Raw genomic sequence first — 57,671 nt, 5'->3', positions numbered from 1 at the left:
GAGAGCGGCCCGTCGAGATCGATCGCCGGGATGCCGCCGCCGATCAGCTGCCCGAGCTGACCGCTGAGGAGGCCGCCCAGCGCCTCCGCGATGTTCTCGGGGTTCTCCCGGAGCAGCCCGTTGTTCGTCACCTCGCCGTTCTCGACCCTGAGCGCCTCGATCACCGGCGTGAGACCCTCGGGGGTGACCGAGAGGTTCATGGGCACGTCCACATCGAACGTCGCCGTCATGAACCGGATGAACCTGTCGAGCGACCAGATGTAGAAATCGAAGCTCGCCCGGTCCAGCCGGATGCGGATCAGCGGGTCATCACTTCCGTTCGTGCCATCACCGAAGGTGACCCGGGGCGGCGCCTGCGGGCGGATGACGACAGCGACCTGCTGCGACTCGCGCTGCAGCGCGAGATCCTTTGCGGAAGGGGTCAGCAGCCCCAGCGTGCCAGAGTTGAGGAGAGGCACCGTCTCCGTGGAGATGCCGAGACAGAGCAGGCCGCTGTTGTAGAGACCGTTCATGGCATAATTCGCGAAACGCTCGGAGATCGCGAGACCGACGTGAGGGCCGGGAAGGTCGGCTGGCCAGTCGGAGACGGTGTTGGCGACGAGCTCATCGGGAATCGGGATGCCCGCCGGGAGCGCCATGTTCGACAGCGGCACACATTTCGATGTCGGCACCGGCTCGGCGCCGCCATAAAGGCCAAGGGTGAGCCCGCTGCCGACCGGGTTGAGGTCGCCCCACGCGAGATCGGAGCCGTCGTCCCGCTCGCTCATGCCGCCGCCGGCGAGCAGGAGGTCGAAACCGCCCTGCGTGCCGGGGGAGATGCTCGCGAGCAGCCGGCCGAGATCGATGTGGCCCTCGACGCCGAGCAGGATCGAGGCGCACTCGTCGTTCGCGTGCGTGCCGTAGCGGCAGACGCCGCCGATGTCGTTCGTGCCGTCGGGGCAGGCCTGGTCCTGCGTCGGATCCGCCTTCAGACAGAGCTGCTGGTCGAGCTGGGCCTTCAGAGTTTCAGAGAGCGAGCCGGTCAGGAGGGGGAGGACGATGGGGCGCAGAAAATCGAGGATGTCGCCGGCGATGGAGTCGCCGCAGTTGAGCCGCAGCCTCGACTCGAGCTGATCCTTGCCGATGTCGAGCCGGACGATCTTGACGCGCGAGTAGCCCTGCCGCGAGTGCTGAGGATTGACGTCGATCTCGACGGAGAGCTCGATGTCGAGGTTGATGTTCGTGAAGGTCTGGTCGTCGGGCGGGCACGCGTCGTTGCCGTTGAGGGTCGCGATGACCGTGCTGTCCGTGATGAGCAGGTTGACCAGGATCGGGAGGTTCTGCAGGCGCACGGGCAGAGATCCCCGGATTCGCAGGTTATGCGGCGCCCTCGGCTCGATCTGGAGCGCCGCGCTCCCCACGTCGATCTCCGCCGTGCACCTGGGCGGGCTCGCGTTCGGGTCGGCTCCGCCGGGACAGACCGTGTAGCCGGTCCCAGAAGACCTGGGGATGGAGAACGTGATCACGCCGCCGTCCCCACCCCCGAGCAGCGCGCGCCCGAGGACACCCAGGTTCTGCTCGAGGAACTCGACGCCCGACTGCGTGAGCCGCGCCGCGCCGGCGTTCTCGATGCGATCCGCGGGCTTGAAGCCGGCGGGGAGGGGGGTCATTCCACAGCCGGCGCACCCGCCGCCCGAAGCGGCGCATCCGGCGATGATGAGGAGAGCAAGGATGGCGGAGAAATGCTTGATGAGGCGGGGCATAAGGAACCCTCCGGGGGAGCACGACCCGCAGCGCCGCGCCCGCTGGGCGCGGGCTTCAGGACGCCACGACAGATCGTACGCTCCCCGGAGAGCCCCCCGCAAGCGCTACTGCGGACAGAGACCGGTAATCTTGACCGCGCTCGCGGCATACTCGCCGCCAAGCGCATAGGCGTCGGCGCAGTCGTCCGTCGCGGCCGAGTTCGTCGCGCTGCACCAGTCGCCCTTCAGCACGATCTTGCCGCTCTCGTCGCGCTTGCACGTATTCGGGGTCTCACCGCTGCCGTACTCTCCGATATCGCCCGAGAGCACGACACAGAGGCTCTGCTCGATCCCGGGGATGATCACCCGATCGACCTCTTCCAGCGTGATGAACGCGGTGAGCTTGCCGCCGTTGATGAACGCAGGGGGATCGCCGTCCGGGCCGGGGAGGCAGGCCTCCATCGGGTCGAGCCCCTCGCGGTTGTACCGTCCGATGCAGTTGTTGTCCGCCGACACCTTCGCGTCGGTGAGCTGCACCTCGTGCATGGGCAGGACGATCGGCTCGGCGGCCGCGTCTGCCGCGCCCGTGTCCAGGAAGATCGGGACGTTCAGGATGTCGGCCGCGCCGCTCCATGCGCCGTCGGTCAGGGGGGCGTCGAGCTCCTTCGGCGCGATCTCGAACGCGCCTGCAGACATGTTGGCGAAGCAGTAGCCCGCGAGCGGGTCGCTCGTGGGCATCGCGCCGCCGGTGCGCAGCTTGCCGGTCGCCGTGTCGAACTCGAGCAACCAGGAAAAGGTCCCGGTGCCATTCAAGTTGCACACGGGCAGATTCATCGTCAGGCCCTCGGCGACGAGGCGGGCGATATAGCCGACCGCGAGCACGTCGGGCTTCGTGACCGTCAGCTGCGCCATCCGCAGACCGAACTTGGTCGCGCCCTGATTGTCGTGGACGGCAATGCAATCGGAAGCGACAGCCGTGCAGACCGGGTTCTTCGGCGTGCAGTCGCCAGGAGCCCCGCCGCCGGTCCCCCCTGCTGAGCTCGAGCTCGTCTCGCCGGCGTCATCGCCCCCGCACCCCGCCCCCGCCGCCGAGCCCATCAATGCGGACACACCTAGTACGCAAAAACACTTCAAAAACCGCATCTCTTGCCTCCTTCGGTGTTGCAAGGTGCGGAGTATAGGCGGCGGAAATGCGATGACCACGCGGTCGAGGTGACGCCGCACCGCGTCGCTATCGCCACATTCACCTCACGCCCCGATGAGCGCGACGCGCTTCATCTGCGTCGCCGCTCGGCGCGACGCCTAGCGGCGCTCGTAGCGGTCGCCGAGCCGGGCGCCGACGGGGAGCGCGCGCAGCAGGCGAATCATCGTCCACACCGTGCCAGCCAGCTTGCGCAGCTTCGAGGTGCCGACCCGCTCGTTGTACTCGATGGGCATCTCCACCACGCGATAGCCGCACTTCGCGGGGAAGAGCAGCGTGTCGATCGGCAACGCGTCGCCCTCACCGTCGAAATCGAACGCGCGAATCACCGAGCAGCGGTAGGCGCGCATACCGCTGTGGACGTCCGACGTCGGGATGCCGTGCATCGCGTGTGTCATGGCGGCAAAGGCGCGGTTGGCGATGTAGTTCGGGACCGGCATGGCCGCCGGCCTCGTGCGGGTGCGCGCGCAGTTCACCACGTCGGCGCCCTCCTCCTCGACGAGGCGCCTGAGCACGGGGATGTTCTCAGCCGGATAGGTGAAGTCGCAATCGAGGTAGATGAGCAGATCGCTCCGGGCGGCGGCGCTGTACATGAGGAGCTCCATGGCCGGCCCGTGGCCGCGGGGCGGCACCTGCCGGAGCACGCGCGCCCCGAGGCCGGCCGCGATCTCGGGGGTCCTGTCCCGTGTAGAGCTGTCGACGCAGAGGATCTCCGCGTCGGGCGCGGCCTTCCTGATCTCGCCGATCATGGCGCCGACGCTCTCCTCTTCATCCATGGTCAGCATGCCGACGGTGAGCCGCATCCGGCGCGGGCGCGGCGGCTTCCGGGCGACGATCACGTGCTGGAACGCGAGGAGGCCGGGCGCGCGGTCGGCGACAACGTCCTCCAGCGGGCGGACGAGCGCGTGATACGCCTTGTAGGGGAGCGAGCTGGCGAGATCGGTCGGGTCGTCGCCCGCGCCGAGGCCGCGGAGGATGAGCCCCTTGGCGCCGCGGACGAGCATCGGGTTCTGCTCGACGCGGAGCACCTCGAGCCCGGCGCGCTCGATGAGCCGGACCGCCGACGCGCGGGTGAAGAAGCGGAGGTGCGTGTCGTCCAGGATGCCGCTCGGCTCGTAGTCGAACCGGCCGGCGAGCAGGCCGAGGCGCACCGGCCAGGCCGCGACGTTGGGGAGCGAGACGATGACGTGGCCGTCCTCCTCGAGGTGGGGCAGGAAGCGGCAGAGCACGGCGAGCGGGTCGGCGGTGTGCTCGAGGACGTCGGCGAACAGGAGCAGGTCGAAGCGCCGGTCGCCGAGCGCCTCGCGCACGGCGGCGTCGCTCGTGATGTCGGCGGCGAGGACCTCGTCGAGCGCCGCGCCGGCGCGCGCGAGCGAGCCGGGCGCGATCTCGATCCCGGTCACGCGCGCGCCGGTGCGCTTGACGGCCGCGCCGTTGAGCCCGATCCCGCAGCCGACGTCGAGCGCCGTCCGAGGCCGGCCGGCGGCGGCGACGAGGGCCCGGTTCACCTCTTCGACCGCGTACTTGCGCCCGGCGAGGGCCTCCGGCGCGGCGCGGGGCGGCGAGCGCCGACCCGGGGCGTCCCCGTGATCGAGAGGGCGCGGCCCGCGATCTTCCCCGTCGTCTCCCCCGTTTCCTCGCGCGTGGCCGGGCTCGGCGTTCACGCGCGGCTACTTAGCACGCTTCTCCCAGGCGGCGTTGAATTCGCGGATCGTCTCCTCGGTCTTCGGGTTGTGGAGCATCTTCCGCAAGATGGCGGGAGGCACGGTCACGATGTGCGCGCCGGCGTCGAGCGCCTCGTTCACGTCCATGAGGTGGCGGATCGAGCCGACGATGATCTCGGCGCCCAGCCGCTCGCGATCGAGCCTCGCGCGCGTGCGCTCGATGACCGGGGTCGCGGCGTAGCCCATGTCGCGGATGCGCCCGCTGAAGATCGAGACGTATGCGCCGCCGGCGAGCGCCGCGAGGTACGCCTGGTTGAAGCTCATCACGCACGTGACGTTGGTCCGCACGCCGCGCTTCGCGAGGGCGTGCGTCACCTTGAGGCCGACGTCGCCGAACGGGACCTTGATGCAGATCCGCTCGGGCGCCCACGCGTGATAGCCGCGGGCCTCGTCGAGCATCGCCGCCTCGTCCTCGCTCGTCAGCTCGACCGACACCGGCCCCGCCGACGCCGCGAGCACCTCGCGGATGCGCCGCTCGAGATCGACGCAGCCCGCGTCGCGCGAGAGGATGAGGGGGTTCGTGGTCACGCCGGCGAGCACGCCCCAGGAGAAGAGCTCCTTGATCTCGTCCGGGTTCGAGCTGTCGAGGAAGAACATGGATCGCTCCAGCGGGCTCGCTCGAGCCCCGGCGCGGTCTAGGCCAGTTCGATGCAATAGAGAAGGGGAGAAGGGGAGAAGGGGAGAAGAGAGAAGGGGAGACGGCGACACCGTCCACGCTGCGCGGCTCGCCGCGCCGCCCTTCAGTGACGCTCGCGGTGCGGCCTGTGTGAACGACGTTGCAAAGACGGGGAGTCCGCGCTTCAGTTCCGGTTGTCGGAGATGTCTCTCCGACGGAACGTTTCTCCACGGCAATGCGTCGATGAGCAGCGGACGATCGTCGAGGGATCCGGTGGCGCACAGCCCGCTGCTCGCGGCTTGCTCGCCGGCGGGGCTCTACGTTGCCGCGCCCGGGGGCCACCTCGTCGACTGCAACGAGGTGCTCGCCCGGCTGCTCGGCTATGGCTCGCGGGAGGAGGCGCTCGCGGCGGCCGATCTCCTCCTCGGCGAGGGCGCGGCGGGCGCGACGCCGACGTCGGCCGGCGTGGTCGAGGGCTTCCTCACGCGCCGCGATGGGTCGGCGGTCCGGGTGATGAGGACCGAGACCGTCGCGGAAGCGCGCGGCGAGCGGCTCGTGGTCGGGGCCATCGTCGACGTCTCCTCCGCGCGCTGCACCGAAGATCGCCGGCGCGAGCTCTCGGAGGAGCTCGGCCAGGCGCAGAAGATGGAAGCTGTGGGGCGGCTCGCGGGCGGGATCGCCCACGACTACAACAACCTGCTCGCGATCATCCTGAACTACACGAGCCTGGTGATCGAGGAGCTCGACGAGCAGAGCCCGGTGCAGAAGGATCTCGCCGAGATCAAGCGCGCCGCGCAGCGGGCCGCGTCGCTGACGCGGCAGCTGCTCACGGTGAGCCGGCGGGGGCTCGCGCAGCCGGTCGTGCTGGATCTGCGGGACGTCGTGCGCGGCATGGATGGCGCGCTCCGCGCCGCCGTCGGCGGCAGCATCGATCTCGCGATCGCTGTCGGTCCGTCGGCCTGCCGGGTGCTGGCGGACGCGGGGCAGCTCGAGCAGGTGGTGATGAACCTCGCGCTGAACGCGCGCGACGCGATGCAAGGCGGCGGCCGGCTGTCGATCGAGACGCGCGCGGTCCGCGTCGGCGCTGCGGGGAGCCTGCACGACGCGCACCCGGCGGTCCCGCCTGGCCGGTACGCGCGCCTCGTCGTGAGCGACACCGGCAGCGGGATGTGCGACGACGTGCGGACGCGCGCCTTCGAGCCGTTCTTCACGACGAAGCCGAGGGGGAAGGGGACCGGCCTCGGGCTCGCCACCGTGTACGGGATCGTCAAGCAGTGGCACGGCCACATCGAGCTCGCCTCCCAGCCCGGGCAGGGCACGCGCGTCGAGATCTACCTGCCGCTCTCCGCGCGCGGGGCGTCCTCGCGGCGCGCGCGCGCCGCGCACCAGCGCCGCGCTGCGCCGCGCCCGGGCGAGGGCGGGACGGTGCTCGTCACCGACGATGAGGACGCGGTGGTCACGCTCGCGAGCCGGATCCTGGGGCAGCACGGCTACACGACGCTGACGGCGCGCGGGCCGCGCGAGGCGCTGCGCGTCTGCGAGGCGCAGCGCGGGCGCGTCGACCTCCTGCTCACCGACGTGCTGATGCCCGAGATGTCCGGAGGCGAGCTCGCCGCTCGCCTCGTGAAGCTCAGGCCGGACATGAAGGTGCTCTTCATGTCCGGCTACACGGGCGACGCCCTCGACGGCCCGTTCGCCGTCCGGCCAGGCGCCGCGGTGCTCGGGAAGCCCTTCACGGCCGAGTCGCTTCTCCGCGCCGTCCGCAGGGCGCTCGAGGGGGCCGCGTAGGCGGGACGCGCAGGCCGTGCCTACGGCGCCTCACCTCGCTTGATGCCGTACGCGCGGATCTTCTTGTGGAGGTTCGTGCGCTCGACCCCGAGCAGCACGGCCGCGCGCGAGATGTTCCAGTCGAGGCTGGCCAGCACCTCGACGATGTAGCGGCGCTCGGCCCGATCGCGGAACTCGCGGAGCGTGAGGCGGGGGCGCTCCGGCTCGTGGCGGGCCGCGCCGGCGGGCGGCTCGGCCGCGCCGGGGGGCGCCGCCGCGCCGTCTCCGGCGGCCCCCTGCGCGTCGTCCTCGAACGGGTTCTCGTGTGGATCCTCGGGGAGATCGGCGATCGTGACGACGTCGCCCGAGAGGATCGCGGCGCGCTCGATCACGTTCTTGAGCTCGCGGACGTTGCCAGGCCAGCTCCGGCGCTCGAGCGCGGCGTAGACCATGGGATCGATGCCCTTCTGCTTGAGGCCGTTCTCGTTGCAGAACGCCGCCATGAACGCGTCGGCGAGCGCGCGCAGATCGTCCATGCGGTCGCGCAGCGCGGGGCTCTTGATGGGGAACACGGCGAGGCGGAAGAAGAGATCCTCGCGGAAGCGCAGCGCGGCGACCTCGCGCGAGAGGTCCTTGTTCGTCGCGGCGAGCACGCGGACGTCGACGTGCCGGCTGTGCTCGCTGCCGACGCGGCAGATCTCGCCCGACTGCAGCGCGCGCAGCACCTTGGCCTGGGCGGCGAGGTCCATGTCGCCGATCTCGTCGAGGAACAGCGTGCCGCCGTGGGCCTGCTCGAAGAAGCCCCGCTTCGGTCCGCTCGCCCCGGTGAACGCGCCGCGCTCGTGGCCGAAGAGCTCGCTCTCGATGAGCTCGCGCGGGATCGCGGCGCAGTTGACCCGGACGAAGGGGCCCCGCGCCCTCGGCGACAGCCGGTGGATGGCGCGGCTGATGAGCTCCTTGCCCGTGCCGCTCTCGCCGGTGATGAGCACGCTCGCCTTCGTGGGCGCGACGCGATCGATCTCCTTGAACAGCCGCTGCATCGCCGCGCTCTGGCCGATCATCTCGTAGCGCGCCTGCACCTGCGCCTTGAGGTCCTCGACCTCCCGGGCGAGCCGCGAGTTCTGCAGCGCGTTCTTCACGCCGACGAGGACGCGCTCGCGGTTCAGCGGCTTCTCGAAGAAGTCGCTGGCGCCGAGCTTGATGGCCTTCACGGCGTCGTTGACGGTCGCGTGGCCGCTGATCACGATCACCGGGAGCTCGCGGGTGGCGTCGTCCTGGCGCACGCGCTGGAGGAGATCGAGGCCGTTCATGCCGGGCAGGAGCAGGTCGACCAGGGCGAGGTCGACGGGGCTGTCGCCGTGCGCGAGCAGCTCCAGCGCCGCCTCGGCGCTCGGCGCCTCCGCGACCTGGTAGCCCTCGCCCTGCAGCACCAGGGCGAGGGTGCGGCGGATGTTGCGCTCGTCGTCAACCACGAGCACGGTGGGCGCGGCGGCGCCTCCGGGCGGGGCGGCGGGCGGCGGAGAGGAAGCGGGCATGGGTCGACCATACCCCAGCTCAGCCGTGCGCCACGACGCGGGGAGCGAGGGAGCACAGGCCCGGCCCCGCGGCGGAAGCCCTGGCGCGCCGGCGCCGGATTGGGTACGAGGCCTGCTCGATGAGACCCTCCGCCGCTGTCCTCGCCCTCACCGGGTGCCTCGCTGCCCTCGGCGGGCTCGTGGGCTGCGATTTCGAGCTCAACGACGGCCGCACCGCGACCCTCACGTACACCGAGGACGCGCGCGCCGCGTACAACGAGGCGATGGCCGCCTTCCAGGCCAAGGACTGGGAGGACGCGCGCGCCCTCTTCGGCGAGGTGAAGCGGCTCTTCGCTTACAGCCGCTACGCCCGGCTCGCCGATCTCAGGATCGCGGATCTCGATTTCGAGCAGGGAAAGTACCCGGAGGCGATCTCGGAGTACCGCGCGTTCATCCAGGAGCACCGGACGGACCGGAACGTCGAGTACGCGAAGTACCGGATGGCGAAGGCGCTCTACCTGGACATCGACGACACGGTGTTCCTGCCGCCGGCCGAGGAGCGCGATCAGGCGACCACGCTCGAGGCGTACAAGGAGATCCGGACGTTCCTCCGGCAGTACCCGCGCAGCCGGTACCGCGAGGACGCGGCCTACATGCTCGAGGTCGTGACGGGGCGGCTCGTGCGCCACGAGCTCTACGTCGCGCGCTACTACCTCAAGGAAGACGCGTTCGACGCGGCCCTCGCGCGGATCGACTACGCGCTGCGGACCTTCCCGGGCTCCGGGCTCGATGCGGAGGCGCTCGTCCTCAAGGGCGAGACGCTCCTCAAGATGAAGAAGCCCGACGAGGCGCGCGCCGTGTTCGAGTCCGTCATCCGGGACTGGGGCGGCCCGTTCGCCGTGACCGCGCGCCGGTTCCTGGACGAGATGGGCGCCGGCCGGCCGCGCGGCGCGCCTGCCAAGAAGGCGGCGTCGGGCCGCGCCCCCGCGGGGCCGCAGCTGTGACGCAGGCTGTCGGGCGGCCATCCTCCGGCGCGCGCTACGTGCTGGAGCAGGCCGACGCCGGAGATACGCCAGGGGAGTTCGTGTACCGGGGCCTCGTGCGGCTCCCGGCCGCGGACGTCCCGGTCGAGGTGCGGGTCGCCGAGGCGACCGGCGCGGCCACGGCGACGGTGGACGCCGCGGCCGTCCCGCACGGCGGACCGCATCCCGAGGAGCTCTCCAAGACGGCGGCGGCCCTCGTTCGGAGCGCGACCAAGTCAGCGGACGCCCATGCGCGGCGGCTGCCGCGGAAGATCGTCCGCTGGCGCGGCTAGGCGACGGCGGCGCGGAGCCCGCGCTGCGGTCCGGGCGCCTGGCGCCTCGGGCGATCGGCGCGCCCAGGCCGTCGTCTCCCGGCCGGGAGCCATGCTAAAAGCGTCCCACCATGTCCGAGAAAGTACCGATGACGCCCGAGGGGCAAGCGCGGCTCCGCGAAGAGATGCGACGGCTGAAAGAGATCGACCTGCCGCAGGTCGTCAAGGACATCGGCACGGCCCGGGAGCACGGCGATCTCTCCGAGAACGCCGAGTACCACGCCGCCAAGGAGCGGCAGGGCATGATCGTCGCCCGCATCAGCTACCTCGAGCAGACGCTCTCGCGCGCCGAGGTGATCGATCCGTCGAAGCTGAGCGGCAGCAAGGTCCAGTTCGGCGCCAAGGTCAAGCTCGCGAACGTGGACACGGACGAGGAGCAGAGCTTCCAGATCGTCGGGCCCGAGGAGGCCGATCTCAAGGTCGGGCGCATCTCCATCGCGTCGCCGCTCGCACGCGCGCTGCTCGGCCATGAGGTCGGCGAGGAGGTCCGCGTGAACATGCCGGCCGGGCCGCGCACGTACGAGATCCTCGAAGTCTCCTTCGCATGACCGAGCGCAACGGGGCCGCTCCGATGCGCCCGCGGGGCCATGGGGGCGCCGGCCGGCCTCCCGGGGGGCCCGTGCCCTCCGGGCGGCCCCTGCTGGGGAGCCGGCCTGACACGACGGCCGCCGGGGAGGGCGTCGTGCCGGGGCCTGCCGGCCACCGGGCCCCGGCGGCGCCGCGCCCGCAGACCGGGCCGGCGCGCCCGTCCACGCCGGCGCCCGCGCCGAGCCGCGCCACCTTCCCGAGCGGGAACTCCGACGCGCCTCCGCGGAAGCTGGAGACGGAGATCGGGTGGCGCATGGCGGACGCCTACCTCGCGATCGCGGCGCTCGCGCTCGCCGAGCTCCTGGTCGTCGGCGCGTGGCGGTGGCGAGAGCTGCTCGGGCCCTACGAGCTCGGCCGCGCCCTGCGCGACCTCCTGCCGCTCGCGCTCTCGGCCGCGGCGCCGTGCGCCGCCGTCCTCGGCGCGGTGCTCGAGATCGTCATGCGCGCCGAGCGCAAGGCGTTCCGCGCCGCGGCAGCGCTGATCGCGGGCGCGTTCGGCGGCGCGGTGGCCTTCGGGGTCTCGACGGGGCGCATGCTCGAGGGCGGCCGGCGCGCGCCCTTCATCGCGGCGCTCGCGCTCGTCGCCGCCGCGGCGACGTTCGCCGCGGCGCCGCGCGCGGCGCGCGCCTTGAAGCGGGCGCGCGCCGCGGCCGCCGGCAGGTGGCTCCTCCTCGCGGCGATCTGCGCGATCGTGCTGCTCGAGGTCGCGAACGTGCGCGTCTTGCCGCGCCTCTACGCCGCCTTCCACCTGGGGCTCGCGGCGCTCACGCTCGCGGCGGCGACCTTCGCGACGCCGGCGCTGCCCGCGCGCGCGGCTCGCCTGGAGGACGCGCACGGGCGGCGCTCGCCCAGGCTGGTGCGCGCGGCGCTCGCGCTCGTCCTCTTCGCGTTCGGCGCGGCGCTCGCGCCCGGCGCGGCGGACAGGCTCGCGCTGGCGGACAACATCCGGCTGATCTACGCGACGCACAGCCCGCTGCTCGGCCACGTGGTCGAGCTCGCCGCCGTGCTGTCGCCGCCCGAGGCGCTCGACGCCGCGCCGCTCGACGAGCGCGCCAGCGGGCACGCCATCGATCTGCGGGGGCGCGACATCGTGCTGATCAGCGTCGACGCCCTGCGCGCCGACCACGTGGGGGCGTACGGCTACGACAGGAAGATCACCCCGAACCTCGATCGCCTCGCGGCCGAGGGCGTGCGGTTCGACGCGGCGTACACGCCGACGCCGCACACGTCGTACGCCGTGTCGTCGCTCATGACGGGCAAGTACATCCGCCCGCTCGTGCTGCAAGGGCTCGGCGACGACTCCGAGACCTTCGCGCAGCACCTCCGCCGCTACGGCTACAAGACGGCGGGCTTCTACCCGCCGGCGGTGTTCTTCATCGACGGCGAGCGCTTCGGCGCGCTGCGCGACCGGGCGCTCGATTTCGAGTACCGGAAGGTCGAGTTCGCGAGCGCCCAGCTCCGTCTGGAGCAGGTGCGGAGCTACCTCGCCGGGCTCGGGCCGGAGCAGCGCGCGTTCATGTGGGTGCACCTCTTCGAGCCGCACGAGCCGTACGAGGCGCACCCGGAGCACCCGCTCGGCGACCGCGACATCGACCGCTACGACGCGGAGATCGCCATGGCGGACGCGGGGGTGGGGGCGATCGTGGACGAGGTCCGCAAGGGGCGCCCGGACGCCGTCGTGATCGTCACGGCCGATCACGGCGAGGAGTTCGGCGAGCACGGCGGCCGCTACCACGGCACGACCGTGTACGAGGAGCAGGCGCGCGTACCGCTCGTCGTGAGCGCGCCCGGCCTGCTCTCGCCCCGCGTGGTCCGGGCGCCGGTGCAGCTCGTCGATCTCCTGCCGACGGTGCTCGCGGGGCTCGGCATCCCGAGGCCGGCGCGCGTGCGCGGCGCCGATCTCGGGCCGCTGCTCGCCTCGGGCGACGAGGCGGCGGAGCAGGGCAAGGCGGCCCCGCCGGGCGGGCCGCCCTCGCTCCCGGGCTTCGCCTTCGCCGAGACGGACGCGCAGACGCTGCTCGCCAAGGGCACGCTGCGGCTCGTCTGCGCGCGCAAGATCGGCGCGTGCGCGCTCTACGACGTGGCGACCGATCCGCGCCAGCAGGAGGACGTCTCCGCGCTGCGCCCGGCGGAGCTCGGCGCGATGCGGTCGGAGCTTCGCGCGATCGAGGCGTCGCACGGGCGCTACGAGGTCCGCGGCCTCCGGCAGGAGGGCAAGGGATGGCCCGACGCGCTCCGCCGCGGCATCGCGGGCGACGCCGACGCGGTCGTGGAGGTCGCGGCGCTGCTCGACGACGCGGACGTCGCCATCCGGCGCAAGGCGGGCGAGGTGCTGTTCGATCTGCGCCGCTCCGAGGCGGCGCCCTCGCTGCGCCTCGCGCTCGTGCGCGACGAGGACGACGAGGTGCGGCGCTGGGCGGCGCTGACCCTCACGCGGCTCGGCGAGGGCGCGCCGCTCACCCGCGATCTCGTCGTCGATCGCGATCGCAAGTGGCGGCGCCTCGCGGCGCTCGCGCTGGCGGAGTCGGGCGATCGCCGCGGCGACGACGTCCTCGTGGCGTGGCTGCGGCAGGTGGTCCGAGGCCCCGAGCAGGACGGCGGCGCCGACGCGGGCGAGGTGACCTCGTTCGAGCGGGCGCGCGAGATCGTGGACGCGCTCGCCAAGATCCGGGTGAAGGCGGCGCTGCCGCCGCTCATCGCGGCGCTCGGCGACGTGCGGCTCCGCCCGTACGCTGCGGCCGCGCTCGCGGCCATCGGCGAGGACGCCGCGCGGCCGGCGCTCGCGGAGCGGCTGAGCCAGGAGCCGTACCAGACCGCGCGGGTCGCGATCGCCGAGGCCCTCGTGAAGCTCGGCGCCGGCCCCGAGCTCCGGGCGCCGCTCCTGCGCATGCTCGGCACGCCCGATCCGCTTCCGGGGGGGCTCGGGCTCGCGCTCCGGGCCGACATCCTCGACCTGCTCGGCGGGCCGCGCGAGCGCGATCTCGGCCGCCTGCGCCGCTTCGCGAAGAGCGGGGTGGGCCTCGGCGTCGTGATCCCGAAGGCCGGCAACGGCAAGGGCGTGCGCGTCATCTGCCGCGCGCGGACCGACGACGGCCGCCCCGGCGAGGTGCGGTTCGGCAGGCCCACGCGCAGCTGGCGCCCGCCGAAGCGGGACGGCGCGTCGCTCGTCCCGGCCAGCGCGCCTGAGCTCGACGCGGAGCGCGCGGTCACGCTCGCGATCCCGCCGGGGAGCGAGCCGACCGAGGCGTTCGCGACGCTGCCGCCCGCCGCGGGCGCGCAGGCCGGCAATTACGGCGATTTCGTGGTGTACGCGACCCAGAACGTCGAGGTGTCCGCGTGCGCGGTCGTCCCGCTCGCCGACGAGATCCCGCCCCCGCCGCCTGCGCCCTGGTCGCCCGACGAGGCCGGGGCGCCGGCGCGCTCGGACGACGAAGCACCCGCCGCTCACCGGCCAGATTGACGCCGCAGGCCGCGAGACTAGAGTCCGCCGCGTGTCGGACAAGGACCGAGAGCAGGCCGAAGAGAAATCCGCGCAGAGCGATGGCGATGTCGCTGCCACGCGGAGCGATGGCGACGAGGACGGGGCCGCGGAGGCGGCCCCGGCGAGGCCGCCGCGCGGCGCTCCGGTGAAGGACGCCGGCGGCGATGGCGACGACGAGGCCGCGCAGCGCGTGGCCGACGCGCTCGGCGTCGGCGAGGCGGAAGAGGCCCCCGCGCCGGAGGCGGCGAGCGAAGAGGCGGTCGAGGCAGCGCCGAACCGCGCGGCCCGCCGCCGCGACGAGGCCACCGCGCGCCGCCGCAAGAAGAAGGCGACCGGCGAGGAGCTGCCCAAGGACAAGAACGCCCGCGCGAAGGAGCTGCTCGCTCGCCGCAGGGAGCAGGCCGAGGGGCGCCGCCCCGTCCAGCTGCTGCCGGGCGAGATGGTCGAGGACGCGCTCAGCCGGATGACCAGCGGCGCTGGCCGGTGGATCAAGGCGAACTTCCACATCGTCCAGTGGGGCGTGGTGGCGGCGATCGTCGCGACCGGCGGCGTCCTGTTCTACCTGTCGCGGGCCGAGAAGAAGGACGCCGCGTCCACGTCGGCGCTCGTCGCGGCCGTCGCCGCGGATCGGGGCAGGGTGCTCGCCGAGGACACGCGCACCGACGAGGAGAAGGAGCTCGACGTCACGAGGACCTTCAAGACCGCGGACGAGCGGTCGGCCACCGCGCTCGCCGAGTACAACAAGGTCATCGACGAGCACGCCGGCACCGGCGCGGCGACTCTGGCGAAGCTCGGGCAGGCCGGGGTGCTGCTCGACAAGAAGGATTACGCGCACGCGCTGGACGCGTACAGCGTCGTGGTCTCGTCGCCGCTGGCCGGGGCCGATCCCGACGTGAAGGGGCGCGCCATCGAGGGCATCGCCTTCGCCCGGGAGGGCAAGGGTGATCTCGACGGCGCGCTCGCGTCGTTCAAGGAGCTCGAGGCGATCGACATGAAGGGCTACAAGGAGCTCGCGCTGTACCACCAGGCGCGGCTCTACCTGGCCAAGGGCGACACCGACAAGGCGAAGGAGCTGCTCAAGAGCGCGCACGAGAAGCTCCAGGCGCCGTCGACGGAGGGCCGCCCGTTCCAGTTCCTCGAGGCGGTCGTCGAGGAGATGCTGCGCAAGATCGATCCGGCCGCCGTGCCGCCTCGCGCCGCGTTCGGCGGTCCGAAGGGCCAGTCGATGACGCCGGAGGAGATCGAGCAGCTGCTTCGCCGGGCGCGTGAGAACGCGGAGAAGAAGGCGGGCGATGCGCCGCACTAGCCGCGCAGCGGGCGTCGCGCTCGTCTGGCTGGGGCTCGCGCCGCTCAGCGGCTGCGGCAACCTGGGCGTCGCTGCGGCGCCCGATGCGCCGCTCTGGCTGCACCATCCAGGCGGCGCGCTCGGCATCACCATGCGCCGCGAGATCACCGCCGAGACGCGCAAGGTCGGCGAGGCCTACGAGCGCGGCCGCCCCGAGATCGACGTGGCGCACCGGCGCGTCTTCGTCGGATCGAGCGATCACGGCCTGTACGCGGTGCGCGCGGACACGAGCGACGTCCTGTGGCGCTTCGAGACGCTCGGCCCGGTGCAGTGCGAGCCGCTCTACGACGCCGCGTCGGACACGGTCTATTTCGGCTCGGACGACGGCGCGCTCTACAAGGTGCGCGCGTCGGACGGCACGCTGCTCTACCGCTTCATGACCAACGCGAAGGTCGCGCGGCGGCCGGTGCTGCGCGACGGCGTGCTCTACGTGACGAACGCGAACGACACGTTGATCGCGCTCGACGCGGCGACGGGGGCGATGCGCTGGCACCAGCACCGGACGCCGGCGGGCGGGATGGAGATCGCCGGGTACGCGGGGCCGGCGCTCGGCCGGGACAAGGTCTACACCGCGTTCTCGGACGGGGTCGTGATGGCCTACGACCTCAAGGACGGGTCCGAGCAGTGGGCGCTCGTCGACTTGGCCGCCGAGGCCGAGCAGAGCGCTGGCGGCCAGACGCCGAAGTACCTCGACACGGACACCACGCCGGTCCTCGGGAAGATCGCCTCGGGCGATGTGGTCTTCGTGGCGGGTTACGCGGGCGGGGTCTTCGCGCTCGACGCCGAGAACGGGACCCGGGCCTGGGTGAACGAGGCGGCGGTCGGCGTGACCGAGCTTCTCCTGTGGGAGCAGCCTGCGCACCAGCCTCGGAGCGGAGGCGGTCCGATCGTGCCCGCGCGGAAGGTGCTGCTCGCGTCCTCCGGCATGACCGGCCTGTGGGCGCTCGATCCGGAGGATGGCCGCACGATCTGGCGCCGGGATCTGCCAGACGGCGGCATCTCGGCCCCCGTGCCGTTCTCGGGGGCGTTGCTGGTGACGACCACGCGCTACGGGATCTTCCTGTTCTCTCCGCTGGACGGGGCCGTGATCGACGGCATCGAGACCGGCGGCGGGATCGCGATGACGCCGGCGGCGTACGGCCGGCGCGCGTTCGTCCTGACGAACGGCGGCTCGCTGCTGAGCCTGGACGTCGAGACGCCCCCGGTTCCGAAGGGCTGAACACACGCACAGGTTGAGGCGCGGCGGCTTGATGCCGGCGGGCCGAGGGGCGCGCAGGGCATCGCTGCCGACGCCTTGAGGCGTGCTTCGGGGGACGCTGGGCGGGGGGCCTCCGGCCAGGTCTCGTGGCGGGCAGCACCGGCGGGGCGGTGGCCGTGGGCGAGGTCGACCCTGGGCGAGGCCGACCCAGGTTGCGGCAACGGCGGCGACCGGTGCGGCGGACCCAGGTTGCCGTGAGCGAGGCCGACCGGGGTTGCGGCAACGGCGGCGACCGGTGCGGCGGACAGGTTGCGGCAACGGCGGCGACCGGTGCGGCGGACCCAGGTTGCCGTGGGCGAGGCCGACCGGGGTTGCGGCAACGGCGGCGACCGCCGCGGGATGCGGCCCGCATCGGCCCCAGATGCATGAATTTGCTCGTGAAATCGAGCCGAGCTCCCCTGCCCGCCGCACCGGCCGTGGATCGCATAAGAAACATTATGTCAACTCGCGCGCCCGGGCGGGGTTCCAGGCCCCACGGCTGGTCCGAGCGCAGCTAGGCGAACCCTGGCCGAGTCGTCCGCGCGCTTCTGCAGCCGCGCGCCTTCGTCCGGGCGCCCGTCGGCTCGGGACGGCCCCGAGCGAACGGTCCGTCCGGCTGGGTTCAGCTCTCGCCGCGCTCGTCGCCCACGTCGCCCTCGTCCAGCGCTTCAGGGCGTTGCGGCGGGATGGCCGCCCACAGGACGACCTCGCCGGCTCGGGTCAGCGGGCTCCCGGAGGCCTCCTGCTGCTCGCTCCACCACGCCCGGACCTCCGCCGGCGCCTCGTCGCCGAGCGGCTCGAAGCCCTTCTTCTCGTAGAAAGCCCGGGCCCAGCTCGCCTTCTCCCTGGAGCGCACCACGACCTGCTCCAGGCCGAGTTCGCGCGCTCGCCCCTGGAGCTCCGCGAGCAGCCGCGTGCCGATGCCGCATCGCTGGTGGTCCGGGTGCACCGAGAGCTCCTCCAGGACTGCGACCCCAGGCGCCTCGTCGCGCCACGCCAGGTAACCGGCTACCTCGTCGTCCGCCTCTGCCACGCGCACGTCGTGCCGCCGCGTCAGCGCGGCCAGATCGGCGAGCGTCCGCGCCTCGACCTCCGCCACCCCAGGGCCAGCCTCGCGGTGCATCGCCGCACACGCCTGTTCCAGCGCCACGAGCGCCGGCAGCTGGGCCTCTTGCAGTCCTGTCACGCGGATCCGCTTCGGGGCCGTCCGTTCGTCATGCATCCCCCGAGGCTATCGCCGATGCGCGGGATGCCCCACTTCTTGCCGAACGTGCACGCGCGGCGCCGCGGCAGCTCAGCTGCGCAGCTGGAGCAGCCGCGCGATCGTCTCGCCGTCCCCGGGGCTCAACGGGACGAGGATCCCGAGCGCCGCGCCCCGTGGCGGAGCGTTCCTTCCGTCCATCGGAACGAGCCGGAGCTCCCCGGCGCTCGAGATGCCGATCACCGCGATCCGCAGCGCCGGCAGCGGCTCGATCTGCGACGCGGGCAGCCGCGGCGGCGGTGCCTGCCATTCCCCCTCGTACGGCGGATCGCTCCACGACGAGTCCTCCGACGAGCCCCCACGATCGTCCGTGGGAGCTCCCTGCGACCAGGACGCCGCCCCCTCCGCGCCCCGGCCCTGCACCGCGTCCGAGGGCTCCCCGTCTCCCTGCTGATCCGCAGACGCGATGCCAGCGTCGGCTTCATCCGGCTCGGCCTCGGTCCAGTCGGCGCGGTCATCGGACGCGGGGCCCGCCTCCGGTGCGGCAGCGTGCGCCTTGCCGTCGCCCGCCAGCGCCTCCAGGGCGAGCATCGGCGTCTCCTCGTCCAGGTCCTCGATCCGGAGCTCCATCAGCACCCGCTGCTCCTGCGGGGTCAGGGGGCGGCGCGCGGTGCCCTCCTCGTCCGTGCTCGGCCAGAGCCCCGGGCGCCGCTCGGTCGCCTCCTGCGAAGAGCCCACGCCGAGCGGGACCGCCGGCCGCCGCGCCAGCGCCGCGGCCATGGCCGTCGGCGTCGGCACCGTGGCGCGCTGATCGGCCGGAGGATCCGCGTCGGCCGGCTGCTCCCCGCTGTCACTCTCGCGCGCCGCTTCCGACGCGCCCTGCCCTGGCTCCTGGCCAGCGAACGCGCCCGCGGCCGGGAGCTTGACCACCGGGACCTCCTCGGTCACCGCGGTCGTCGACGACACCCTCCCGTGGGGCGACGCCGCGAAGCCGGTGATCGCACGCGCGTTCGCCGGGACAGCGCGGCCCGGCGATGCGGCCGTCGAGGCAGCCGCACCCGGCGGGGCGCCGGTCTTCGTCGCCGCGCCGGGGCGCGCAGGGAGCCCTGGCGCGTGGCTGGGCGCGCGGGCCGCGGGCGACAGCTGCGTCGGGGTCACCTCGCGCAGCGCCGCTGCGCTCACCGGCGCAGGGGCGCGCCCCGGCACCACCGACGACGGCCGGCTCACCCCCGCCGCGGGCCTGGGCACGGCTCCGTCGCGGAACGTCGCCACCGCGGAGGCGAGCGGCCCTGTCGGCGCATCGCCGGCAGGCGCGCGGACCGAAGGCGCCCGCATCGCGGCGGGCGGCGCGCTCGTGCCCGCGCCGCCGCGCTCGGCTCGCCCTGCCTCCGCGCCCGGCGGACGCGACGGTCTCGCCGGTGCCCCCGGCGCGCTCGGCCTGGGCGGCGGCGCGCTCGCCGTTGCGGCAGGAGCGCCGGACCCCTGGGGAGGCGCGCTCAAGGCCGCGTTCGGCGGCGCGCTCGCGGTCGGGGGCTGCGAGGCCGTGGCCGTGTCCGCGTCGAGCGCCGCGATCTTCTGCGCCACCTCCGCGGCGGCCTTGAAGAGCTCGAGGGCGCGCAGGTCGGCGTTGGCATCCGAGGCCTGCTCCGCGGCGCGGCGCAGCCATTTCAGGGCCTCGTCACGCTCCCCGCGCCCCCACAGCGCGGTCGCGGTCGACAGCGCCCAGTGCACGTCTTCGTTGTCTTCGTCGTGCGGCGGCGGGATCGGGCGCAAATTGGCTTCCATGAGGCCTCGTCGAGCAGGTCGCTCACCGTGTATCACGACTCCAGCGCCCGCGTCTTCAACGCGAGCTGGCGCACTTTTCGCACCTTTACGCGCACTTTTACACGCGTCTTTACACGCAACGAATCATTCCCTTTCGCGGCGCTCGGTTCCCATCGATTTCCATCGGTTCGCATCGCTTCGCATCCGTTCCCATCGGTTCGCACCGCTTCGCATCCGTTCCGATCTCCTCGCGTCACATCGATCGCCCTGGCCGCGCTCGCCGCGCTCTCTCTTCGGGCCGCGCTCGCCTACCCTCCGCTGCGATGCGTCCATCCGATGCGCCTTCGCCCCCGAGCTTGAGGTCCGTATACGCTTCGTGGCACCCTGGCTTTGCGGGACCTCCTTCGTGACGTGCAGGCGCGATGGCGCTGCGTCGCTCCGGCAGACGTCGAGGCTACGGGCCTCCACGAACGTAACGGCGGCACTCGATCCCTACCCCTCCAAACTCCGCCTCCCCATCCAGTAGGACGACCACCGCGTGCAGATCCTGTCGGACCTCAAGCCTGGAGACACGCTGGGCCGCTACGAGCTCCTCATGCCGGTCGCCCGCGGAGGGATGGCGGCCGTCTGGGCGGCGCGCCTCGTGGGATCCCGCGGCTTCCAGAAGATCGTCGCCATCAAGACGATGCTGCCGGAGTTCGGCGACGACCCCGCCTTCGAGGCGATGTTCCTCGACGAGGCGCGGCTCGCGTCCCGCATCCGGCACCCCCACGCGGTCGAGATCGTCGAGCTCGGCGACGAGAACGGCGTGCTCTACATCGTGATGGAGTGGGTCGACGGCGACACGATCGCCACGCTGAACAAGCAGGTGAAATCGACCGGGGGCGTCGGCGTCCCCCTGCCGATCCTCCTGCGCATCGCCTCGAGCATCTGCGCCGGCCTGCACGCCGCGCACGAGCTGCGCGACGACGAGGGCAGGCTCGTCGACCTCGTGCACCGCGACATCTCCCCGCAGAACGTGATGGTGTCGTTCGACGGCATCGTGAAGATCGTCGACTTCGGCGTCGCCAAGGCCACGGGCCGCCTGCACGAGACGCACGTCGCCGGCCAGCTCAAGGGCAAGATCCCGTACCTCTCGCCGGAGCAGCTCACGTCGGGCAAGGTCGATCGGCGCGCCGACATCTTCTCGCTCGGGGTCCTCCTCTACACGACCCTCAGCGGCTACCACCCGTTCCGCGGCAAGACGGACGCGAAGACGATGGAGAACATCATTCGCTTCGCCCCGGTCCCCATCCGCGAGCTCGTGCCGGACATCCCCTTCGATCTCGCGCTGGCGATCGAGCGCGCGCTGGCCAAGGATCCGGCGGACCGCTGGAGCGACTGCGCGTCGTTCCAGCGGACGCTCGACCAGATCGCGATCTCTCTCGGCGCCCCGGTCACGGAGGGCGACGTCGGCCGCTTCGTCCGCGAGGCGCTCGGGGACGCCGTGGCCGAGCGCCGGAAGAAGCTCGCGACGGCGATCCAGCTCGCGGACAGCCGCTTGTCGGCGCGGGGGGAGCCCCGCTCCACGTCCGGGCGGCGAGGCGAGCCGCGCAGCAGCAAGCGGCCGCCCGCCGGGAACACGCCGCTCCCCGCCACGTTCGCCGGCATCCTCCCCGTCTCTCTCGACGAGCCGCCGCCCAAGTCCTCCTTCCCGCCGCCACCGTCCAGCCGCAAGCTGCCGGTCAAGTCCGCGCCTCCGGCCCTGATGACGCCGGCGCCCCGCCGACGGCGGCGGTGGCCCCGACGCATCTTCCTGGCCTTGGTGGTGGTCCTGCTGCTCGTCTCGGGGGCGGCGCTCGCCGCCCGCGCGGGCCTCCTGCCCGTGCCCGGCGAGGTCCACGACGCCCTTCGCGACGTGCGCGCGCTGCTCCGCGGCGCGCGCGAGCTGCTCCGCGGCATCCTCGAGCGGCTGAGCGCGCTACTGGCCGATTAGCGCCAATTGGCGCCGATTAGCGCGGACTAGCGCCGACCAGCTCCGCGCGCCGCGCGACCGTCACTTGATGCCGGCGGACGGCTCCGGCAGGCAGACGCCGAGCGCGCAGAGCAGCAGGTTGACGTCGCCCGCCGCGCAGTACACCTGCCGCGCGCAGTAGTCGTCGTAACCGCAGAGCTGATGGCAGGACGCCTCGTTCCCGAGCTCCCCGGTGAACGTCATGCAGGACCAGCCGCTCGACAGCCAGAGCCCCTCGGGCCGCTTCGCGTCGAAGAGGCACGCGTCGGCGCGCGTCTCCGGGTCGAACACCTCCGCGGTGCAGGCGTCGCCTCCGGACAGCTTGCCCCGCGCGGCGGACATCGTGTTGAGCAGGTAGGTCACGTCGCACGCCTGATCCGAGGCGGAGTCCCGCGCGATCCGGGCGCGCAGCTCGTCCTTCCTCGCCGCGTAGGACCGCACCGCGCGGATCGCGCTCGTGACCTGGTTGTTGCCGCCGTCGGGCTTCGTCCCTTCGGCGAGCGCCGCCAGCACCTTCTCGACCAGCTGCTCCGCCTCCGGATCGGCGCCCGCGGAGCCGTCCTTCGCGTAGCCGAGCCGGATGTACGAGGGCGGCGTGCGCGGCGTGCACGGCTTCGCGTGCGCCCAGAGCTCCTCGCTCACGATGGGCGGCCGCTTCGTGAACGGCTGCTTGCAGGCGCCCACCGATCCGGGAGGCAGCGAGCCGGAGGCCCGCGGCGTCGGCTGCCCAGGACCTTCGTTGACGTACTCGGTCGACGCGCAACCCGCGGCGCCCGCGGCGGCGGACAGCGCGAGCAGACAGCCCACCGAGAGAGCTGCGACGCAGCGATGCGGAGCGTTTCCCACGGCCGCACGGTAGCAGAGCCGGCGCGCGAGCAGAAATTCTCGCACGGCGGTGCCCTTCGACCGGCGGCCGCCTCACGGTGCGTCCTGCCGTCCCGCCGCCCCTGCCCCGCCGAGCGCCTCCGCCGGAGGCGCCCGCGGCCGGGAGGAGGGCCCCTCCCGGCGCGCGGCATCCCCGCGGCGGCCTCCGGCGCCGGGCCGCTCGGGGCCTTACAGGCCGAGGCTCGACTGCTCGATCAGGTCGTCGACGACGGCGTGGAAGCTCTTCGTCCTGGCGTAGACCGCGAGCTGGCGATCCGCGCTCGTCCCTTCGCGGAGGATGGCCCGGATCCGCTCGAGCTCGCCCTGCGACCCGAAGATCTCCGCCGACTCTCGCACGAACTCGAGGAGCTCGCCGACGAGATGGCGGACGGGGACCTGCTCCTGCTTCCCGAAGTCGATGAGCTGCCCGTCGAGGCCGTAGCGCACGGCGCGCCACTTGTTCTCCTCGATGAGCTCCTGCCGGTACTCGCGGAACCCGAGGTTGCGCCGGTAGAGGAGGTAGAGCTTGCCCATGACCGCCTGGACGAGCGCGGCCAGCGCCACGGTGTCGTCGAGGCGCGTGGTCATGTCGCAGATCCTGACCTCGACCGTGTCGAAGAACGGGTGCGTGCGGACGTCCCACCAGATCTTCTTCGCGTTGTCGATGCAGCCCGTCTTCACGAGCAGGTCGACGAAGCGCTGGAAGTGGCCGTACGACTCGAAGGTCCCCGGGATCCCGGTGCGCGGGAAGCGCTTGAAGATCTCGCTGCGCGTGCTCTTCAGCCCCGAGGGGCGGCCGAGCCAGAACGGCGAGCTTGTGGAGAGCGCGAGGATGTGCGGCAGGAAGTAGCGGACCTGGTTCGCGAGGGCCATCGCCACCTCGCGGTCCTTGACGCCGACGTGGACGTGCAGCCCGAAGATGAGGTTGGCGCGGGCGACGTCCTGCAGGTCCTCCACGATGCACCGGTAGCGCTCGCCGTCGGTGATGTCCTGCTGCTTCCAGTCGCTGAACGGGTGCGTCCCGGCCGCGACGATCCGCATCCCCCCTCGCCGCGCGAGCGTGTTCAGGCTGCCGCGCAGCTCGGCGAGCTCTCCCCTCGCCTGCCGGATGTCCCGGCAGACGCCGGTGCCCGTCTCCACGACCGACTGGTGCATCTCGGGGCGGGCCCGGCCGCGCAGCAGCTCGTGGCCCGGCCCCCCCTCGAGCAGCTGGCTCACGTACGACCGCAGCTCGCGCGTCTCCGCGTCGACGATCTGGAACTCCTCCTCGATGCCCAGCGTGAACTGGCCGTCGAGGAGCCCCTCGACGTCGGTCATGACGAGGCCCCGAGCCGAACTTTGCCCATGGAGGGCCGGACGAGCCTCGACCACGCGTAGCCGTCCCGCGTCCGCCGGTCGCCCCGCGAGCACTCCACGGCGAACGCGACCATCCAGTCGACGGCGATGTTGAAGTACCGCTCCCGCAGGTGCTCGATGTGCATGTCCGGCGCCGGGTTCGTGAAATCGATCGCGTACGGGACGCCGTCGCGGATCGCGAACTCGATCGAGTTCATGTCGTAGCCGAGCGCCTTGTTGATCTTGATCGCGTCCTCGATGACGCGGTCGTGCAGCGCCTTCGGGAGCCACCGCTCGCTGTCGTGCTGCACGTAGCAGCCGCGGAGCCCCGTGGGGCCGATCGCCCTGGGGTCGTACTGGATCGGGAGGACGCGATCCTTGCCGACGCAGATGCAGCGGACGTAGTCGTCGAAGTCGATGAACTCCTGCAGGGTCATGACGTTCTGCCCCGAGGCGTTGTAGGCGGCGAGCAGCTCCTCCTGGCTCCGCACCACCGACACGTCCTTCCACCCGCCGCCGTCCGCGGGCTTGAGGATGGCCGGGAAGCGCACGTAGTCGACGATCGCCTCCCAGTTGAGCGGATACTCGAGGTTGCGGAGGCTGCGCTCCTTGACGATCGCCGGGATGTAGTCGCGCTGGGGCAGCATGACGGTGCGCGGCGTCGCGATGCCGATCTGCGACGCCAGCGAGTAGCCGAAGAACTTGTCGTCCGCGCTCCACCAGAACGGGTCGTTGATCACGAACGCCCCGCCGAGCGCGGCGGCCTTCAGGTAGAAGCGGTAGTGCTTCACCTCCTGGCTGATCCGGTCGATGAGCACCCGGTACGGGCTCTCGAACCGCTCGGGCGTCCCGCCGAGCTTCGCGATCTCCGCCCGGACGCCGGGCACCTTGTTGCACCTCTCGAGGAACGCCTGAGGGAACGACTGTTCCCAGCCGACGAGGATGCCGATCTTCTCCGCCATACGTTGCTTGCTCCTCCCACTACGCCTACGCGCGGCTGGCGCCGCTGACGCACAGCGTAGCGCGGACACACGGGAATTTTGCGTTAGAAGTGTATCGATGAGTCAGGTTGTCACACGGTTCAGCAGCTCTGTTCGCACGTCCGTTCGACGTTCGTGACGGCGCTTGGCATCGCAGCAAACGAGCGACGCGAGGCCTGGACGCGGATCGCGAGCGTGGCGACGGGCGCGCGGCAGGCGCGTGGCGCGTGGCGCGTGGCGAAAGCCAAGGAGATCCAGGGGCAGACGCGGGCTCGATCAGCCAGGGACGGAGGCCGCGAGAAATAAATCTTGACGGACTCCGTTCGGCGAGTACAGTCGCGCACCTCTCCGACGGGGCGGGTAGCTCAGCGGCAGAGCGTCGGCCTTACAAGCCGATGGTCGCAGGTTCGACCCCTGTCCCGCCCACTTCCTGGGTCTAGGGGCCTGGGTGATCTGTAGTGATGTCAGTCTGGGGTGGTAGTTAAGTTGGTTATAACGCCGGCCTGTCACGCCGGAGGCCGCGGGTTCGAGTCCCGTCCACCCCGCCAGCTTTCTTCCCTGTCATCTGAGCCGATGCTCGCCTGAGCCTCCCTCGGTTGGCTTGCATCGCTCGGTGCAGGCCAGGCGAGGAGGTCTGGCTCGTGGCGAGCTTGCTCATGGGAAGGAAAGCCGAGCAGGCTCGGCGCTCGCCGAGCGATCGTATCGCTGACGTCTGGGGTGGTAGTTAAGTTGGTTATAACGCCGGCCTGTCACGCCGGAGGCCGCGGGTTCGAGTCCCGTCCACCCCGCCAACGCTTCTTGAATCTCCGCCGCACCGCCGTCCGCGGTCGCCCGCCGCTCCTCGCGGGACCGGGCGCTTCTGGCGTGGCGCGCGTGGCGTATAAAGCACTGCGCCTCAGTCGTCCCGCCGCGAGAGCGTGAGCAGCGCCTTGACCTTCGCGTACGAGATGTAGGGGTTGTCCTCGCTGCCCCCGAGATCGTCGGCGTCCTCGCCCGCGCCCTGGGCCCGCACCGGGATCCAGAGATAATCCGGGTGGAGCTCCTTGCCGTTGATCCCGTTGACGATCGAGGGGTTCTTGATCCACTCGCCGCCCAGGATGGTGAGGTTGTCGTCGAGCTCGAGCACATAGTGCAGCTCCGACACGGAGAGCGGGACGGTGCGCTGCTCGGGCGGCGTGAGCAGCGTCTCGCCGGTGACCGAATCGGAGATCATCCAGAAGCGCGCGGCGACGCGGACGAAGCGCGTCGCGCTCGGGTTGAACCGGTAATTGTAGCAGTCGGCGCCCATGTACGCGCCGCCGCACAGGAGCCGCGCGGCCTGCTGGGCGTCCACCTCCTCGATGACATCGATCGAGAACTGCTTGACGGGGAAGCTCCACACCTCGACGTCCCAGGTGTGGTCGACGATGAACATGAGCTTCTGTCGCTCGGTCGAGTCGCCGTGGAGCGGCTTTGCTCCGACCGCGAGCAGCCCGGTCATGGCCACGTGCATCGTGGCCGGGTTGAGGTCGCGGCAGGCGGGGTCGACGGGCCTGCCGTAGACGTCGCGCATCGTCCGATCCGCCCGCGTCTCGCAGCGGCGCCCCGAGAAGGTCACCGAGTCGCTGAAGTAGAGCTCGCTCATGAGCGCCTCGATGTCCGCCATGCGGAACAGCACGCAGCCGGTCTCCGCCGCGGCGCACTCGGTCACGGTCGAGCCGGAGAGCTTCACCCGGACGTCGCGGCGCGGCCCGGCCCCCTCGGCGGCGACATAGGCCGACCACCCGTTGCAGTGCCCCCACCAGTACTCCGGATAGACACCCTGGTAGAGCCCATGATGCTGTAGCTCCCAGCGCGTGACCGGGCCGGCCACGACCACCGCCGGCTGGATATAGGGAGGATTGCGCAGGTACGGAGGCCTCCTGAGGTCGTCCATGCTCCACGCGGCGATGCCCCCGAGCCTCTCCATCTGCCCCGGGTGGAAGAGGACATCGTATTTCTCGGCGGGAGAGAGGTTGTCCGGGTCGGAGGTCCGATCGGAGTAGTTCTTGTTGGCCGAGTTCCAGCGATCGGCGATCCCGTTCTGCCGCTGCGGCCACCAGTTCGAGGCGAACGCGGTCGACTGCGCCTCGCCTTCCCGGAGCGTCGAGTTGAGCTGGAGCAGGGAGCCGCGGAGGTCGGGGTGCAGCTGCGAGGGCAGGTTGGCGCCGTCGATCGCCTCGCGGCCGCCGGTTCGAGGGATGAGGAGCTGGTGCGCGCCGCCGAGGATCTGGCCGGTCTCGGGCGAGAAGCCGAGCACATAGGGCAACTCTCCGCCTTCCATGAAGCGGAAGGTCGAGACGTTCAGGCTGCTCTCCGCGACGGCGACGCTCTCTCCCGGCGCCGGGTCGAGCTCCGCACAGCCCTGCACCAGAAGCACCGAGCTCACGACGCTCGCCCATCTCCACGTCTTCATCGCCGAATCCCCCCGGAGACCGACGCCCGCCGATCTCTGGCGCGTGCTCTGCAGAGGGCGCGCCACCGGGCCCGGCGTTAAAGAGCGCAGCCATTGCACGGCGCGGCAGCCGGATCATTTCACCGTGCGCCGATGCGCCAGAGCACGACCTTCACGGTGTCGATGAGGATGGAGATATCGAACCAGAGCGAGAAGCTCTTCATATAGTAGAGATCATACTGGAGCTTCTCCAGCGCGTCCTCGGCGGACGCGCCGTAACGGCAGCGCACCTGTGCGTGTCCCGTCACTCCCGGCTTCACGAAGAGCCGCTGCCGGAAGAAGGGGATTTGCTTCTCCAGAGCGTCGATGAACTCGGGGCGCTCGGGCCGCGGCCCCACCATGCTCATCTCGCCGACCAGCACGTTCCAGAGCTGCGGCAGCTCGTCGAGCCGCGTCTTCCGGATGAACCGCCCGACGCGGGTCACGCGCGGATCGTTCTCGGTGGCCCACGCCGCCCCGTCCTTCTCGGCGTCGGTCCTCATCGAGCGGAACTTGTGGATCCTGAACGGCTTCCCGAGAGCGCCTGTCCGGATCTGCGAATAGAGCGCCGGCCCCCTGGAGTCGAGCTTCACCAGGGCGGCCGTGAGCGCCATCAGCGGCAGCGCGAGGACGAGCCCGGCGGTCGCGCACACGACGTCGAAGATCCGCTTCGCCAAAAGCGTCCGCCGCCGCACGTTGAACCCGTGAGAGAAGATGATCTGGCTCGGCTTCAGCTCGCGCACGCAGATCTTGCCGGTCACCCGTTCGTAGAAATCCATGCCCTCCTCGATCTCGACGCCGCGGAGCTTCAGATCGAGCAGCTCTTCCAGCGGGAAGGCGGCGCGGCGCTCGGACGTCGCCACGATCACCGCCCCGACGCCGCGCTGCTCGACGAGGCGCCGGAGGTCTCGGTACCTCCCCGCGATCTCGACCTCGTCGATCGGCTCCTCGTCGCGGACGAGGCGGCCGGCGAGGCGCAGCCCGAGGACCTGTCCATCCTTCCGGATGAGGGCCGCGCACGAGCGGGCGAGCTCGCCCGAGCCCAGCACGACCGCGAGCTTCGAGAAGCTCTCGCTCCTCATCACCCGATCACACGCCGCGCGCCACGCGGGGAGCACGAGCGCCGCCGCCCCGAGCGACGTCAGGATCACCCGATCGCTGATCTGCGCGTCCGGCACGAGCCAGAACGCGAGCCACAGCACCGCCGCCGCTAGGCCGAGCGCCCGGAACGTCGTCAGGACCAGCGCCCGCGCCCTGGGAGGCTCGGGCCCGTACAGGCCGTGATAATAGAGCGACGCCAGCGCCACCAACGAGATGCTCGCCGTCCGTCCGAAGCGCTCCCCATCGAGCGTGTGCTCCCAGCCCACGAGCACGCCCGGCGCGCAGCACACCAGGAGCGAGAGCAAGCTGGCCTCGACAAACCACACCATGGCCCGGCGCGGCGACCGGAACAGCTCCAGCATCGTCCCTCCACTCGTCGGCCCCGGGCGGTCGCACGTCACGGCGCGTCGCCTCTGACGGGGCACATACGGTTGTAGTTGAACCCACACTAGAGCAGACCGGGGCAGATCGCCAGATGCCTCCGACGAATCTCATTTCACGACGGCGGACTGATCCGCCGCACGCGGGGCCGGGCCCGGCGAAATTGGCGATTTCGCGGCCGGATTGCGCCGATGACGTGCGGGCTGTCGTGGGGAGTCGCGGCACGAGTAACGCCGTCGACGGATTGCATACGTCGAGTCCTTAGCGTCACGTGGACCGAGGCGGAGCCGCTGCGCGCCACCTCAGGGGTGCGCCGCTCGGCGCGCGGTAGTCTCGGCCGCTCTCCGGCGGCTGAGCCGTCGCACGGGTGGGCGCGCCGCTCCCGGTCGGGAGAGCGATTGGCGTGTCGAGGGGGGGTTATCGCGTGTCGCGCGTCGCGCGCGGGCCGGCTTGCGCGGCGCGCGCGGGCTGGGTCTCGCCGGAGGCATCTGGGGTCTCGCCGGAGGCGTCGCCGCCATCGTCGAGCTCGCGGCCTGGCTCGGGCGCCTGCCAGCGGCCCGAGGGCATCCCCTGGATCATCGCGCTGCGGCGCTCGTCATCCCATGCGCCGTCGGGATCGCGGCGGAGCGTCCGGTGTCGATCCGTCGAGAGCGTCCCCGAGATCCCGGCGCTGACGATGCTCCTCAGCGAGCCGCCGGCCTCGCCTGCGCTCGGCGCCGGATCGAGCGCGGCGCGCATGTACTCGAGATCGACGCCGCCGCTCAGCGCGATCCCGCGCCAGAGGGGATAGGAGATCTGCGCGCCGGCGAGCGCCGTGGTCGTGGACAGCGACCCTTCCCTGGAGGGCGCCGGCGCGCCGGGGGTGAGGTGGAGCGGCGGATTGGCGGCGACGGGGGCGCTGCCGGTCGAGAAGCGGGCGACTCCGGTCACGATGAGGTCGCGGGTCGCGCCGCCCCGGGCGGGCCGAAAGCTCGCTTCGAGGGACGCCTCGTGCTGGTGCCCGAATCCGATCCTCGGCCCGAGCGACGTGTAGGCATAGGCGTAGCCCGCTGTCAGCCGATAGCGCTGCTCGACATAGGTGAGCCCGATCCGCGCCGCCGGCGCGATCACCGCGTCGCGCGACGACAGCACGGGCGGCGGGCTCGCGACGGTCACGCCGCCGGCGACGCGCGTCGAGACGTTCCGCGTGAGCTCGTGGGACTCGGAGAGGAGCGCGGCGCCGGCGTGGACGCGGGCCGCGCCGCGCGTGAGATCGGTGTCGAGCAGCGCGTGACGGTACTGGGTGACCTCGTACCGGAGCTCGGGTGTCAGCGTGTCCAGCGCGCCGAGGTCGAACGAGGTGCTCACCTCGGCGCGCCCCGTGTGCGCGTCGATCCCGACCGCGGCAGGGTCGTCGGCCGAGAGCGCGCCCGCCTGCTCGTAGCCGGCGCCGAGGCGCACCGAGGACCGCCGCGACGCCGTGATGGAGAGGGCCGGCCCGGCGGAGAGCGTGTATTGCAGGCGATCGCCGGACAGGAAGGGATCGCGCGCGGCGAGCGCGTCATCGGCGCGCACGCCGAGGCGGGTCGCGAGGTAGCCGGCCGCAGCCATGGAGAGGTCCGCGAGCGGCGAGAGCGCCCAGCCCGCTCCCCCGCCGAGCCGCGCCGAGGCGCTGTCGGAGGGCGTGAGTCGAGCCGAGTCGAGCGAGACCTGAAACACCCGCTCGTAGCTCCCATCGACGCTCAGTCCATAACGCGACACCTGGCCCCGGAGAGAGCCCTCGAGCGAGCCCACGACGCCAGCCATCAGCGCTCCCGAGCCCACGTCCCCGACGTTCGACGCCACGCTCTGCTCCACCGCCGCCCGTGCCGTCACGTCGGAGTCCCACATCGGCAAGACGAACGAGAACACGCGCCCCCTCGCTGTCGAGCGGCAAGCCCCGCGGCACGGAGCGACCCGAATCGGCCGCCCCTCCCCTCCCCGGCAGGCACGCCCGGCGCCCGGAGCGTCCCACGTTCGATGATGTTTGCAACATTACAAATCTGGCCTCGGCATGCGCGTGTCACGGGAGCGCGCCGCGCCGGGCTTGGGCGGCGCTGCCAGGGACGCTCCGGAGAGCGGGCCAGGTCGTGCGAGGCGCGCGCTCGCGGTGTGGACGTGCGCCGACAGGGCAGGACGTACCTCGGAGTCCATCGCTGCCCCGCTGAGGGCGGACCGATGGAATGTAACAAATGTTACATCATGAAGCCTGGCGTGAACGTGGGTATGAAGGAGGCGGGCTGGCCGAGGCAGCCGCGCGTCCTCTGGGTGACGCGCATCTTTCCGAACCGGGTTGAGCCGCTGTCGTGCGCATTCCAGCGGCAGCAGCTCGCGGCGCTGTCACGCCGCTGTGCGGTGGAGGTGCTCGCGGCGATCCCGTACCACCCGGGCGTATCGCTCCTGGGCGAGCGCACGCGTCCGGGCCGGCTGGTGGCGGTGCCCGCGCGCGACGAGATCGATGGCGTCCCGGTGGTCCACGCGCGCGCGCCGTACCTCCCGGGGGCGGGTCGGGTGCTGGCGCCCGTGAACGCGCCGCTCTACCTGGCGGGGCTCCTGCCGCACGTCCCGCGGCTGCGGGGGCGGTTCGACGTCGTGCTGGGGGCGTGGCTCTACCCCGACGCCTGCGCCGCGGCGCTGCTCGCCCGGATGCTCGGCCTCCCTTACGCTGTGAAGGCCCACGGCACGGACGTGAACGTCGTGGCGCGCTGGCGCTCGGTGCGGCCGCTCGTCGGCAGCGCGCTCCGGTCCGCCGCCTGCGCGATCGGCGTGAGCCGGCCGATGGTCGAGGCGCTCGTGGCGCTCGGCGCGCCGAAGGAACGCGCGGTCCTCGTCCGCAACGGGGTCGACCGCGCGCTCTTCCGCCCTGCCGACCGGCGCGCGGCCCGGCGCGAGCTCGGGCTCCCGGCGTACGGGCGCATCGTCACCTTCGTCGGGCACGTCAGCCGGGAGAAAGGGATCCACGAGCTGCTGCGCGCGTTCGAGGCGCTCGGCAGCGACGGAAGCGAGCCTGTCCATCTCGTGATCGTCGGCGACGGCCCGGAGCGGGCTGCGGTCGAGCAGGCCGCCGCGCGGCGCGATCGCGAGCGCGCGCCGGCCGATCTGCTCGAGGGGCGCGGCCGGATCATCGCCGTCGGGGCGCGGCCGCTCTCCGCGGTTGCCCGCCACATGGCCGCGACGGATCTGCTGGTGCTTCCGAGCTGGGCGGAGGGAACCCCGAACGTCGTGCTCGAGGCGCTCGCGGCCGCGCGTCCTGTGGTGGCCACGCGCGTCGGGGGCATCCCGGACGTGGTGACGCCGGGGCGCACCGGCTTGCTCGTCCCGCCGCGCGATGCGGGGGCGCTCGGCCGGGCGCTCCGCGAGGCGCTCGCGCGCGCCTGGGACGAGGACGCGTTCGCCGAGGCGGCGCCGCCGTCGTGGGAGGAGAGCGCCGAGGCGCTGCGGCGGCTGCTCGCGCGGGCGGCGTTCGGGGACGACGGGCGGGCCGCCGCGTAGCTCTACTGCGGGAAGTTGCCCCGGATCAGCAGAAAAACCGCCAAGCCGCCAAGGACGCCAAGGGGAGAGGGGAAAAGGGGCCGTCCGGGCATCCCCCCTATTCCCCGGTTTTGTTGGCGCCCTTGGCGGCTTGGCGGTTCGCTTCCCCGGCCGACTTCCCGCAGCAGAGCCAAGGGCCGATCACCACGAGATCGACCAGGTGCACCGCGGCGCGCCGCGGTGCCTGCAGGACGTATGCTCGACCGAGCTGCGCCGGCTGCCGAGGAGCGCGAGGCCCGCCTCGACCCAGCCCGAGATGCCATGGCTGCACATGTAGAGCGGCAGACCGCCGCCCGAGAGGGTGGCCCTCCCCGCGGCGTCGCTGATGGCCGTCGCGCTGAAGTCGCCGTACCTGAAATAGGTCTTGTACACTAGGCCGAAGCGCTTGAAGAGTACCGACGGCGAGCCCACCGCCGCCATCGTCTTGTAGGTCGTCGTCAGGTCCTTCCGGGCGATCTCCGCGCCGAAGAAGCGCATCTTCTCCATCCTGCCGCCGAAGAGCCCATGCAGGAGCGCGCAGTCGATCTCGAGGAGCGGCGCCATGTCGTGCCAGGCCAGCGGCATCGGCGGATCGTCGATGTAGCGGGCCGCCTGCGGCGAGAGCTGGCGGCTCAGATCCGCCACGACCCGCTCGCCATAGCTCTGCCTCAGGGCCTCGGCGCGGGAGCTGATCAGGGTGCCCTTCACGAGGTTCCCCTCGCGGAGGATCCGAGGATCGCCAAGGAACTGGGAGGAGTCTGGCGTCGGCATACTGCGGAGCGCTCCTATCTTCGCCGAGTATAGCGACAGATCCGCGCGGAGGTGTGGCGGATTCGCGTCATGTGCCCTCGGTCCGCCGTGCGCGTGTCCTCCGAGGTTCCGAGGTGTCCGCGCCTTCCGGGGCCGCGGAGGGGCGCGGAGGCGAGGGCTCACCCCGCTCGATATTTCGATTGCGCTCGCTATTTCTACGTCGCTCTACGCCGCTCTACGTCGCCGCCGTCCTGCCCCACGATGCGCGAGCGCCACCTCATCCGGGATGGCGTCTCCTTATCAGATGAATGGTATGCAACATTACCACCGACGCGAGGTGCGCAGCGCCGTCCTCCGCCGCTCGACCACAGGGATGATGCGCGCGTCTCGGCCCGAGGGCTGATGAGGTCGCCGCGCGCGAGCCGCTCGGCGGCGCCGTCGATGTTGGCCATGTGACACGGACGCGCACTGCTCCTTCCTTGGCGACGCGCGGCGCGCACGCAGATACTCGGCACGACGCGTGCTGTTCAGCGTGGGTCAACGCTGGCCGGCGCGGCTGTTCGCGCCCAGCGATACCGAGAACCAGCATGCGACCGATTCACCACATCCTCACCGCCGCGGTGCTCTCTCTGGGCCTTGTCGGGGCGCAGGGGCGCGCCGCCGCGCAGCCTGTCGCCGGTCACCCGCGACTCTGGCTCACGAACGAACACCTCCCCAGGCTGCGCGGGTGGGCCGCGGACGGCCGAAACCGCATGTACACGGAAGCCATGGTGCCCGCGCTTCGGGGCGCGATCGCAGCTTACGAAGGCCGGTTCTATCCGAATGGCCGGCCAAACCCGACGTGGCCGGACGGCGGCACCAACGCCTACGAGCAGTATCCGACCGAGGCGTATGCCGAGTTTTTCGCGTTCATGTCGCTCATCGATCCCGACGCAGCGGCCCGCCCCACCCACGCTGTCAGGGCGCGCAACCTCCTGATGCATGCCATCGAGGAGGCGAGCAAGGGCAGGGCCGACGGCCAGCCCTTCCGGCGCCCGGGGTTCGCGACCGGCGACCGCTCGCGCTGGTGGGGTGAAGGCTTCCCGCTGACGGTCGACTGGATCTACGGCGCGACCGACAGCGGCGGCCGTCCGGTGCTCTCCGCCGGGGACAAGGCCAAGATACGGCAGGTCTTTCTCAGGTGGATTGACGACAACCTCCACGCCTCGACGGCGGGCAACGAGCACCCCCACCCGGTCGGCGTCATGAACGATCCCGCGCTCCTCCGCGATCCGCTCCAGCTCAGGTGGGCTGCGAACAATTACTATCTCGGCCATCTGCGCAGCGTCACGCTGATGTCGCTCTCGATGGACGACGCGGACGACCCTCCGCTCGATCCGAGCGCGCCGGCGGGGGCGCTCGGCAACACGCTGCGCAGCTACCGCGCGGACGCGACCGGGGCGTGGCTCTACCAGGCATTCGCCATCTTCGAGGCCTCCGAGACCGCGGCCAAGCAGCTCGGGGTCCCGTCCGACGGGCTCGGCGTGGCCAGCGGCGGCATGCCCGTGGAGGGCTTTCTCTACGGCAGCGGCGGCGTCGCGACCCTCCACCAGGCGCTGCTCGGGCTCTATACGGCCGGCTACGGCGCCCAGGCGCAGTCAGGACCTCAGATCGGGCTGCTGCGCAGCGGAACCTGGGACCGCTTCACGGACGGGTTCCTGCACTCGATCGCGCCGGGCCCGATCTCCTACCCGTCGAGGAGCGACCTCGGGCCGGTCTACGAGGTGGCGAACTACGGCGACACGCTGCAGGGCTGGGTCGAGCCGCGCTTCGCGGAGCTGTTCGGCTCGCTGGGCGTCTACGACCAGCTCACGGGCAACACCGCGCGCTTGCAGAGGTCGCGCTGGATCGTGGCCAACACGATCGCGGGCGGCGCGCCCGAGCTCTACGCGCGCACGTCCAAGATCTGGGGCTCACCCGCCCCGAGCCGGGCGATCCTGAGCTTCATGCTCTTCGACCCGGCCGCGCCGCTCCCGCCGGATCCTCGCTCGGCGATGCCCACCGCCTTCTTCGAGCGGGCGCCGGGGCGCGGCTCCCTCCGCGCGCGCTCGGACTGGACGGCGGGCGCGACGTGGTTCACCTGGCGGTGCGGCTGGGTCACCATCAACCACCAGATCGGCGATTGCAATCAGATCGAGCTCTACCGGAAGGGAGAGTGGCTGACGAAGGAGCACACGAGTTACTCGAACAACCTGATCGGGTCCACGACCGATTACCACAACACCCTCTCCCTGCAGAACGACAAGCCGTCGAACATTCGCTGGTTCGAGAAGGAGATCGTCGCGCGAGGCGGCCAGTGGCGCGAGGGGCGCGCCGCCGGCGATCCGATCACCCGCATGACCCGGGGCGCCGGCTACGTGTTCGCCGAGGGGATAGCGACGGATCTGTACAACACCCGCGAGAACGTCTGGGCGCCGACGGACGCCGCCCGCGACATGGTCCACGCGAGCCGGTCGGTCGTCTGGCTGCAGCCGGATCACGTGGTCCTCTACGACCGCGCGACGTCGCGCACCGCCGGCCGGTTCAAGCGGTTCAACCTGATGACCACCTCGGCGCCGCGGATCGCCGGCCGGACGGCCAGCTCCGTGACCCCGCGGGGGCAGACGCTGTTCATCCAGAGCCTCTTGCCGCGGAACGGCCGCATGACGGCCGTGCCGATCGAGAACGTCGACAAGCCGGCGGCCATGGAGCCGACGACCCACCGCCTCGTCGTGGAGGATCCGACCGCTCCGACGGACGTCCGCTTCCTGCACGTGCTCCAAGGGGCCGACGCGGGCGCGGCGGTGGATACGGCGACGCGGATCGACAGCGCGCAGGGCTCCGGGTTCGACGGCGCGCTCGTGGCAGGCACGGTCGTCCTCTTCCGCTCGGATCTGCGCTCGGACCCGCAACCGAGCTCGGCGCCGCTGTCCTATCAGGTGCCTCGCGCGACGCGCAGGCATGTGATCACCGGCCTCCTGCCGAAGACCGGCTACGACGTGGCCGTCGTCTCCCGGGAGCCGGAGCTCGCGATGCGCATCACGCCGGGCGGGCGCACCACGACGGACGACGCGGGCGTGCTCTCGTTCGACACGCCGTAGCGCGCGGCGCGCTGCGGCCGCGCGGACGGCGCCGGGGCGATGAACAGCCCGGCGCCCCCTTCAGGGCTTCGGGGCGAAGGCCCGGTCGAGCTCCTCCTTTCCGAACACCGGCGCCCACGGCAGGAGCTCGTACTGCGCCAGCCCCTTCTCCGTGAAGGGATCGCCGTCCCGGATCCGATCCAGCGTCGCCCCGGCCGCCTCGTCGGGCACCCGGAGCAGGAGCGCGCCGCCGTAGCGGGGATCGAGCGGCCCTGACGCGAGCACGAGTCCCTGCTCGATGAGCCCCTTCAGATAGGCGCGGTGGGCGTCGACGGCCGGGAGCACCTCGTCGAGCGGTCGCCTGTAACGAATGATCGCAATCGCGTACATGATGTCGTGAGTCCTCGCGCCGCAATCTACCAGAGCACAGCGCGCCCGGCCGGAGAGTCTGTTCGCGCCAGGGCGCCCTCCGGCCGAGCCTCCGGCGGCAATCGCGCGGTCCCCCTTTCCCTTCGCGCGTCCGTCTGGCAGTGTGCGCGCCCTCCGCTGGAGACACCTGTATGGCGAGACCCCCGAAAGCAGCACCTGCTCCCGTTCTCCCGTCCTCGCCGGCCGCCGCGCTCGCTGCGTACGGCCGCGTTGAGCCGAAGCTCCTCGAGCTCGGCCCCGACGATCTCGTGACCGTCTACGTCGAGGTCCCCAGGGCCGTGAGCTCCGTGCTCTCCGCCCTGCCCCACCTGCGCGAGCTCCGCGACGAGATCGTCCGGGATCTACCGAACCACCCGATCGCGATGCTGGACGAGCTCGAGGACTACGCCCTCGCGGCCTGGTACGCCGATCTGCTCTACAGCACGCCCGCGAGCGAGCTCGACACGAAGAAGCTCACCGAAGAGGCCGGCACGCTGCGCGAGGCGCTCCTCGTCGCCGCCGAGGCGCTCGGTCACAGGAACCTGCTCGACAAGCAGCGCGTCGCCGATATCCGCAAGGGCAAGGGGCACGCGGATCTCGCGAGCGATCTCATCGCCCTGGCCGAGCTCTTCCGCGGCTCCTGGGACAAGGTCCGCGCCAAGACGGCGGTCGAGGACGAGGAGCTCGAGCGCGCCGCGGATCTCGGCGTGCGCCTCCTCGCCGCGCTCGCCGCGAAGCCCGGCAAGGGCACGTCCGCGGCGCCGAAGATCACCGACGCCGGCGATCGCCGCGCCCGCGCGATCTCGCTGGTCGCGAAGGCGTACGAGGAGTGCCGCCGCGCCGTCGCGTACCTGCGCTGGCACGAGGGCGGCGACGGCGATCTCGCCCCGTCGCTGCTGCAGAAGCCGCGCGGCCGACGCCCGAACGCCGAGAAGGCCGCGGCGGCCGCGAGCAGCGCCTCGTCCGAGGCGCCGGCCAAGGCGCCCGACGAGGAGGCGTCCGCGGCAGAGGGCGGCGAGCTCTCGGCCCCCGAGCCGGCGAACGACGCCGCGCCGGTCGTGAGCGCCTGATCGTCCGGGCCTCGCGGACTCGAAGCGAGCGCGCAGCAGCGACGGGGCGCGGGCAGCGCGGAGGCTCCTCTGGGCCTCCGGCCGCTCCGCGCCCTCCCCTGCGTCGACGCGCCTGGACGACCTCGATCTGCCGGCCTCGAGCTCCGGCTACCGGCTCCGGCTCGACTCCTCGATGAGCTCGACCTTGTAGCCGTCCGGATCCTCGACGAACGCGATCACGGTCTTGCCGTGCTTCATCGGGCCCGGCTCGCGCGTGATCTTCCCGCCCGCCGCCCGGATGCGGTCGCAGGCCCCGCGGATGTCGTCGACCCCGAGCGCGATGTGCCCGTACGCCGTGCCGAGCTCGTACTTGTCCACGCCCCAGTTGTACGTGAGCTCGAGCTCGGCGTGCTCGGGGTTCTTCCCGTAGCCGAGGAAGCAGAGCGTGAACTTGCCCTCCGGGTAGTCCTGCCGCGACAGGAGCTCCATCCCGAGCACGTCCCTGTAGAAGCCGATCGAGCGCTCGAGATCGCCGACCCGAAGCATCGTGTGCAAGATCCTCATGCCGATTCCCGTCTCCTTCTCCGGCCCTGGCGCCAGCGCGGCGCTCAGCCGTAACGCACCGAGATGAGCTCCATCTCCGCCTCGCCCGCCGGGCGGCGCACCGTGATCACGTCCCCCGCGCGCTTGCCGAGGAGCGATCGACCGACCGGAGAGCGCCAGCTGATGCGCCCTGCCGCGCTGTCGATCTCGTCCTCGCCCACGATCTGGTACGTGCGGCGCGCGCCGTCCTCGTCCTCGATCTCGACCGTCGCGCCGAAGAAGACCTTGTCTCCGCGCTGCTCGGACGGATCGACCACGACGGCCTTCTCCAGCCGCTTGGTCAGGTAGTGCATCCGCCGGTCGATCTCGCGCAGCTTCTTCTTGCCGTAGATGTACTCGGCGTTCTCGGAGCGGTCGCCCTGCGCCGCCGCGTCGGCGACCTCCTGGACGATGCGAGGCCGCTCCACGGAGCGGAGCCGCGCGAGCTCTTCGGACAGCCTCCTGGCCCCGCTGGGCGTGATGTAAGCCGGGTCGGACATGGTCGAGCGCGAGCGAGCCTACGCCGCGCCGCTCGCCAGTTCAACGCCATGGCTCCCGGCGTCGAAGCCCCGCCGAGGACCCGCCGTAGATGCCCCGATCTTCACGGATCTCCACGAGATTCTCCACATGTTGCGGACGGTTGTTGACGCGCCGCGGCGACATGCTAGGCGAATGCAGAACTGTGCCGCAGCTGCGCGGAAGACCGGGAAGGGAACCGGCTGCCAGCGCCTCCCTGCCGCGGCAACGAGGAGGTCTCCCATGTCGAACGCTCAAACCCAACAGAACCGTTACAAGGCCGACCTCCGCGAGATCCGCTTCCTCCTCTTCGAGCAATTCCGCCTGGACGAGCTGCTCGGCAGCGCGCCCTACGACGCGTGGGGGCGCGACGAGGTCGGGATGGTCGTCGACGAGGCGTACAAGTTCGCGTGCGATGTCTTCGGCCCGCTCAACGCGGTCGGCGATCGGGTCGGCTGTCGCATCGAGGGGGGGCAGGTCAAGACCCCGCCGGGGTTCAAGGACGCGTGGGACAAGCTGTATGAGGCCGGGTGGAAGTCGGTCTCGGTCTCGCCCGCGTACGACGGCCAGGGCGGTCCCTTCACGCTCTACACGGTGGTGGAGGAGTTCCTCTGCGGCGCCAACGCGGCGCTCAACATGTATCCCGGGCTGACGTACGGCGCGGCCGAGGTGATCGAGCACTTCGGGACGCCGAGGCAGCGCGACCTCTTCTTGAAGCGGATGTACGGCGGGCAGTGGAGCGGGACGATGTGCCTGACCGAGCCCCAGGCCGGGTCGGACGTCGGCTCGTCGCGGACGAGCGCGGTGAAGCAGAAGGACGGCAAGTACCTCATCCGCGGCACGAAGATCTTCATCTCCGGCGGCGATCAGGACCTCACCGAGAACGTCGTGCACCTCGTGCTCGCCCGCGTCGAGGGCGCGCCCCCCGGCACGAAGGGGCTCAGCCTCTTCGTCGTGCCCAAGATCCGGGTGAACGACGACGGCTCGCTCGGCGGGTCGAACGACGTCGTCGTCGGCAACATCGAGCACAAGATGGGCATCAACGGGTCGTCGACGTGCGTGCTCAACTTCGGCGAGAGCGACGCGTGCCTCGGGGAGCTCGTCGGCACCGTCGAGCACCAGGGCATGCCGCAGATGTTCCGGATGATGAACGGCGCGCGCATCTCCGTGGGCCTGCAGGGCGTGTCGGTCGCGTCCTCGGCGTACCTGAACGCGCTCGAGTACGCGAAGGATCGCAAGCAGGGCTCGTCGATCCTCCAGTGGAAGGACGCGACCGCGCCGCGCGTGCCGGTCATCGATCACCCGGACGTGCGGCGGATGCTGCTCGACATGAAGAGCCGCGTGGAGGGCATCCGCGCGCTCATCATCAAGCTCGCGCGCCACCAGGACGCCGTCGCCGTCTACCAGGGCAAGGACGACCGCGCGGCCGCCTACAACCAGGGCCAGGTCGACCTGCTCGTGCCGCTCGTGAAGGCCTACTCGTCCGACCAGGCGTTCCGCGTCTGCGAGACGGCGATCCAGACCTTCGGCGGCGCCGGGTACACGAAGGATTACCCGGTCGAGCAGTACTGCCGCGACGCGAAGGTCTTCTCGATCTACGAGGGCACGAACCACATCCAGGCGATGGACCTGGTCGGGCGGAAGCTCGGCCAGGGCGGCGGGGTCAACCTGCAGGCCTTCCTGAACGACGTGGCCGAGTTCGTGAAGGCCAACGAGAAGCACCCCGTCCTCGCCGCGAGCATCAAGGAGCTCCGCGAGGCGCACGAGGCCGTCGCCGGCACCGCGATGCGGCTGCTCTCGTGGTTCCAGATGGGCAAGATGCCGATGGTGCCGCTCGCGGCGAACCGCTTCCTCGAGATGATGAGCGAGCTCGCGATCGGCTGGCTCCTGCTCGACGGCGCGGTCATCGCGCTCAAGGCGATGGAGGGCCTCCCGGCCGGCGACGCCGGCGCGAAGGACCGCGCCTTCTACGAGGGCAAGAAGCACGCTGCCCTCTACTTCGCGGCCAACGTGCTGCCGCACGCGAAGCTCTCCGCCGAGATCCTCGGGCGCGAGGACTCGTCCGCGCTCGACATCCCGGCCGACGCGTTCGCGACCGTCTGACCCCCCTCCCCGCGCCGGCCCCGCCTCCGGGCGGGGGCCCGGCCGCGCGGCGCGGGCTCACTCGGGGACGGTGAGCCGCTCCGCCAGGTCCCGGACGGGCACGGGCATCGTCGGGTCGCGCGAGACGGCCATGATCTCGGCGCGGAGCGCGCGCACCTCCGTCAACCGGAGCCACGAGAGCGCGAGCCGCGTCATGCTCGGCAGGCCCCTCGCGAGCACCGCGCGGACGACGTCCGCCGCGGGGAACGAGAAGGCCACCTCCTCGGGGGGCAGGCCCGCGGCCGTCGCCGCCGCCTCGATGCTCGCGTCGAAGTCGTCCCGCTTCGTTTCCAGCACCTCGAAGAAGGCCCGCCCGCGCTCCGGCGCGATGACCTGAGCCGCCCCGCCGCCTTCGGGCGCGAAGATCCAGGCGCCCGAGCCGTCCAGCCCCACCCGGGCGCCGGACTCCAGCGTGACGAGCGGCAGGAAGCGACCGCCTTCGATCGGCTCGCCGCCGCCGCCCTCGATCAGCTCGCGCACGAGGTCCCTCAGGTTCGCGCTCATGGGCGGATGTTCGCACGGAATACCCGGCGATGGGCAACTGGGCCGACGCGCCCTGCGCCGGCAGGCGCGGGGCGGTTGCGCGCTCACGCACTCCCCACCTGGGCGTCCCCTCCCCCATCCGGGCTGCGCCCCCCGGCGAACGCGTACGTGACGGGGCAGGCGTGGCGATCGCGCCTGGCGGCACGCGCAGGTCGCTTTGCTTGGAAAACGCGCAGGGCTGACCGGAATAAGAATAGTATGAGGATTCGATTCAAGGTTGATGCACGGGTATTGGGGTTCATTCCGGTCGCGATGGCGCTGAGCGGCTGCTTCGAGGAGCCAGCAAATATCATCGGGATCGGGGACATCGAAGACGAGCTGTCCGACGAGGCCTGCACTCCGAGCAAGCACGAGACGGTCCCCTCGGACTGCGGGGTGTGGGTCTCGAGCACCCTGGGGCACGACAGCAACGCGGGGACCTCGACGGCGCCCCTGAAGACGATCTCGAAGGCGCTCCAGCTCTCCCCGGACAGGGGAAGGCGCATCTATATATGCGCCCAGACATTCGATGAGGCGGTGATCGTGCCGGGAGGACACGCGCTCTTCGGCGGGCTCGACTGCGACAACCGCTGGCGCTGGACAGGCGACAAGCAGAAGACCACCCTCACCGCTCCCGAGGGCGAGACGCCGCTCTCGTTCGACAACGGCGAAGGCGTGGCGGTGATCGAGGATCTCCACGTGATCGCGCGCTCGATCCCGGCGACCCACACCGAGCTGGCAGGCAGATCGGCGATCGCCGCGAACAGCTCCGGGGTCCCCGTCGATTTCACGCGGTGCATCCTCGAGGCGGGCGACGGGGCGCCGGGGGCGAGCAACGGGGCGTTCGTGGACGGCGCTGCCGCGAAGGGGATGATCGGCAACTTTGGCAACGCCGCGTGCTCGGCCGCGACGGTCTCCGGCGGACTCCCCGTGAACAACAGCTGCGGTACGCCCGACGATCGGTCGGACGACTCGCGCGGTGGCACGGGAGGGACGGGTGGCTTGACCTCCGGGGGGGATGGAACCAGCGGGGTTCCGACCGATGTGATGAACGGCGGCAAGGGCGAGACCAGCACCCGGCGCTGCACCGCGGGGCAGGATGGCGCGGACGGGGTCGACGGGAGTCCGGGCGCCGGTGCGACCGGCTTCGGTGATCTGTTCCTGGATGGGTATACCGGTCCGCTCGCGGGCGACGGGACGCCGGGCAGGCGGGGCCAGGGCGGCGGAGGAGGCGGCGGCGCGAAGGGCGGCACCGGCGCGCTGATGTGTCCTTTCGAGGCCTCTGCGGCCGGCGCCGGCGGCGGCGCCGGAGGCGCAGGCGGGTGCGGGGGGCTCGGTGGCCGCGGCGGAGGCGCAGGCGGGGTGAGCATCGCCCTCTTCGTGGGGAGCGCGGTCGTCGACCTGAACGACGTGGTCCTGAAGACCGGCCGCGGCGGCAATGGCGGTGCTGGGGGCGAGGGCCAGCCGGGCGGCGAGGGCGGCGACCACGGGGCAGCCGGGACCCGAGGCGAGGCCACGGGGCTGAACGCCGCCTGCCCTGGCGGTCGCGGTGGCCGGGGCGGTCATGGTGGCCGCGGCGGCGGCGGGCTCGGCGGCCACTCGATCGCCGTCGCATACGCGGGCTTCAAGCCTTCGCTCACGAACACGACCATCGAGATCGGTGAGGCCGGGATCGGAGGGCGCGGGGCCAGCCGGGCGTATGACGGAGCCGACGGCGTGGCGGCGGAGATCTACGATATCGAGCAGTAAATCCGGCAGTAACGCGGCGTGAGGCCCGCGCTAACCCGGCGCCGCCGGCGCGGGCCAGCTCCGATCCTCCTGCATGCAGCGGAGCTGCGTCACGCGCCTTCCCTCCGCGGTGGTCACCACGATCTCCCGGACGGGCGTGTCGCGCCGCGCGCGTCGGCTCAGCTTCTCGACCACCAGGAAGCCCTCCCGCGCGCCCGCGAGGCGGAGGAACTCGTCGAACACCGCGATGTGCGCGCCGCGCGCGCCATCGTCGGCCGTCGCGATGCGCCGCTGGGTGGCGACGCCGATCGCCAGCGCGCCGCCGCGGGCCCGCACGACCATCGCAGGATCGAGCCCGCGCTGGCTCTCGTCAGGCACGGTCCAGATCTCCGCGACCCCCGCCTCGGCGAGGCGCCGCTTCATGTAGTAGAAGGCAGACTGGAGCGTGTTGTTCCGGTACGGGATCGCCTTCGACTCCATCGGATCGACGTGGTTCCGCCAGAACGCGATCAGCGCGCGCGCCCACCGCCCGCCGTCGAGCCGGCGATCCTCGAACGGCCAGTCCTCCGCCATCGCCTGCGCGCACACGCCGAGCAGCGCCTGCTCGTCGATCCCGCGCGTCGCCAGGCAGGGCGCGCAGTGCATATAGGCCGTGCCCCGCTCGAGCAGCGCGCCGCACATCGAGCAGACGTCGTTGCCATAGCCGGGGCCCATGTACCGGAGCCAGCTGGCGCTGAGCTCCTTGTGCGCCGCGCGGCGCTCCTCGTTCCGCTCGATCTCCCGCAATCCGTCCCGGAGGGCCTTCAAGGCCGCGCGCCGCTCGTCATCTCGCTGCTTCATCCGCTGCCCTCCAGCGTGAGCCCGTCCGCGCCGGCTCGGGCAATGTAACGCCCGAGCCTCCGCCACGCTTCGCAAGGAGGAGGGATCCGCCCGTGCGCGATCCTGCACACCAGCCCGTCGAGCGCGCCGCCGTGGTTATTGACACTGACTTTCATTTACGGCTACGGTTCCGGGCGACGACATGTCACGATTTGCCCTGTTTCTCGCGCTCCCGCTGGTCTTCAACATGGGTTGCGGTTCGGAGCCCGCCCCCGACGATCCTCTGGCTGGCATCGAGCTGATCGGCGATGACCTCACCGACGTCCCGCTGCACGACGCTTCTGCGGAGCAGGTGGCTCGGTTCAAGGACGGCGACGCGCTCTTCGATTTCGTCTTTCGCGAGCGCGACGGCCTCGGGCCGCTCTACATCCGCGCGGCGTGCGCCGGCTGCCACGACGGCGCCTCGCGCGGCCCGGGCGCGGTCCAGAAGATGGCGCTCGTCGAGGACGACGGCGTGACGCCGGCGGCGGATCAGGGGGGGCTCCCCTACGGCCACACGTTGCGGCCCTACGCCGTCGGGGGGGCGACGACGCTCTCGGAGCCCGAGAGCGAGGCGACGATCAAGGTCTCGAAGCGCCTCGGCCCGCCGGTGTTCGGGCGCGGCTACATGGAGGCGGTCGACGACGCCGAGATCGAGCGGGTCGCGGCCGAGCAGGCCGCGCGCGGCGATGCCATCCACGGGCGCATCAACCGCGTGGTGTTCCACTCGAAGAAGAGCGGGGACGAGTCGTTCAGCGCCTTCGTCGAGGGCGACGAGAACCTCATCGGCCGCTTCGGGTTCAAGGCGCGCGTCGCCACGCTCGACGACTTCACGGCCGACGCGTACCAGGGCGACATGGGCATCACCTCGCCGCTCCGGCCGGACGAGCTGGCGAACCCCGACGGGCTCACGGACGACGCCAAGCCGGGCGAGGACGTGGTCCTCGACACGGTGAACGCCGTCGCCGACTACATGCGCTTGCTCGAGATCCCGAGGCGCGCGCCCGCCGACGCGCGCGGCCAGGCGCTCTTCGTCGAGGCCGACTGCGCCGCTTGCCATGTCCCCTCGCTGAGGACGCGCGCCGACTACCCGATCGCGCAGCTCGCGGACATCGACGCTCCCGTCTACACGGATTTCCTCCTGCACGACCTCAGCCCCGATCTCGCCGACGGGCTGGCCGACGAGTCGGCCAGCTCCGTCGCCTGGCGGACGGCGCCGCTCATCGGCGTGCGCCACAGCACCGCGTACCTCCACGACGGCCGCGCCAGGACCATCGAGCAGGCCATCTTGCTCCACGACGGCCCCGGCTCGGAGGCCGCGGCTTCGGTCGCCGCGTTCCGCGCGCTCTCCTACGAGGATCGCGGGGCACTCATCGACTTCGTGCGCTCGCTCTGATCGACGTCCACCGCGACGCACGCGCACCAATCCACATCGCGCGCTCGCCCCGCGCGAGCGGTGACAAGGAGCTCGAACATCATGCACATCCCCGCCCGCTTGCGGTCCGGTCTGGCCATCGCCGCCGCCGCCCTCTCGCTTCCTGCGTGTGGAAGCGACAACGAGACGCTGCTCACCGACGCGGAGTACGAGCAGCAGGCCGTGTCCGACGTGAAGACCTTCATCCAGGGCAACATCGACCAGTTCGCCGCCGCCACGGCCGCGCTTCAGGCGGCCGCGCCCGCGCCAGATGCCGACGGGTGGAGCGCGACGAGCGACAAGGAGGCCGTCGATGCCATGAAGGCCGAGTGGAAGAAGGCACGGCAAGCCTACGAGAGCATCGAAGGAGCCATCGCGGTCGTCTTTCCGGATCTCGACTACTCGACGGACGCCCGCTACGACGCGTTCATCGAGGTCCAGGCCGACGACGACCTCTTCGACGGTGAGGGGGTGACCGGCGTGCACGCCATCGAGCGCATCCTCTGGGCCGACGCGATCCCGGAGCCCGTCCTCGCCTTCGAGTCCGAGCTCGACAACTACAGCGAGGCCGCCTTCCCTGCCACCGAGGCCGAGGCCGCCTCGTTCAAGGACGAGCTCTGCGCGCGCCTCGCGGCCGACGCGGCGAAGATGCAATCGGATTTCCGCTCGCTCGCGCTCGACGCGCCGTCCGCCTACCGCGGGGTCATCGCCTCGATCGCGGAGCAGGTGGAGAAGACCAGCAAGGCGGCGACCGGAGAGGAGGAGTCGCGCTACGCCCAGTACACGCTCGCCGACATGCGCGCGAACATCGCGGCCGGCGTGGCGACCTACGAGGCCTTCCAGCCGTGGATCCTGACCAAGGGCGCCGAAGGCGCGGAGGTCGACAAGGCGGTGCTCGACGGCTTCGAGCGGCTGTCGAGCGCGTACGACGCGATCGAAGGCGACGCGCTGCCGCCGCTTCCGGAGGGGTGGAGCGAGGCGGAGCCGACCGACGAGCAGCTCGCGACGCCGTTCGGGAGGCTGTTCTCGCTCGTGGAGCACGAGAGCGACGACGCGACCCCGGGCACGCTCGCCAGCGACATGACGAGGTCCGCCGATCTGCTCCGGCTCAAGACGCTCCCGTAGAGCAGGGCGCATCGTCGTGCGCTGCGGGCTCATCCCCGTCGTTCGGCTCGTCGAGGCCTACCTTCGCGCGCCTCACTCGCTTGCTTGGCGGCTGAGCCCGGTTCACACAAGCGTGCATCCCGCTCTGGCGCGGCGCTGTCAGCCGCGTCAGCCGCCGGCGTTCCACCGCACGAGCACGCACGTGACGTTGTCGGGGCCGCCGTGCTGGTTGGCGCGATCGATGAGGGACCGCGCCGTCGCGGCGAGGTCGCTCTCCTGGGCGAGCAGCTCGGCGATCTCCGGCTCGGAGACCGGGCCTGAGAGCCCGTCGGAGCAGATCAGCAGGAGATCTCCGGCCTCGGGCCGCTCGACGCGCGTGGCCACGTCGACGGTCTTCCCCATCCCGAGCGCGCGCGTCACGACGTTGCGGGCGAGCAGAGGATCCACATCGTCCGGCAGCTGCTCGCCGCTGTGCAGGTGCTCGTTCCAGAGCGAGTGATCCTCGGTCAGCCGCTCTAGCCTGTGCTTTCGGTAGCGGTAGACGCGGCTGTCGCCGACGTGCGCGATGCACGCCGAGCTCCCGTCGACGTAGACGCCCGCGAACGTCGTCCCCATGCCGTAGCAGAGCGGGTCGCGCTGCCCGACCTCGAAGATGCGCTCGTTGGCGCGCCAGATGGACGAGACCAGGCGCAGCTCGAGGGGCGTCACCTCCTCGTCGTACCCCGTCGGCTGGGTGATCTCGCCCTCGCCGTCCTTGCAGTACGAGCGCACGATGTCGACCGCCATCCGCGACGCGACCTCCCCACCGGCGGCGCCGCCGATGCCGTCCGCGACGACGAAGAGGCCGAGATCCAGATCGACCGCGAAGCTGTCCTCGTTGTGCTCGCGCTGGTGGCCAACGTCGCTTTCACCGGCGGCTTCGATATGGAGCGGGGGGTTCACAGAGCTTCCTCGTCAGCGGGACGCGTGTCGATGCCCGGAGCATCCAGCGGCGGGACGCCTCGCGCAAGTCAGGAAGGCGCTCAATTCGGGCGAAGAGCGCCGGCCTGCTTGGGCGCGTGCGTCATCCGCGTCACGCGCGTCACGTGCGCAGCGCAGCGGTCGCGGGCGACTGGAGAGCCGGATGGGCGTCGTGCGGCTCGCTGCGCTGCCCGGCAGGGGGCGGTACGCTGGCCGCAAGGGCCTCGAAGCGGCCGTTCTTCCAGGTCACGAGGCCTCCCGAGAGGCGCGCGGCGCTGCCCGCCCCCGGCTCGGATCTCAGCCAGACCAGGGGGCGCGCGGCGAAGACCGGCTTCGTGCAGGCCACGTCCTCGAAGGCGGCGGACCATGAGCCGGTGTTGCCGAAGAACAGCCCGCCCTCCCAGGTGCCCTCGGGCGTGTGCGTGTGACCGAAGACGACCGCTCTGGCGCGATGGGCGCGGGCGACCTGGCGCGCGGCGCGACTGACGCGCTGCCACGTCGCGTCGAGCGGGAGCTTCGGCACGAGGCGCTCATAGACGATGAGCGCCGCCGGCGCGACGAGCGCCGCCGGCGCGAGCCAGAGTGGAGTGAGCAGCAGCCACACGAGCGCCACCGCGACCGCGAGCAGCCCCAGCGCGGCCCGGTCGAGCCACAGCTCGCGCGCGACGAGCCCCAGCCGATCCTCGGCCGGGGGCGCGAACAGGCGGGCGTGACGGGCCACGGCGCGGAGCGGGGCGCCCGTCTCCTGCGCCGCGGCGGCGAGGCTCTCGCGCAGGCGAGCGCGCCGCTCCGGCTCGCGCCGGCGCACGAGCTCGACGAGCGTGCGGAGCGCGCCGAGCGCCCACGCCCCCGCGAGCGAGCGGCCGGAGAACATGTAGTAACGCGCCCAGTGCGCGAGGTACCCGAACGCGGACAGCATGAACGAGGAGTCCACGTGCGGGTTGAAGTAGCCCATCCGCGACACGAGCAGCCGGCACACGAGCGAGCCCATGGTGGGCTGGATCTCGCCCGGTTTCCGCCCGAACGGGACCATGGGGTACCGGTAACTGCAATAGGCGTCGTACTGGTTGCCGTGCTCCACGATGATGCCGTCGGGCGTCTTGTGGAACCACGCGCGAAACACGACGCGCGCGCCCAGCGCCGCGCGCGCGTGCGGGGCGCCGGAGAGCGATGCGTCGCCCAGCGCCGCGAGCGCCGCCGCGACGACGCGGGCCCGGACCAGGTCGCGCACCTCGGGCAACGTGAGCTGGACGTCGTGGTTGCCGGAGATGAACACGACGGTGTGCCCGTCCGCGACGACGCGGCCGAGCGCCTCGATGAACACCGGGTGATCCGCGAGGATCGCCGCCATCGCAGGGACCGCGTGCTCGGCGCTGCGGGGGAGATCGTGAAAGACGCTCTGCTGATCGATCACGCGCGGCGCATCGAAGTCGAACACGTCGCCGTTGAGCACGAGCGTGAGCTCATCGCGCCCGGCGCCCTGCCTCATCTCGTCCCGGAGCGCGTCCAGCATCGCCGCGACCTCGCTGTCGGGGGAGTAAGGAGCCTGGCGGTAGCGCATCCACAGGCCGTCACCCGGCTCGAGCTCGCAAAGATGGATATCTGAGATCGCCACCGTATGGAGCATTCGATAAGGTGACACACGCGCCCGTCCATGGCCGTCAGGGAACGGTCACGGCCGGGGGTCGGGCGATGGCGGAGGCGCCTGCGGGCGCGGCGCAGCATGACGTGCCGCGACGCTGCGATCGCCCTGGACTGCGAGGTATCGACGTCTGCGCGTCTGGGCGGCTGTCGGGATTTGTGGTGTCTTGGGCGTTGTGTCGCTCGTTGTCGTGGTCGTTGCACCACACCGCCGCCCGCCGCCGCTTGCCCGCTAGGGCTTTCCCTTGCGCTTGACGATCACGAACTGCACGCGGCGGTTCTTCTGGCGCCCTGTCTTGACGCGGTTGTCCCCGAGCGGCTGCTCGAAGCCGTAGCCCTTGGCGACGAGCTTCTCCCGGGGCACCCCGGCGGCCACGAGCCACGAGAGGACCGCGTCCGCGCGCTGCTGCGACAGGCGGAGGTTGTACTCCTCGGTCCCGTTGTCGTCGGTGTGGCCTTGCACCTCGATGAGCTCGATGTCCGGGCTCTGCTGGATGGCGTCGCGCACCTCGTACAGGATCTCGTCGGAGATGGGATCGACCGTCTCCGCGCGCGTCTTGCCGTAGACGACGAACTGCACCGGCTTGGACGTCTTGATCTCGTCGGCGTTGACGCGAACGAACCTGGGGCAGCCGTTCTGTCGTGGATCGGGGTCGGAGGGCCCCCGCTCGTTCGGACAGGCGTCCGCGGCGCCGCGGACGCCGTCACCATCCGGATCGTCGGGGCAGCCGTTCTGCTTCGGGTCCCGGTTCGCCGGTCCCTTGACCTTGGGGCAGGCGTCCGAGGCGTCGGCGATGCCGTCGCCGTCCGCGTCGCCAGGGCAGCCGACCTTCTTCGGGTCGTCGCTCGCCCCGCCGCGCACGGTGGGGCAGGCGTCGATGCCGTCGTGGAAGCCATCGTCGTCCGAGTCTTCGGGGCAGCCGTTCTGCGTGGCGTCGGCGCTGCGGGCGCCCGGGGTGGTCGGGCACGCGTCGTCGATGTCGAGCACCGTGTCCCCGTCGCGATCCGCCGGAGGACATCCGTCCTTCGCGCGATCGGGCGACGGATCGCCCTTCACGTCGGGGCAGGCGTCGATGTCGTCGTTGATGCCGTCGTCGTCCTTGTCGCCCGCGACGGCGGCGGTCTGAGCGCGCTCCGGGGCCGGCTTCGGCAGCGGCGTCCAGCCGACCATGCCGACCGCGCGGACCGGCGGTGTGCCGATGGCGTTCGTCAGGCCCGGCCCGACCGCGGCGCCGAACGTGAGGCCGTCGAGGACGCGCAGCTTGGCGCCGAAGAGCAGCTCGGCGTTGACGCTCGCCTGGTCGCGCTGCACCGGCGTGCTCGAGAGCAGGAGATCCTCGCCGAGCGGCGCCCCGCCGTACGCCTCGGCGCCGAGCTGGAGGAGATCGCCGCCGATCAGGAGCCCCGCGGCGCCGCCGAACGTGAGCCGCTGCGGCCGGTTGGGGCCGCCACCGAGCTCGACGCCGCCGCTCGCGCTCCAGAGGAAGCCGAGCGACGACTCCGCCGACCCGACGCGCCCGCCGAGGCTCGCGTGGACGGCGCCGCGGGCCTCGGCGTCGCCGGTGTACTGCGCCGGCGAGCCGGTGGGCGCGAACAGGTAGCCGCCGATGCCGAGCTGGAACGGGCCTGCGTCTTTCCCGAGCACGCGGAGGCGCGCGCCGAAGCGGAGGTCGCCGAGCTCGGGGGCCGTCAGCTCGGTGAACTCGATGCCGGGGAAGCCTGGGTCGTGGCCGCCCTGCGCGACGGCGAGCGGGGCGTCGATCGAGAGCAGCAGGCGATCCCACAGCGCGAGCGAGGCGTCGAGGCGGAGGAACGTCTGCGAGGAGACGAGGTCGACGGGGGTGTCGCCGCTGGTGTGGATGGGGCGGTGGGCGTAATCGAGCATCACGTACGCGCGCGGCGCGAGGTGGCCGGGAGCGGCCGGAGAGGGCACGCCAAAGAAGGCGTCTCCAGCGGGCGCCGGCTCGAACCGGTCGAGGGAGAACCCGCCGGTGGATTGACCGCGCGAGGCGCCGGCGAGCGTCATGAGGACGGCCGTGGACGCGACCGCTGCGACGGAGGAAGGCCTCATCGGCCGGGCACGATAGCGGGGGCGCGTGGCGGGGGGCAACATCCGCCTTCCCTGGCCGCGGCGATCCTGGGCGAGGTCCAGGTGGCGGTCAGCGGTCCGCGCTCTCGCCGCGTTTGACTTTGCCACTGGGGTGGCCACGGGACGACGGTGCGCAGAGCGCGCGCGACGTGCCAGGGACGATCAACGGCTATGGGATGGCCGCGCGCGGCGCCTCACGGACAGTCGCCGAAGGCGCTGTTGGGTACGACGCTGCGCGTGATATCCGCCGTGACGGTGGGGATGTCCTGTGTCCAGACGTGATCCGTGGGAGCCGCGTCGCAAGTCCCATTCTGGGAAAGGTCCACGTACCAGTGCATCTTGTACGCTTTGTCGCCGGGTATCTGTCCCGTCACGGTGAACGTGCCGTCGGCCTCGATCGCGTCCGACGCGCTCAGGGCCGGCGCGGCTTCGCCGGCGGCGACGACGGCCACGTAGATCATGTCGCCAGCGGTGTAGGCGGGAACGTAACCGGTGCCGCGGAGGGTGAAGTTGAAGCTCTCGCTCGATGTGCCGCCAGCGCCGCCGGAGCCGCCCGCTCCCGCTCCGCCCACTCCCGCGCCGCCTTCGCCGCCCGTTCCTGCGCCGCCGGCGCCCCCTGTTCCCGTGCCGCCGGCGCCGCCTGTCTCCGCACCGCCAGAGCCGCCTGTTCCCGCGCCGCCTTCGCCGCCCGTTCCCGCGCTGCTCGTGCTGCCCTCACCCGCGGTGGTGGTCGTCGTCGAGCTCGAGGTCGTCGCGTCCCCCGTGGCGTCATCAGCGCCGCATCCCGCGCCCGTACCGGCGATGACGAATGCGCCCATCGCCATCCACACCGCGATCCACCGAGATGCCTGCATGAGGGTCCTCCTTGAAGCTCCGTTATAGCGGGGCGCATCTTCGCGCGCTGCGGGCTCATCCGCCCCGTTCGGCGCGCTGCGGCGTACTTTCGTACGCCTCATTGGCCTGCCTGGCGGCTGAGCCCGTATCACACGGATCTGCACCTCGCTATCCAAGATTGACGGTATCGGACGGCTGCGTCGACGAGGAGCCGTCGCGCTCGCCGGGCGTATATCTCAGCTGATCGCCAGAGCCCAGTTTCCGCGGCGTGGAATCACGCCGCCCGCCGCGGCTGCCGCCGGCCTCCCCGCCGGAGCACGGCGGCGAGGATCAGCATCCCCCATGCCTCCCGGGGCATCGGCGCGCGTCCCATGCGGCAGTCGCAGCCGCCTTGGAAATCGGGCGACGTCCCGCCGCCGCTCGTCGCCGTCGTCGTCACGGCCTCACCGCCGGCGCCGCCCATGCCGCCGGCGCCGCCCACGCCGCCGGCCCCGCCGCCGCCGCCGCTGGTCGGATCCGGCGTCTCGCAGGCATCACCCACGCCGTCCTTGTCCGTGTCGGTCTGTTCGGGGTTCGCCACGGTCGGGCAGTTGTCGGTCTCGGTCACCTCACCGTCGCCGTCGGGATCGCAGGCGTCGCCGAGATCATCGCCGTTCGTGTCTTCCTGCCCGGCGTTCGCGAGGATCGGGCAATTGTCGCAGACGTCGCCGTGGCGGTCGCCGTCGGCGTCTTCCTGCTGGGCATTCGCGAGGAGCGGGCAATTGTCGTTCGCGTTCGTTATCGAGTCGCCGTCGGCGTCATCATCGCAGGGATCGCCGAGGCCGTCGCCGTCGAGGTCGGCTTGCGGCTCGCCTGGCGCGGGCGGCGGGTTCGCCGCGAAGTCGCAGTTGTCGTCGTCATTGATCACCCCGTCGGCGTCCGGATCGCCGTCTGGATCACACGCGTCGCCGATGCCGTCACGGTCGGCGTCCTGCTGCCCGGCGTTCGGCACGCTCGGGCAGTTGTCGTCGACGTCGAGCTTGCCGTCGTTGTCCGAATCGCCGTCGCACACGTCGCCCTTGCCGTCGCCATCGGTGTCGACCTGCGGCTCGCCCGGCGCAGGCGGCGGGTTCTGCATCAGGCGGCAGTTGTCGTCGCCGTCGAGCACGCCATCGTTGTCCGAGTCGGTGTCCCGGTAGTCCGGGGTCCCATCGTCATCTGTGTCGATTGCCGGCGTGTTCAGCAGAGCATCCCCGGCCTCTTCGGAGTCGAGCACCCCGTCGCCGTCGCTGTCCGGGTCCACGGCGTCGATGAACGCGTCATCGTCGGTGTTGTTGACCGGATCGCCAGGATTGTCGCGGTTCAGCACCTCCTCGAAGTCCCCGATGGTGTCACCGTCGGAGTCGACGCTGGTCGGGTCGGTCCGGAGCGCCGCCTCCTCTGCATCCGTGAGGAGGTCGTTGTCGTCGTCGTCGTCGCAGACGTCCCCGGCGTCATCGCCGTCGCCCTGGGCACGGTCGGTGTTGACCTGGTTGGTGTTGATGTCGTACTGGCAATTATCGTCGACGTCGAGGACGCGGTCGTTGTCGTCGTCATCGTCGCACTCGTCGCCAAGCGCGTCTTCGGGCCCGTTCTTCCGGTTGTTCTCCTGCCCCGGGTTCGGGGTGGTGATGCAGTTGTCGGTGGCGTCGGGCACGCCGTCGGCGTCGTCGTCGGTGTCGCACGCGTCGCCCAGCGCGTCGCCGCCGGCGAGGTTCTGGTCGGTGTTGATCTGCGTGCTGTTCGGTGCGAACTGGCAGTTGTCGGTGGCGTCGGGCACGCCGTCGGCGTCGTCGTCGGTGTCGCACGCGTCGCCCAGCGCGTCGCCGCCGGGCAGGTGCAGATCGGTGTTGGCCTGCGCGCTGTTCGGCGTCGTGACGCAATTGTCGTTCACGTCGGGTACGCCGTCGGCGTCGTCGTCGTCATCGCACGCGTCGCCGAACCCGTCGCCGTCGGTCAGGTCCTCGTCCGTGTTCGTCTGATCGAGGTTGCGCTGGAGCGGACAGTTGTCGGTGGCGTCGGGCACGCCGTCGGCGTCGTCGTCGGTGTCGCACGCGTCGCCCAGCGCGTCGCCGCCGGGCAGGTTCCGGTCCGTGTTGCGCTGGCTCGTGTTCGGCTCGGTCGGGCAGTTGTCGGCGGTGTCGGGCACGCCGTCGGCGTCGTCGTCGTCATCGCACGCGTCGCCCTGCGTGTCGCCGGTGGCTGCGTCGGTGTTCGTCTGGCTCGCGTTCGCCGTGGTCGGGCAGTTGTCACACGCGTCGCCTATCCGGTCCCCATCGCTGTCGTCCTGCTCGTTCGTCCCGCTCGGCCTGTTCGGTATCGCGGGGCAATTGTCGCAGACGTTGCCGACCCCATCGTGGTCATCGTCGAGCTGGCCGGCGTTGGCGATGCTGGCGCAATTGTCGCACGCGTTGCCGAGGCCGTCGCCGTCGCTGTCGATCTGATCCGTGTTGGCGACCTCAGGGCAATTGTCGCACGCGTTGCCGACATCGTCCCCGTCGCCATCGGCCTGGTTCGCGGTGATGAGGCGCGGGCAGTTGTCGCACGCGTCGCCGAAGCCGTCGCCGTCGGTGTCGACCTGGGTCAGGGTTGCCACGTACGGGCAGAGATCGCACGCGTTTCCGAAGGCGTCGCCGTCCTCGTTTTGCTGATCGTTCGAGCGGCCCAGGCAGTTGTCGCACGCGTCGCCCGTCCCGTCACGGTCGTCGTCAACCTGGTCGTCGTTGCGCGCGCCAGGGCAGTTGTCGCACGCGTCGCCGACCGTGTCGCCGTCCCTGTTCGCCTGGTCCTCGTTCGCGCGGTCTCGGCAGTTGTCGCACGCGTCGCCGACCCCGTCGTGGTCCACGTCTTCCTGGCCCCTGTTGGGCGTGTCCGGGCAGTTGTCGCACGCGTCGCCGACCCCGTCGTGATCGCCGTCAGCCTGGTTCGTCGTCTCCGTGTCCGGGCAGTTGTCGCACGCGTCGCCGATCCCGTCATGATCCCTGTCAACCTGGCTGGTATTGGCCGCGTCCGGGCAGTTGTCGCAGACGTCGCCGAAGAGGTCGCCGTCAGGGTTGTGCTGATCGGTGTTCGGTGCGTTTGCGCAGTTGTCGCAGTCGTCCCCGACGCCATCGTTGTCCCTGTCCCGCTGATCGTTGTTGAATGCAGTGGGGCAGTTGTCGCAGGCGTCGCCGTAGTTGTCGCTATCGGCGTTGCGCTGGTCGCCGTTCGAGACGTTGAGACAGTTATCGTTGAAGTCGCTGTCGCCATCCGCGTCGTTATCGGTCTCGCAGATGTTCCCCCGCCCGTCGCGATCGCTGTCGAGCTGATCCTCGTTGCGATCTCCATCGCAGTTGTCGCAGACATCCGGGACGCCGTCGCCGTCGCCGTCGAAGTTTGGATCCGCAGCCATGGGCGTGGGAATGGTCGGACACTTGTCTGCAGTGTCCGCTAGCCCGTCGTTGTCGTCGTCGAGATCCGCGTCATCCGGGATGCCGTCGTTGTCGTCGTCATCGTCGCAGGCGTCGCCCAGACCGTCGCCATCGCCGTCGTACTGGCTCCGGTTGCTGACCCCAGGGCAGTTGTCGACGGCGTTCGCGACCTCGTCGTTGTCCGTGTCCCACAGCGTCGCGCTCGCCGGCCGGGGCGCGAGCGCCACGAGCGCGAGCAGGCCCGCGAGCAGCGGCAAGATCCCGCGTCGCGCGGCGCCGGCGTGCGCGAGGTGGCGGGACATCCAGGGCAAGGCGGGGAAAGTCATCGCGGCTCCTCCAGACAGATCGCGCCGTACGCGACAGCGCCCCCGTAAGCCTACCCAGTTTCGCCCTCGTCCTGGGGAGGTTTTCCTCGGCCGCGCGCTCGATGGAGCGGCGATCGCCCGCCGCCGCGCCCCCATGTCGGAGGCCACGTCGGAGGCGCCCCCCGCCGCTTCCGACGCGTCGCACGACGCGCCGCCTCACTGTTCGGCTGCGGGCCGCCTTCTGTTAGGATGGCCCAGATCCGCCCCCTCACGTCGCGCGCGCCGCGCCGACCACGGAACGACCCTTGCGAAACCACCGCGTGCTGCGACTCGGCTTCAGGCTGCGAACGGCTGCGCTGCTCTCTGCGTGCGCCATTCTCCCCCAGGTCCTTGGCTGCTCCGACGAGGGCGCCTCGCGCCGCTCCCCCCAGCCCGGCGCCGCGTCACCTCAGGCTGCGCCGCCCGGAGCGCGCGCCCGCATCGCCGCGATCCGCGCGCGCTTCGCCGACGCCATCGCCGCGAGCCCCGTCAAGATCGTCGCGCCGACCCCGGCCGGCGCCCTGCGCGCGGCAGCCCCGGAGGGGGCCGCGGCGTCCGTCGAGCTCCCGGCGCGCGCCGCCGGTCCGGTGCGCCTCGCCGATGGCGCGTCTCGCGTCTCGATCGCCTTCTCCCTCGTCGACGCCGCCGACGTGCCGGCGGCGGTCGACAGCGGCCTCGTCCTCTACGCAGGCGCGCTGCGCGCCGACGGCGGCGCACGCGACGTCCTGCACCGCGTCCTCCCGAACGGCACCGAGGACTTCGTCGTCTTCGAGCAGGAGCCAGCGCGCAAGGAGCTCCGCTACCGGGTCGATGTCACCGCCGCCTCGGGCCTCCGCCTCGTGGAGCGCACGCTCGAGTTCCTCGACGCCGGCGGCTCGCCCCGCCTGCGCGTCGCGCCCCCGTACCTCGTCGACGCGACCGGCGCGCGCGTTCCGGCCTCGCTCTCCGTCGAGGGCTGCGCCGTCGACACGAGCCCTCGCGCCCCGTGGGGCCGGCCGGTCACCCCGCCGGGCGCGCCGGCGTGCACGGTGATCGTCGGATGGCAGCCCGCCGGCGTTCAGTACCCGGCGCTCCTCGACCCGCAGTGGATCGCCACGACGAACCAGATGATCACGCCGCGCGCCCGTCACACCGCCACCGTGATCGACCCGGCGAATCCCGCGAGCCCCGTGCTCTTCGCGGGCGGGTTCGACGCGTCCGGGGGCGCGCTGGCGACGTCGGAGCTGTACTTCCCGCTCGACCGCACGTTCGCGAGCACCGACGCGATGGACGTCGCGCGCGGCGCCCACACCGCCACGGCGGTCACGAAGCTCGCCCCGGCGGCGCCGTCGGATCCTGCGCCTCCACCGCCGGCGGTCGTCGTCGTGGGCGGCAGCAGCCAGCGCACGAGCGGCACGCCGGTCGCCGCCATCGAGGTCTACAACCCGGCCACCGGCCAGTTCGTCAGGGACGCGGGGGCCTCGCTGGGCCGGTTCAATCACTCGGCCACCCTCCTCGTTCCTGGCGAGGTCCTGGTCGCGGGCGGCCTCGCGGATCCGCTCAACCAGCCCACGAGCACCGCTTCCCTCTACACGTTCAGCTCCTTCGGACCGAACGGCGGAGCGCCCGTCACGAGCACGCTCGCCGCCGTGGGCAGCATGGCGACCTCGCGCCACGCCCACACGGCGGTCCGGCTGAAGAAGGGGAATGTGCTCGTCGCAGGCGGCTTCGTCCTCTCGGGCGCCGCGCTCACCTCGGCCGAGATCTTCCACGAGGACGAGGGCGTTTTCCGGCCGATCTCCGTCCTCTCGCCCTCCGCGACCCCGATGACGGCGCAGATGAGCGCCCTCCGCGGCTTCCACACGGCGACGCTCATCGACCGTACGGAGGCGCTGGGCGGTCAGACGGCGACGTCGCTCGATTCAGGCGAGGTGATCCTCGTCGGAGGCACCACCCGCGTCTCTGGAGGCGCCTACGTCCGCACCATCGACATCTACCACGACGGCGTGACCGATCCGACGAAGCGGGGCTTCGAGCTGCAGCCGACGCCGATCTCCATGGCGAACGCGCGCGCCAAC

General features: G+C 71.6%; 40 protein-coding genes and 3 tRNA genes (2 of these 43 cut by a window edge). 19 read left to right on the top strand and 24 right to left on the bottom strand.

Annotated features, from left to right (window positions below; all coding sequences use genetic code 11):
- The 4 genes from WMF14_RS20465 to WMF14_RS20450 form a co-directional block, all read right to left on the bottom strand.
- A protein-coding gene (locus WMF14_RS20465) for a hypothetical protein (protein WP_437803248.1) crosses the window boundary here: on the bottom strand, positions 1 to 1,742 show its start. 2,374 nt of this gene lie to the left of the window's left edge; 1,742 of the gene's 4,116 nt are visible here — the first part of the coding sequence; its start codon is at positions 1,740 to 1,742; its stop codon lies off the left edge, out of view.
- Positions 1,743 to 1,847: 105 nt separating this feature from the next.
- A complete protein-coding gene (locus WMF14_RS20460) occupies positions 1,848 to 2,831 on the bottom strand; it encodes a hypothetical protein (protein ID WP_437803247.1) in 984 nt (327 codons plus the stop codon).
- A gap of 192 nt (positions 2,832 to 3,023) precedes the next feature.
- Positions 3,024 to 4,586: a methyltransferase domain-containing protein gene (locus tag WMF14_RS20455; RefSeq protein WP_437803245.1), complete on the bottom strand. Its 1,563-nt coding sequence runs from the start codon at positions 4,584 to 4,586 to the stop codon at positions 3,024 to 3,026.
- 6 nt (positions 4,587 to 4,592) lie between these two features.
- Entirely contained in the window at positions 4,593 to 5,243 is a 651-nt protein-coding gene (locus WMF14_RS20450; protein WP_272099225.1) for a transaldolase family protein, read from the bottom strand.
- Between the two features lie 262 nt (positions 5,244 to 5,505).
- Between WMF14_RS20450 and WMF14_RS20445 the strand changes: the two genes are divergently transcribed.
- Positions 5,506 to 7,050, top strand: a complete 1,545-nt coding sequence (locus tag WMF14_RS20445; protein WP_437803244.1) for an ATP-binding protein — start codon at positions 5,506 to 5,508, stop codon at positions 7,048 to 7,050.
- Positions 7,051 to 7,070: 20 nt separating this feature from the next.
- On the opposite strand, the gene WMF14_RS20440 is transcribed toward WMF14_RS20445, so the two are convergent.
- Positions 7,071 to 8,564 (bottom strand): sigma-54-dependent transcriptional regulator, encoded by a 1,494-nt coding sequence (locus WMF14_RS20440; RefSeq protein WP_272099221.1) that lies wholly within the window; start codon positions 8,562 to 8,564, stop codon positions 7,071 to 7,073.
- Between the two features lie 119 nt (positions 8,565 to 8,683).
- On the opposite strand from WMF14_RS20440, the gene WMF14_RS20435 reads away from it, so the two are divergent.
- The 6 genes from WMF14_RS20435 to WMF14_RS20410 all read left to right on the top strand — a co-directional run bounded on the left by WMF14_RS20435 (position 8,684) and on the right by WMF14_RS20410 (position 16,530).
- Positions 8,684 to 9,547 carry an outer membrane protein assembly factor BamD gene (locus tag WMF14_RS20435; protein WP_437803243.1) on the top strand — a complete coding sequence of 288 codons (864 nt, stop codon included), beginning with the start codon at positions 8,684 to 8,686 and terminating at the stop codon, positions 9,545 to 9,547.
- Positions 9,544 to 9,858, top strand: a complete 315-nt coding sequence (locus tag WMF14_RS20430) for a hypothetical protein (RefSeq protein WP_437803242.1) — start codon at positions 9,544 to 9,546, stop codon at positions 9,856 to 9,858. Before WMF14_RS20435 ends, WMF14_RS20430 begins: the two co-directional genes overlap by 4 nt.
- Before the next feature lie 110 nt (positions 9,859 to 9,968).
- The gene (gene greA, locus WMF14_RS20425; RefSeq protein ID WP_272099218.1) at positions 9,969 to 10,445 is read left to right on the top strand and encodes a transcription elongation factor GreA; all 477 of its coding nucleotides are present in this window, start codon (positions 9,969 to 9,971) and stop codon (positions 10,443 to 10,445) included.
- Positions 10,442 to 13,945, top strand: coding sequence for a sulfatase-like hydrolase/transferase (locus tag WMF14_RS20420; RefSeq protein WP_437803241.1), 3,504 nt, complete (start codon positions 10,442 to 10,444; stop codon positions 13,943 to 13,945). The genes greA and WMF14_RS20420 overlap by 4 nt, the downstream gene beginning before the upstream one ends.
- Before the next feature lie 31 nt (positions 13,946 to 13,976).
- Positions 13,977 to 15,272 (top strand): tetratricopeptide repeat protein, encoded by a 1,296-nt coding sequence (locus WMF14_RS20415; RefSeq protein WP_437803240.1) that lies wholly within the window; start codon positions 13,977 to 13,979, stop codon positions 15,270 to 15,272.
- A complete protein-coding gene (locus tag WMF14_RS20410) occupies positions 15,259 to 16,530 on the top strand; it encodes an outer membrane protein assembly factor BamB family protein (RefSeq protein ID WP_272099213.1) in 1,272 nt (423 codons plus the stop codon). Before WMF14_RS20415 ends, WMF14_RS20410 begins: the two co-directional genes overlap by 14 nt.
- Positions 16,531 to 17,170: 640 nt before the next feature.
- Here the strand turns inward: WMF14_RS20410 and WMF14_RS20405 are convergent.
- Both WMF14_RS20405 and WMF14_RS20400 read right to left on the bottom strand, forming a co-directional pair.
- A complete protein-coding gene (locus WMF14_RS20405; protein WP_437803239.1) occupies positions 17,171 to 17,770 on the bottom strand; it encodes a GNAT family N-acetyltransferase in 600 nt (199 codons plus the stop codon).
- Positions 17,771 to 17,842: 72 nt separating this feature from the next.
- A complete protein-coding gene (locus WMF14_RS20400) occupies positions 17,843 to 19,534 on the bottom strand; it encodes a hypothetical protein (protein ID WP_437803238.1) in 1,692 nt (563 codons plus the stop codon).
- Positions 19,535 to 20,051: 517 nt separating this feature from the next.
- Here WMF14_RS20400 and WMF14_RS20395 point away from each other — a divergent pair.
- Positions 20,052 to 21,488, top strand: a complete 1,437-nt coding sequence (locus WMF14_RS20395) for a serine/threonine protein kinase (protein WP_272099209.1) — start codon at positions 20,052 to 20,054, stop codon at positions 21,486 to 21,488.
- Between the two features lie 60 nt (positions 21,489 to 21,548).
- Here WMF14_RS20395 and WMF14_RS20390 read toward each other — a convergent pair whose 3' ends face one another.
- The 3 genes from WMF14_RS20390 to WMF14_RS20380 form a co-directional block, all read right to left on the bottom strand.
- Entirely contained in the window at positions 21,549 to 22,313 is a 765-nt protein-coding gene (locus WMF14_RS20390; protein ID WP_437803236.1) for a hypothetical protein, read from the bottom strand.
- A gap of 246 nt (positions 22,314 to 22,559) precedes the next feature.
- Entirely contained in the window at positions 22,560 to 23,687 is a 1,128-nt protein-coding gene (locus WMF14_RS20385; protein ID WP_437803234.1) for a carboxylate-amine ligase, read from the bottom strand.
- On the bottom strand, positions 23,684 to 24,667 hold the full coding sequence (locus tag WMF14_RS20380) for an ATP-grasp domain-containing protein (RefSeq protein WP_437803232.1): 984 nt from the start codon (positions 24,665 to 24,667) through the stop codon (positions 23,684 to 23,686). Before WMF14_RS20380 ends, WMF14_RS20385 begins: the two co-directional genes overlap by 4 nt.
- A 372-nt stretch (positions 24,668 to 25,039) precedes the next feature.
- On the opposite strand from WMF14_RS20380, the gene WMF14_RS20375 reads away from it, so the two are divergent.
- The 3 genes from WMF14_RS20375 to WMF14_RS20365 all read left to right on the top strand — a co-directional run bounded on the left by WMF14_RS20375 (position 25,040) and on the right by WMF14_RS20365 (position 25,476).
- Positions 25,040 to 25,111 (top strand) — tRNA-Val (locus tag WMF14_RS20375).
- A 45-nt stretch (positions 25,112 to 25,156) separates the two neighbouring features.
- Positions 25,157 to 25,233: transfer RNA gene (locus tag WMF14_RS20370), tRNA-Asp, on the top strand.
- 166 nt (positions 25,234 to 25,399) lie between these two features.
- Positions 25,400 to 25,476 (top strand) — tRNA-Asp (locus WMF14_RS20365).
- Between the two features lie 104 nt (positions 25,477 to 25,580).
- Here the strand turns inward: WMF14_RS20365 and WMF14_RS20360 are convergent.
- The 3 genes from WMF14_RS20360 to WMF14_RS20350 form a co-directional block, all read right to left on the bottom strand.
- Positions 25,581 to 27,119 (bottom strand): hypothetical protein, encoded by a 1,539-nt coding sequence (locus WMF14_RS20360; RefSeq protein ID WP_437803230.1) that lies wholly within the window; start codon positions 27,117 to 27,119, stop codon positions 25,581 to 25,583.
- Positions 27,120 to 27,238: 119 nt separating this feature from the next.
- Positions 27,239 to 28,639 (bottom strand): sugar transferase, encoded by a 1,401-nt coding sequence (locus WMF14_RS20355; protein ID WP_437803228.1) that lies wholly within the window; start codon positions 28,637 to 28,639, stop codon positions 27,239 to 27,241.
- 397 nt (positions 28,640 to 29,036) lie between these two features.
- Entirely contained in the window at positions 29,037 to 30,509 is a 1,473-nt protein-coding gene (locus WMF14_RS20350) for a hypothetical protein (RefSeq protein ID WP_437803226.1), read from the bottom strand.
- Between the two features lie 330 nt (positions 30,510 to 30,839).
- Here WMF14_RS20350 and WMF14_RS20345 point away from each other — a divergent pair, with 330 nt between their 5' ends.
- Positions 30,840 to 32,129, top strand: coding sequence for a glycosyltransferase family 4 protein (locus WMF14_RS20345; protein ID WP_437803225.1), 1,290 nt, complete (start codon positions 30,840 to 30,842; stop codon positions 32,127 to 32,129).
- A gap of 180 nt (positions 32,130 to 32,309) precedes the next feature.
- On the opposite strand, the gene WMF14_RS20340 is transcribed toward WMF14_RS20345, so the two are convergent.
- Complete coding sequence (locus WMF14_RS20340; RefSeq protein WP_437803223.1) at positions 32,310 to 32,918, bottom strand: hypothetical protein; 609 nt, start codon at positions 32,916 to 32,918, stop codon at positions 32,310 to 32,312.
- A 566-nt stretch (positions 32,919 to 33,484) separates the two neighbouring features.
- Here WMF14_RS20340 and WMF14_RS20335 point away from each other — a divergent pair.
- Positions 33,485 to 36,016: a hypothetical protein gene (locus tag WMF14_RS20335; protein ID WP_437803221.1), complete on the top strand. Its 2,532-nt coding sequence runs from the start codon at positions 33,485 to 33,487 to the stop codon at positions 36,014 to 36,016.
- 60 nt (positions 36,017 to 36,076) lie between these two features.
- On the opposite strand, the gene WMF14_RS20330 is transcribed toward WMF14_RS20335, so the two are convergent.
- Positions 36,077 to 36,385: a YciI family protein gene (locus WMF14_RS20330; RefSeq protein WP_272099190.1), complete on the bottom strand. Its 309-nt coding sequence runs from the start codon at positions 36,383 to 36,385 to the stop codon at positions 36,077 to 36,079.
- Between the two features lie 170 nt (positions 36,386 to 36,555).
- Between WMF14_RS20330 and WMF14_RS20325 the strand changes: the two genes are divergently transcribed.
- A complete protein-coding gene (locus WMF14_RS20325; protein WP_437803219.1) occupies positions 36,556 to 37,473 on the top strand; it encodes a hypothetical protein in 918 nt (305 codons plus the stop codon).
- A 147-nt stretch (positions 37,474 to 37,620) separates the two neighbouring features.
- Here the strand turns inward: WMF14_RS20325 and gloA are convergent, their stop codons facing one another.
- The gene (gene gloA / locus WMF14_RS20320; RefSeq protein WP_272099187.1) at positions 37,621 to 38,016 is read right to left on the bottom strand and encodes a lactoylglutathione lyase; all 396 of its coding nucleotides are present in this window, start codon (positions 38,014 to 38,016) and stop codon (positions 37,621 to 37,623) included.
- A gap of 44 nt (positions 38,017 to 38,060) precedes the next feature.
- Entirely contained in the window at positions 38,061 to 38,534 is a 474-nt protein-coding gene (greB, locus tag WMF14_RS20315) for a transcription elongation factor GreB (RefSeq protein ID WP_272099185.1), read from the bottom strand.
- A gap of 259 nt (positions 38,535 to 38,793) precedes the next feature.
- Between greB and WMF14_RS20310 the strand changes: the two genes are divergently transcribed.
- Positions 38,794 to 40,653, top strand: coding sequence for an acyl-CoA dehydrogenase (locus WMF14_RS20310; RefSeq protein WP_437803216.1), 1,860 nt, complete (start codon positions 38,794 to 38,796; stop codon positions 40,651 to 40,653).
- A 57-nt stretch (positions 40,654 to 40,710) separates the two neighbouring features.
- Here WMF14_RS20310 and WMF14_RS20305 read toward each other — a convergent pair whose 3' ends face one another.
- Positions 40,711 to 41,196, bottom strand: a complete 486-nt coding sequence (locus WMF14_RS20305) for a hypothetical protein (RefSeq protein ID WP_272099181.1) — start codon at positions 41,194 to 41,196, stop codon at positions 40,711 to 40,713.
- A gap of 237 nt (positions 41,197 to 41,433) precedes the next feature.
- On the opposite strand from WMF14_RS20305, the gene WMF14_RS20300 reads away from it, so the two are divergent.
- A complete protein-coding gene (locus WMF14_RS20300) occupies positions 41,434 to 42,963 on the top strand; it encodes a PGRS family protein (protein WP_437803214.1) in 1,530 nt (509 codons plus the stop codon).
- A gap of 30 nt (positions 42,964 to 42,993) precedes the next feature.
- Here the strand turns inward: WMF14_RS20300 and WMF14_RS20295 are convergent, their stop codons facing one another.
- Positions 42,994 to 43,782, bottom strand: coding sequence for a hypothetical protein (locus tag WMF14_RS20295; RefSeq protein ID WP_437803212.1), 789 nt, complete (start codon positions 43,780 to 43,782; stop codon positions 42,994 to 42,996).
- A 181-nt stretch (positions 43,783 to 43,963) separates the two neighbouring features.
- Between WMF14_RS20295 and WMF14_RS20290 the strand changes: the two genes are divergently transcribed.
- Together WMF14_RS20290 and WMF14_RS20285 are read left to right on the top strand one after the other, a co-directional pair.
- Entirely contained in the window at positions 43,964 to 45,196 is a 1,233-nt protein-coding gene (locus WMF14_RS20290) for a di-heme oxidoredictase family protein (RefSeq protein WP_437803210.1), read from the top strand.
- An 81-nt stretch (positions 45,197 to 45,277) separates the two neighbouring features.
- The gene (locus WMF14_RS20285) at positions 45,278 to 46,339 is read left to right on the top strand and encodes an EfeM/EfeO family lipoprotein (protein ID WP_437803208.1); all 1,062 of its coding nucleotides are present in this window, start codon (positions 45,278 to 45,280) and stop codon (positions 46,337 to 46,339) included.
- A 147-nt stretch (positions 46,340 to 46,486) separates the two neighbouring features.
- Here WMF14_RS20285 and WMF14_RS20280 read toward each other — a convergent pair whose 3' ends face one another.
- The 5 genes from WMF14_RS20280 to WMF14_RS20260 form a co-directional block, all read right to left on the bottom strand.
- Positions 46,487 to 47,260 carry a PP2C family protein-serine/threonine phosphatase gene (locus WMF14_RS20280; protein ID WP_272099171.1) on the bottom strand — a complete coding sequence of 258 codons (774 nt, stop codon included), beginning with the start codon at positions 47,258 to 47,260 and terminating at the stop codon, positions 46,487 to 46,489.
- Between the two features lie 139 nt (positions 47,261 to 47,399).
- The gene (locus WMF14_RS20275; RefSeq protein ID WP_437803205.1) at positions 47,400 to 48,893 is read right to left on the bottom strand and encodes a hypothetical protein; all 1,494 of its coding nucleotides are present in this window, start codon (positions 48,891 to 48,893) and stop codon (positions 47,400 to 47,402) included.
- A 258-nt stretch (positions 48,894 to 49,151) separates the two neighbouring features.
- Complete coding sequence (locus WMF14_RS20270; protein WP_437803203.1) at positions 49,152 to 50,990, bottom strand: OmpA family protein; 1,839 nt, start codon at positions 50,988 to 50,990, stop codon at positions 49,152 to 49,154.
- A 212-nt stretch (positions 50,991 to 51,202) separates the two neighbouring features.
- Positions 51,203 to 51,862 (bottom strand): hypothetical protein, encoded by a 660-nt coding sequence (locus WMF14_RS20265; protein WP_437803201.1) that lies wholly within the window; start codon positions 51,860 to 51,862, stop codon positions 51,203 to 51,205.
- A gap of 254 nt (positions 51,863 to 52,116) precedes the next feature.
- The gene (locus WMF14_RS20260; RefSeq protein WP_437803199.1) at positions 52,117 to 55,596 is read right to left on the bottom strand and encodes a thrombospondin type 3 repeat-containing protein; all 3,480 of its coding nucleotides are present in this window, start codon (positions 55,594 to 55,596) and stop codon (positions 52,117 to 52,119) included.
- 284 nt (positions 55,597 to 55,880) lie between these two features.
- Between WMF14_RS20260 and WMF14_RS20255 the strand changes: the two genes are divergently transcribed.
- A protein-coding gene (locus WMF14_RS20255) for a kelch repeat-containing protein (protein ID WP_437803197.1) crosses the window boundary here: on the top strand, positions 55,881 to 57,671 show its 5' end (the start). Its footprint extends 1,857 nt past the window's final position; the window shows 1,791 of its 3,648 coding nt (coding positions 1-1,791); the start codon lies at positions 55,881 to 55,883; its stop codon lies off the right edge, out of view.

Source organism: Sorangium sp. So ce693, from assembly GCF_051521375.1.
Lineage (GTDB): Bacteria > Myxococcota_A > Polyangia > Polyangiales > Polyangiaceae > Sorangium > Sorangium atrum.
Note: the sequence above shows the minus strand (reverse complement) of the source record. Positions and strands in the feature narration are given on the sequence as shown.

Excerpts from the sequence above, each read along its gene's own strand:
- WMF14_RS20450 (WP_272099225.1), bottom strand. The coding sequence starts at position 5,243 with ATGTTCTTCCTCGACAGCTCGAACCCGGACGAGATCAAGGAGCTCTTC.
- WMF14_RS20445 (WP_437803244.1), top strand. The coding sequence starts at position 5,506 with ATGAGCAGCGGACGATCGTCGAGGGATCCGGTGGCGCACAGCCCGCTG.
- WMF14_RS20440 (WP_272099221.1), bottom strand. The coding sequence starts at position 8,564 with ATGCCCGCTTCCTCTCCGCCGCCCGCCGCCCCGCCCGGAGGCGCCGCC.
- WMF14_RS20435 (WP_437803243.1), top strand. The coding sequence starts at position 8,684 with ATGAGACCCTCCGCCGCTGTCCTCGCCCTCACCGGGTGCCTCGCTGCC.
- greA (WP_272099218.1), top strand. The coding sequence starts at position 9,969 with ATGTCCGAGAAAGTACCGATGACGCCCGAGGGGCAAGCGCGGCTCCGC.
- WMF14_RS20420 (WP_437803241.1), top strand. The coding sequence starts at position 10,442 with ATGACCGAGCGCAACGGGGCCGCTCCGATGCGCCCGCGGGGCCATGGG.
- WMF14_RS20410 (WP_272099213.1), top strand. The coding sequence starts at position 15,259 with ATGCGCCGCACTAGCCGCGCAGCGGGCGTCGCGCTCGTCTGGCTGGGG.
- WMF14_RS20405 (WP_437803239.1), bottom strand. The coding sequence starts at position 17,770 with ATGCATGACGAACGGACGGCCCCGAAGCGGATCCGCGTGACAGGACTG.
- WMF14_RS20400 (WP_437803238.1), bottom strand. The coding sequence starts at position 19,534 with ATGGAAGCCAATTTGCGCCCGATCCCGCCGCCGCACGACGAAGACAAC.
- WMF14_RS20385 (WP_437803234.1), bottom strand. The coding sequence starts at position 23,687 with ATGACCGACGTCGAGGGGCTCCTCGACGGCCAGTTCACGCTGGGCATC.
- WMF14_RS20380 (WP_437803232.1), bottom strand. The coding sequence starts at position 24,667 with ATGGCGGAGAAGATCGGCATCCTCGTCGGCTGGGAACAGTCGTTCCCT.
- WMF14_RS20360 (WP_437803230.1), bottom strand. The coding sequence starts at position 27,119 with ATGAAGACGTGGAGATGGGCGAGCGTCGTGAGCTCGGTGCTTCTGGTG.
- WMF14_RS20345 (WP_437803225.1), top strand. The coding sequence starts at position 30,840 with ATGAAGCCTGGCGTGAACGTGGGTATGAAGGAGGCGGGCTGGCCGAGG.
- WMF14_RS20340 (WP_437803223.1), bottom strand. The coding sequence starts at position 32,918 with ATGCCGACGCCAGACTCCTCCCAGTTCCTTGGCGATCCTCGGATCCTC.
- WMF14_RS20335 (WP_437803221.1), top strand. The coding sequence starts at position 33,485 with ATGCGACCGATTCACCACATCCTCACCGCCGCGGTGCTCTCTCTGGGC.
- WMF14_RS20330 (WP_272099190.1), bottom strand. The coding sequence starts at position 36,385 with ATGTACGCGATTGCGATCATTCGTTACAGGCGACCGCTCGACGAGGTG.
- WMF14_RS20325 (WP_437803219.1), top strand. The coding sequence starts at position 36,556 with ATGGCGAGACCCCCGAAAGCAGCACCTGCTCCCGTTCTCCCGTCCTCG.
- gloA (WP_272099187.1), bottom strand. The coding sequence starts at position 38,016 with ATGAGGATCTTGCACACGATGCTTCGGGTCGGCGATCTCGAGCGCTCG.
- greB (WP_272099185.1), bottom strand. The coding sequence starts at position 38,534 with ATGTCCGACCCGGCTTACATCACGCCCAGCGGGGCCAGGAGGCTGTCC.
- WMF14_RS20310 (WP_437803216.1), top strand. The coding sequence starts at position 38,794 with ATGTCGAACGCTCAAACCCAACAGAACCGTTACAAGGCCGACCTCCGC.
- WMF14_RS20305 (WP_272099181.1), bottom strand. The coding sequence starts at position 41,196 with ATGAGCGCGAACCTGAGGGACCTCGTGCGCGAGCTGATCGAGGGCGGC.
- WMF14_RS20300 (WP_437803214.1), top strand. The coding sequence starts at position 41,434 with ATGAGGATTCGATTCAAGGTTGATGCACGGGTATTGGGGTTCATTCCG.
- WMF14_RS20295 (WP_437803212.1), bottom strand. The coding sequence starts at position 43,782 with ATGAAGCAGCGAGATGACGAGCGGCGCGCGGCCTTGAAGGCCCTCCGG.
- WMF14_RS20290 (WP_437803210.1), top strand. The coding sequence starts at position 43,964 with ATGTCACGATTTGCCCTGTTTCTCGCGCTCCCGCTGGTCTTCAACATG.
- WMF14_RS20285 (WP_437803208.1), top strand. The coding sequence starts at position 45,278 with ATGCACATCCCCGCCCGCTTGCGGTCCGGTCTGGCCATCGCCGCCGCC.
- WMF14_RS20270 (WP_437803203.1), bottom strand. The coding sequence starts at position 50,990 with ATGAGGCCTTCCTCCGTCGCAGCGGTCGCGTCCACGGCCGTCCTCATG.
- WMF14_RS20265 (WP_437803201.1), bottom strand. The coding sequence starts at position 51,862 with ATGCAGGCATCTCGGTGGATCGCGGTGTGGATGGCGATGGGCGCATTC.
- WMF14_RS20260 (WP_437803199.1), bottom strand. The coding sequence starts at position 55,596 with ATGACTTTCCCCGCCTTGCCCTGGATGTCCCGCCACCTCGCGCACGCC.